At 53.8% G+C, this 56,137-nt stretch carries 58 protein-coding genes and 1 other RNA gene (2 of these 59 cut by a window edge); 31 read left to right on the top strand and 28 right to left on the bottom strand.

What is annotated here, in order from left to right; all coding sequences use genetic code 11:
- From M0220_RS06470 to M0220_RS06460, 3 genes are all read right to left on the bottom strand, one after another.
- Positions 1-17: the beginning of an entericidin A/B family lipoprotein gene (locus tag M0220_RS06470; protein WP_264018985.1), read on the bottom strand. 118 nt of this gene lie to the left of the window's left edge; 17 of the gene's 135 nt are visible here — the first part of the coding sequence; its start codon is at positions 15-17; the stop codon falls past the left edge of the window.
- A 913-nt stretch (positions 18-930) separates the two neighbouring features.
- A complete protein-coding gene (locus M0220_RS06465; RefSeq protein WP_030074168.1) occupies positions 931-1,470 on the bottom strand; it encodes a phosphatase PAP2 family protein in 540 nt (179 codons plus the stop codon).
- Complete coding sequence (locus M0220_RS06460) at positions 1,433-2,620, bottom strand: glycosyltransferase family 4 protein (protein ID WP_264018984.1); 1,188 nt, start codon at positions 2,618-2,620, stop codon at positions 1,433-1,435. The genes M0220_RS06465 and M0220_RS06460 overlap by 38 nt, the downstream gene beginning before the upstream one ends.
- A 435-nt stretch (positions 2,621-3,055) precedes the next feature.
- Between M0220_RS06460 and M0220_RS06455 the strand changes: the two genes are divergently transcribed.
- Both M0220_RS06455 and M0220_RS06450 read left to right on the top strand, forming a co-directional pair.
- Positions 3,056-4,057, top strand: coding sequence for a porin (locus M0220_RS06455; protein ID WP_264018983.1), 1,002 nt, complete (start codon positions 3,056-3,058; stop codon positions 4,055-4,057).
- 125 nt (positions 4,058-4,182) lie between these two features.
- Positions 4,183-4,848 carry an SDR family oxidoreductase gene (locus M0220_RS06450; protein ID WP_264018982.1) on the top strand — a complete coding sequence of 222 codons (666 nt, stop codon included), beginning with the start codon at positions 4,183-4,185 and terminating at the stop codon, positions 4,846-4,848.
- A gap of 8 nt (positions 4,849-4,856) precedes the next feature.
- On the opposite strand, the gene M0220_RS06445 is transcribed toward M0220_RS06450, so the two are convergent.
- From M0220_RS06445 to ugpB, 5 genes are all read right to left on the bottom strand, one after another.
- Positions 4,857-4,997, bottom strand: coding sequence for a hypothetical protein (locus M0220_RS06445; RefSeq protein ID WP_156963081.1), 141 nt, complete (start codon positions 4,995-4,997; stop codon positions 4,857-4,859).
- Between the two features lie 231 nt (positions 4,998-5,228).
- A complete protein-coding gene (locus M0220_RS06440; RefSeq protein WP_264018981.1) occupies positions 5,229-6,281 on the bottom strand; it encodes a sn-glycerol-3-phosphate import ATP-binding protein UgpC in 1,053 nt (350 codons plus the stop codon).
- Positions 6,282-6,283: 2 nt separating this feature from the next.
- Complete coding sequence (gene ugpE, locus M0220_RS06435) at positions 6,284-7,126, bottom strand: sn-glycerol-3-phosphate ABC transporter permease UgpE (protein WP_030074162.1); 843 nt, start codon at positions 7,124-7,126, stop codon at positions 6,284-6,286.
- Between the two features lie 31 nt (positions 7,127-7,157).
- A complete protein-coding gene (ugpA, locus tag M0220_RS06430) occupies positions 7,158-8,042 on the bottom strand; it encodes a sn-glycerol-3-phosphate ABC transporter permease UgpA (RefSeq protein ID WP_264018980.1) in 885 nt (294 codons plus the stop codon).
- A 98-nt stretch (positions 8,043-8,140) separates the two neighbouring features.
- Positions 8,141-9,466, bottom strand: coding sequence for a sn-glycerol-3-phosphate ABC transporter substrate-binding protein UgpB (gene ugpB, locus M0220_RS06425; RefSeq protein ID WP_030074160.1), 1,326 nt, complete (start codon positions 9,464-9,466; stop codon positions 8,141-8,143).
- 201 nt (positions 9,467-9,667) lie between these two features.
- Between ugpB and argE the strand changes: the two genes are divergently transcribed.
- On the top strand, positions 9,668-10,837 hold the full coding sequence (gene argE / locus M0220_RS06420; RefSeq protein WP_264018979.1) for an acetylornithine deacetylase: 1,170 nt from the start codon (positions 9,668-9,670) through the stop codon (positions 10,835-10,837).
- A gap of 106 nt (positions 10,838-10,943) precedes the next feature.
- Here argE and M0220_RS06415 read toward each other — a convergent pair whose 3' ends face one another.
- On the bottom strand, positions 10,944-11,255 hold the full coding sequence (locus tag M0220_RS06415) for a hypothetical protein (protein ID WP_030074158.1): 312 nt from the start codon (positions 11,253-11,255) through the stop codon (positions 10,944-10,946).
- A 154-nt stretch (positions 11,256-11,409) separates the two neighbouring features.
- On the opposite strand from M0220_RS06415, the gene M0220_RS06410 reads away from it, so the two are divergent.
- Positions 11,410-11,883, top strand: a complete 474-nt coding sequence (locus tag M0220_RS06410) for a YchJ family protein (RefSeq protein WP_264018978.1) — start codon at positions 11,410-11,412, stop codon at positions 11,881-11,883.
- Positions 11,876-12,184: a GIY-YIG nuclease family protein gene (locus tag M0220_RS06405; protein ID WP_264018977.1), complete on the top strand. Its 309-nt coding sequence runs from the start codon at positions 11,876-11,878 to the stop codon at positions 12,182-12,184. The genes M0220_RS06410 and M0220_RS06405 overlap by 8 nt, the downstream gene beginning before the upstream one ends.
- Before the next feature lie 37 nt (positions 12,185-12,221).
- Here M0220_RS06405 and M0220_RS06400 read toward each other — a convergent pair whose 3' ends face one another.
- The 11 genes from M0220_RS06400 to M0220_RS06350 all read right to left on the bottom strand — a co-directional run bounded on the left by M0220_RS06400 (position 12,222) and on the right by M0220_RS06350 (position 23,000).
- Positions 12,222-13,022: an amino acid ABC transporter ATP-binding protein gene (locus M0220_RS06400; RefSeq protein WP_449768896.1), complete on the bottom strand. Its 801-nt coding sequence runs from the start codon at positions 13,020-13,022 to the stop codon at positions 12,222-12,224.
- A 62-nt stretch (positions 13,023-13,084) separates the two neighbouring features.
- Positions 13,085-13,738, bottom strand: coding sequence for an amino acid ABC transporter permease (locus tag M0220_RS06395; RefSeq protein WP_264018976.1), 654 nt, complete (start codon positions 13,736-13,738; stop codon positions 13,085-13,087).
- 56 nt (positions 13,739-13,794) lie between these two features.
- Positions 13,795-14,451: an amino acid ABC transporter permease gene (locus M0220_RS06390; RefSeq protein WP_264018975.1), complete on the bottom strand. Its 657-nt coding sequence runs from the start codon at positions 14,449-14,451 to the stop codon at positions 13,795-13,797.
- Between the two features lie 138 nt (positions 14,452-14,589).
- A complete protein-coding gene (locus M0220_RS06385) occupies positions 14,590-15,393 on the bottom strand; it encodes a transporter substrate-binding domain-containing protein (RefSeq protein ID WP_264018974.1) in 804 nt (267 codons plus the stop codon).
- A gap of 409 nt (positions 15,394-15,802) precedes the next feature.
- Positions 15,803-16,207 (bottom strand): universal stress protein, encoded by a 405-nt coding sequence (locus M0220_RS06380; protein WP_030074149.1) that lies wholly within the window; start codon positions 16,205-16,207, stop codon positions 15,803-15,805.
- Positions 16,208-16,284: 77 nt separating this feature from the next.
- Positions 16,285-17,751: a Na+/H+ antiporter NhaC gene (gene nhaC / locus M0220_RS06375; RefSeq protein ID WP_264018973.1), complete on the bottom strand. Its 1,467-nt coding sequence runs from the start codon at positions 17,749-17,751 to the stop codon at positions 16,285-16,287.
- Positions 17,752-17,818: 67 nt separating this feature from the next.
- Positions 17,819-19,009: an acetyl-CoA C-acyltransferase gene (locus M0220_RS06370; RefSeq protein WP_264018972.1), complete on the bottom strand. Its 1,191-nt coding sequence runs from the start codon at positions 19,007-19,009 to the stop codon at positions 17,819-17,821.
- Positions 19,006-20,289, bottom strand: coding sequence for an ArgE/DapE family deacylase (locus M0220_RS06365; protein ID WP_264018971.1), 1,284 nt, complete (start codon positions 20,287-20,289; stop codon positions 19,006-19,008). The genes M0220_RS06370 and M0220_RS06365 overlap by 4 nt, the downstream gene beginning before the upstream one ends.
- Positions 20,289-20,942: a 3-oxoacid CoA-transferase subunit B gene (locus tag M0220_RS06360; protein WP_030074145.1), complete on the bottom strand. Its 654-nt coding sequence runs from the start codon at positions 20,940-20,942 to the stop codon at positions 20,289-20,291. The genes M0220_RS06365 and M0220_RS06360 overlap by 1 nt, the downstream gene beginning before the upstream one ends.
- Positions 20,932-21,633 carry a CoA transferase subunit A gene (locus M0220_RS06355; RefSeq protein WP_264018970.1) on the bottom strand — a complete coding sequence of 234 codons (702 nt, stop codon included), beginning with the start codon at positions 21,631-21,633 and terminating at the stop codon, positions 20,932-20,934. The genes M0220_RS06360 and M0220_RS06355 overlap by 11 nt, the downstream gene beginning before the upstream one ends.
- A gap of 5 nt (positions 21,634-21,638) precedes the next feature.
- Positions 21,639-23,000 (bottom strand): aminotransferase family protein, encoded by a 1,362-nt coding sequence (locus M0220_RS06350; RefSeq protein WP_264018969.1) that lies wholly within the window; start codon positions 22,998-23,000, stop codon positions 21,639-21,641.
- 109 nt (positions 23,001-23,109) lie between these two features.
- Between M0220_RS06350 and M0220_RS06345 the strand changes: the two genes are divergently transcribed.
- The 4 genes from M0220_RS06345 to M0220_RS06330 all read left to right on the top strand — a co-directional run bounded on the left by M0220_RS06345 (position 23,110) and on the right by M0220_RS06330 (position 28,724).
- Positions 23,110-24,015: a LysR family transcriptional regulator gene (locus M0220_RS06345; protein ID WP_264018968.1), complete on the top strand. Its 906-nt coding sequence runs from the start codon at positions 23,110-23,112 to the stop codon at positions 24,013-24,015.
- 184 nt (positions 24,016-24,199) lie between these two features.
- The gene (locus tag M0220_RS06340) at positions 24,200-24,580 is read left to right on the top strand and encodes a hypothetical protein (protein WP_030074141.1); all 381 of its coding nucleotides are present in this window, start codon (positions 24,200-24,202) and stop codon (positions 24,578-24,580) included.
- Positions 24,581-24,612: 32 nt separating this feature from the next.
- On the top strand, positions 24,613-26,373 hold the full coding sequence (locus M0220_RS06335; protein ID WP_264018967.1) for a VRR-NUC domain-containing protein: 1,761 nt from the start codon (positions 24,613-24,615) through the stop codon (positions 26,371-26,373).
- Positions 26,370-28,724, top strand: coding sequence for an ATP-dependent DNA helicase (locus tag M0220_RS06330; protein ID WP_264018966.1), 2,355 nt, complete (start codon positions 26,370-26,372; stop codon positions 28,722-28,724). Before M0220_RS06335 ends, M0220_RS06330 begins: the two co-directional genes overlap by 4 nt.
- 152 nt (positions 28,725-28,876) lie before the next feature.
- Here the strand turns inward: M0220_RS06330 and M0220_RS06325 are convergent, their stop codons facing one another.
- Entirely contained in the window at positions 28,877-29,146 is a 270-nt protein-coding gene (locus M0220_RS06325; protein ID WP_232222402.1) for a helix-turn-helix domain-containing transcriptional regulator, read from the bottom strand.
- A 46-nt stretch (positions 29,147-29,192) separates the two neighbouring features.
- On the bottom strand, positions 29,193-29,441 hold the full coding sequence (locus M0220_RS06320) for a type II toxin-antitoxin system RelE/ParE family toxin (RefSeq protein WP_084180504.1): 249 nt from the start codon (positions 29,439-29,441) through the stop codon (positions 29,193-29,195).
- A gap of 169 nt (positions 29,442-29,610) precedes the next feature.
- Between M0220_RS06320 and M0220_RS06315 the strand changes: the two genes are divergently transcribed.
- The 8 genes from M0220_RS06315 to M0220_RS06280 all read left to right on the top strand — a co-directional run bounded on the left by M0220_RS06315 (position 29,611) and on the right by M0220_RS06280 (position 35,707).
- On the top strand, positions 29,611-29,844 hold the full coding sequence (locus M0220_RS06315; RefSeq protein ID WP_156963080.1) for a hypothetical protein: 234 nt from the start codon (positions 29,611-29,613) through the stop codon (positions 29,842-29,844).
- Positions 29,845-30,113: 269 nt separating this feature from the next.
- Complete coding sequence (locus tag M0220_RS06310) at positions 30,114-31,403, top strand: tyrosine-type recombinase/integrase (RefSeq protein WP_264018965.1); 1,290 nt, start codon at positions 30,114-30,116, stop codon at positions 31,401-31,403.
- Between the two features lie 2 nt (positions 31,404-31,405).
- Complete coding sequence (locus M0220_RS06305) at positions 31,406-31,870, top strand: hypothetical protein (RefSeq protein WP_264018964.1); 465 nt, start codon at positions 31,406-31,408, stop codon at positions 31,868-31,870.
- Positions 31,871-31,959: 89 nt separating this feature from the next.
- Entirely contained in the window at positions 31,960-32,151 is a 192-nt protein-coding gene (locus M0220_RS06300; protein ID WP_264018963.1) for a helix-turn-helix transcriptional regulator, read from the top strand.
- Positions 32,148-32,417, top strand: coding sequence for a hypothetical protein (locus M0220_RS06295; protein WP_264018962.1), 270 nt, complete (start codon positions 32,148-32,150; stop codon positions 32,415-32,417). The genes M0220_RS06300 and M0220_RS06295 overlap by 4 nt, the downstream gene beginning before the upstream one ends.
- A complete protein-coding gene (locus M0220_RS06290) occupies positions 32,410-35,214 on the top strand; it encodes a hypothetical protein (protein WP_264018961.1) in 2,805 nt (934 codons plus the stop codon). Before M0220_RS06295 ends, M0220_RS06290 begins: the two co-directional genes overlap by 8 nt.
- 179 nt (positions 35,215-35,393) lie before the next feature.
- The gene (locus M0220_RS06285) at positions 35,394-35,522 is read left to right on the top strand and encodes a hypothetical protein (RefSeq protein ID WP_264018960.1); all 129 of its coding nucleotides are present in this window, start codon (positions 35,394-35,396) and stop codon (positions 35,520-35,522) included.
- The gene (locus tag M0220_RS06280) at positions 35,519-35,707 is read left to right on the top strand and encodes a hypothetical protein (protein WP_264018959.1); all 189 of its coding nucleotides are present in this window, start codon (positions 35,519-35,521) and stop codon (positions 35,705-35,707) included. The genes M0220_RS06285 and M0220_RS06280 overlap by 4 nt, the downstream gene beginning before the upstream one ends.
- Here the strand turns inward: M0220_RS06280 and M0220_RS06275 are convergent.
- The 3 genes from M0220_RS06275 to smpB all read right to left on the bottom strand — a co-directional run bounded on the left by M0220_RS06275 (position 35,704) and on the right by smpB (position 37,865).
- A complete protein-coding gene (locus M0220_RS06275; RefSeq protein WP_264018958.1) occupies positions 35,704-36,351 on the bottom strand; it encodes a hypothetical protein in 648 nt (215 codons plus the stop codon). The two genes, M0220_RS06280 and M0220_RS06275, sit on opposite strands and share 4 nt — an antisense overlap.
- A 597-nt stretch (positions 36,352-36,948) precedes the next feature.
- Positions 36,949-37,328, bottom strand: a transfer-messenger RNA (tmRNA) gene (gene ssrA, locus M0220_RS06270).
- Between the two features lie 45 nt (positions 37,329-37,373).
- Positions 37,374-37,865, bottom strand: coding sequence for an SsrA-binding protein SmpB (gene smpB / locus M0220_RS06265; protein WP_009723766.1), 492 nt, complete (start codon positions 37,863-37,865; stop codon positions 37,374-37,376).
- Between the two features lie 126 nt (positions 37,866-37,991).
- On the opposite strand from smpB, the gene M0220_RS06260 reads away from it, so the two are divergent.
- Positions 37,992-38,426, top strand: a complete 435-nt coding sequence (locus tag M0220_RS06260) for a type II toxin-antitoxin system RatA family toxin (protein WP_030074136.1) — start codon at positions 37,992-37,994, stop codon at positions 38,424-38,426.
- Positions 38,416-38,727, top strand: coding sequence for an RnfH family protein (locus tag M0220_RS06255; RefSeq protein ID WP_030074135.1), 312 nt, complete (start codon positions 38,416-38,418; stop codon positions 38,725-38,727). The genes M0220_RS06260 and M0220_RS06255 overlap by 11 nt, the downstream gene beginning before the upstream one ends.
- A 1-nt stretch (position 38,728) precedes the next feature.
- Here M0220_RS06255 and M0220_RS06250 read toward each other — a convergent pair whose 3' ends face one another.
- Complete coding sequence (locus tag M0220_RS06250) at positions 38,729-39,199, bottom strand: outer membrane protein assembly factor BamE (protein ID WP_035536878.1); 471 nt, start codon at positions 39,197-39,199, stop codon at positions 38,729-38,731.
- A 72-nt stretch (positions 39,200-39,271) separates the two neighbouring features.
- Here M0220_RS06250 and fur point away from each other — a divergent pair, with 72 nt between their 5' ends.
- Positions 39,272-39,724, top strand: a complete 453-nt coding sequence (gene fur / locus M0220_RS06245) for a ferric iron uptake transcriptional regulator (RefSeq protein WP_030074133.1) — start codon at positions 39,272-39,274, stop codon at positions 39,722-39,724.
- A 121-nt stretch (positions 39,725-39,845) separates the two neighbouring features.
- Here the strand turns inward: fur and recN are convergent, their stop codons facing one another.
- A complete protein-coding gene (gene recN, locus M0220_RS06240; protein WP_264018957.1) occupies positions 39,846-41,519 on the bottom strand; it encodes a DNA repair protein RecN in 1,674 nt (557 codons plus the stop codon).
- 200 nt (positions 41,520-41,719) lie between these two features.
- On the opposite strand from recN, the gene grpE reads away from it, so the two are divergent.
- From grpE to greA, 8 genes are all read left to right on the top strand, one after another.
- On the top strand, positions 41,720-42,349 hold the full coding sequence (gene grpE / locus M0220_RS06235) for a nucleotide exchange factor GrpE (RefSeq protein WP_264018956.1): 630 nt from the start codon (positions 41,720-41,722) through the stop codon (positions 42,347-42,349).
- A gap of 170 nt (positions 42,350-42,519) precedes the next feature.
- The gene (dnaK, locus tag M0220_RS06230) at positions 42,520-44,454 is read left to right on the top strand and encodes a molecular chaperone DnaK (RefSeq protein WP_030074130.1); all 1,935 of its coding nucleotides are present in this window, start codon (positions 42,520-42,522) and stop codon (positions 44,452-44,454) included.
- Between the two features lie 110 nt (positions 44,455-44,564).
- Entirely contained in the window at positions 44,565-45,719 is a 1,155-nt protein-coding gene (gene dnaJ / locus M0220_RS06225; protein ID WP_030074129.1) for a molecular chaperone DnaJ, read from the top strand.
- A 175-nt stretch (positions 45,720-45,894) separates the two neighbouring features.
- Positions 45,895-46,176 carry a DUF2218 domain-containing protein gene (locus M0220_RS06220; RefSeq protein ID WP_030074128.1) on the top strand — a complete coding sequence of 94 codons (282 nt, stop codon included), beginning with the start codon at positions 45,895-45,897 and terminating at the stop codon, positions 46,174-46,176.
- Positions 46,177-46,309: 133 nt separating this feature from the next.
- Positions 46,310-47,116, top strand: coding sequence for a 4-hydroxy-tetrahydrodipicolinate reductase (gene dapB, locus M0220_RS06215; protein ID WP_030074127.1), 807 nt, complete (start codon positions 46,310-46,312; stop codon positions 47,114-47,116).
- A 402-nt stretch (positions 47,117-47,518) separates the two neighbouring features.
- On the top strand, positions 47,519-48,664 hold the full coding sequence (carA, locus tag M0220_RS06210; protein WP_030074126.1) for a glutamine-hydrolyzing carbamoyl-phosphate synthase small subunit: 1,146 nt from the start codon (positions 47,519-47,521) through the stop codon (positions 48,662-48,664).
- 72 nt (positions 48,665-48,736) lie between these two features.
- Positions 48,737-51,967, top strand: coding sequence for a carbamoyl-phosphate synthase large subunit (carB, locus tag M0220_RS06205; protein WP_030074125.1), 3,231 nt, complete (start codon positions 48,737-48,739; stop codon positions 51,965-51,967).
- Positions 51,964-52,440: a transcription elongation factor GreA gene (gene greA / locus M0220_RS06200; RefSeq protein WP_030074124.1), complete on the top strand. Its 477-nt coding sequence runs from the start codon at positions 51,964-51,966 to the stop codon at positions 52,438-52,440. The genes carB and greA overlap by 4 nt, the downstream gene beginning before the upstream one ends.
- A 125-nt stretch (positions 52,441-52,565) precedes the next feature.
- Here the strand turns inward: greA and yhbY are convergent, their stop codons facing one another.
- Positions 52,566-52,892, bottom strand: a complete 327-nt coding sequence (yhbY, locus tag M0220_RS06195) for a ribosome assembly RNA-binding protein YhbY (protein ID WP_030074123.1) — start codon at positions 52,890-52,892, stop codon at positions 52,566-52,568.
- Positions 52,893-53,006: 114 nt separating this feature from the next.
- On the opposite strand from yhbY, the gene rlmE reads away from it, so the two are divergent.
- From rlmE to folP, 3 genes are all read left to right on the top strand, one after another.
- Positions 53,007-53,654 carry a 23S rRNA (uridine(2552)-2'-O)-methyltransferase RlmE gene (gene rlmE, locus M0220_RS06190; RefSeq protein WP_030074122.1) on the top strand — a complete coding sequence of 216 codons (648 nt, stop codon included), beginning with the start codon at positions 53,007-53,009 and terminating at the stop codon, positions 53,652-53,654.
- A 232-nt stretch (positions 53,655-53,886) separates the two neighbouring features.
- The gene (gene ftsH, locus M0220_RS06185; RefSeq protein ID WP_264018955.1) at positions 53,887-55,896 is read left to right on the top strand and encodes an ATP-dependent zinc metalloprotease FtsH; all 2,010 of its coding nucleotides are present in this window, start codon (positions 53,887-53,889) and stop codon (positions 55,894-55,896) included.
- A gap of 106 nt (positions 55,897-56,002) precedes the next feature.
- On the top strand, positions 56,003-56,137 hold the start of the coding sequence (folP, locus tag M0220_RS06180) for a dihydropteroate synthase (RefSeq protein ID WP_264018954.1). 783 nt of this gene lie beyond the right edge of the window; 135 of the gene's 918 nt are visible here — the first part of the coding sequence; its start codon is at positions 56,003-56,005; its stop codon lies beyond the right edge, outside the window.

Here is a 56,137-nt window from a genome sequence, read left to right as displayed (position 1 = left end):
GCCAGTGTACGTTTCATCAAATGATTCCTCAGCAGGTGGGGCGTGCAATAAGCAGTGCTGTACGCTGTTATTTAAAATAATCGCTGAGCGCTATTGGTGCCACAGGTTTCCCTATGGATTGTGTCAACTGACAATGCGATTTTGTCGCATGTGTCAGTTTTAGCCATAAAATTGCGACATATCGAACCGTGACTGGCATGGCTTGTTTCCCTATAAACAATTGTTAATAAAGTAACTTTTTCATATTTATGATTTTTGGCCTATTATCTGCAAAGTTATGAGTAGACAACTTATAAGTAACCTTAAATTTAAAAACTAAGCTATCGTTATTGCTATTTGTTATTACTACTTAAGCTCAAGTCTAGTCGCAATCAGTAAACAGCGTGAGCAGGCTGATAGGTAACTAAGGAAGGCATGGAGCCATATCAGTGAAAGGACATGAAAGGACAGTCAGCCTGCTCACCCTTATCAGTGTAAGGAAACGCTGATCATCACCGCCAGGGAGTGGTAATGATGCAAAACGACCATCTCGTGAAAGCGAGGTGGTTTTTTTGCGTTAATTAAAGGTTGTTAACATTTTGATTTTATTGAATATTAGGTGTTGTCTATTTTTTTGAGTAGCTTTTGTACCCAATAGGCAGGACATTTTGGTCTATCCTCATGTTTAAACCAAAATTCAGCGGTTAGAAAACGTCAACGCAGCAGCCGCAAACTTCCAGGGACAAGCGCTATGGCGATGGTATTGATGTTATGCATGTTTGTGCTGTTTCTAGGGTTTTCGGGGGTCGGCCTTTATATGATGTTTAAAACATCCTTTATGACCACATTAGAGGATCGTGACGATTTGCCTCCCGATATGTAAGTGAAGAAGAAACAACGATAATTAGACAATAATGTCAAAAACCACCTTCGCTCGCGTTGGTGGTTTTTTTATCCCATCCAATAAAGGCTGAGCAGCGCGAAGCCGTAGCCCATGGCAGCGCCAGCAATGACATCGCTGACATAGTGCAACCCAAGCCCTACCCGTGAAACAGCGATCAGTAAACTAAGCGGAATCACAATGGGAAGCAGCCAGGGGGTATGGGCGGCCACTAGCACGCTAAACATTACCGCATGCATAGTATGACCGCTGGGGAAACTGTATTTATCCCGAGCAGGCTCGCCACAGTGGACGCCGCCTAAGTAGGTGATGAACGGACGTTCACGACACATCCGCGTTTTTACCAATTTATAAATAGCGACTGCGAATAGTGCGATGGCGCTGTACTGCATGATGCGCCAAGCGCCGTTAGGTTGTAACCAGGGCTGTGCGGCGATTAATAGCACCCAGACAGGCCAGTCTCCTAGTTTACTGGCCGTTTGCAGCGTTAGCCGCCAGGGGCGATAAAGCGTTAAGTGTGTTACTCGCTGGCAAAGCTGCCATTCCAGTACATCAAGACGATCGAATACGACAAGCGGACGCGGACGCATGGTGGGTCTCCTGGGCGTTTTGTAAGTAGCGTAAAAACTGCTCTGCGATTCCCGACCAGCTTTGCTCTAACGCGCGTAGGCGGGCGATTCTTCCAAGGCGAGCGTAGTCTGCAGGGTGCTGGCATAACGCGACGGCAGCCTGCTGAAAGGCAAGCGGCTCGTCAGTTGGAACGGTGATGCCGTTATGCCCACTTTGAATTAGCTCAGCGCTGGCAGCATGGTGATAAGCCACGACTGCCAATCCGCTGGCCATGGCTTCGGTTACCACATTCCCCCAGGTTTCCGATTGAGAAGGGAAAATAAACATATCGGCACTGGCATAGTGACGTGCTAGTGCTTGTTTATTGATAAAGCCGGTGAAGTGGGCATCTGGCAACGCGTTTTGTAACTGAGCGCGGCCGGGGCCATCACCAACAATTACCTGAGCCATATCGGGGCGCACGTCGCTCATGGCCTGCAGCGTTTCTTGTAGCAATGCCAGGTTCTTTTCTGGTGCTAAGCGACCCACGTATAGGGCAACCGGTTGATGTTCGCTAACACCCCACTGCTTGCGTAGAGCATCGTCACGGTGGACGGGTGAAAATTTATCGCCATCGATACCTCGTGAGAGCACCTGTACATCGTGAATACCCTGACCGCGCAGTGCTTCGACCTGCTGTTGAGTAGGCACTAGGGTAAGGTCGCAACCGTTATGAAAGTAGCGTAAATAGCGCCGTGTGGCGGCAGCTAGCCAGGGGACTCCATAATCATGGCAGTAGTGGTCAAAGTTAGTATGCCAACCAGCCACCAGTGGAATATTTAATTGGTGTGCCGCCTGGCGAGCGACCCAGCCTAACGGGCCTTGGGTCGCCAAGTAAATTGAATCAGGCCGTTGCTGCTGCCAAAAGCGGCGTAATTTGGCGGGACTGGCAAGCCCAATCTGCACGTCGTTATAACCGGGTAACGCGAAGCGCCGTACCTGAAGTTCTTGAGACGGCTCTTGAGCTAACCCTTGAGTAACCTTGCTGGCGATACCAGGCACCTTAGGGATGGGACGAATAACATCCACGGTTACCCCCAACCGGGTGAGCTCACGACATAGCCTATTCAGGGTATGCGCGACACCGTTGATTTCTGGTGACCAGGTTTCGCTAACGATACAGAGCCGCATGAGCGATTCATCCCTTTATCTATCACGTTGTAGCCACTATGCGCAGCGACAGTGACACTGCCAAGACAGCCTAGTGAACAAGGGATGACAAGGGGGGATGACAAGGGGGATGCCAAGTGTTTTAGCAGGTCAGTATGTTGGTCTGGCTACTTATTCTTAGCTTTCAGAAAAATAACTAAAAAATAAAACTTTAAGAAGAATGACACATAGAGCCTTTAAAGTGATCGATGACAAGGTAAGCATATCCTAAACAGTGCCTTCGCAATGCGCAGTTAAAGGTTAAATAAAAATACATTGGTAATAAGATTCTTGTTTTTCTGAAGGGGTTATGATCAGAAAAAACGAATACATCTTGTCATTTAAAATCTACTGAAACTAGATCTACTGAAAATATAAGTGCTTATAAAAAGCGCTAACGACTTTATGGGATCAATCATGTTTAAAAAAACGGCACTTGCTCTGGCGGTCAGTGGTTTATTAGGTGCTTCTGCAGCCCAAGCGGCAGTAGTGTATGACCAAGATGGTACAAAGCTAGACATCTATGGCCGCATCGCCATGGGGTTTGAAGGCGGCGGTGAAAAAGATGGCGTTGATAACGGTGAAGAGTTCCGTAATTTCGGTTCTCGTTTGCGCTTTACGGCAGGCCATCAAATCAACGCGGATCTGCGTGCGTTTGCTCGAGTAGAATGGCGCTTTACCGGGGATGAGCGCAGTCGTCCAGGCTTTGATGAAGTACGTAATAGCTACCTTGGCCTCGAAAGTAAGCAGTACGGTACGTTTATGGCCGGTAACTATAATAGTTACTACGATAACTACGTCATGACACCGTTCGATGTTTACATCGAGCGCGGTTATGAATTCGCCGGTGGTGGCCTACAGGCACGTGGTGACTCGATTGGCTATAAAACACCTGAAATCAATGGTTTTCAGGCGGTTTTCTCAGCGAAACACTTTTCTGAGCGTGGGCTTACTGAAGCACAGCAGTCTAGCGAAGGCAGTGTGATCGCTACACAGGGTGGCATCGTTTACGCGACTGGCCCTGTTCGCTTAGCGCTTGGTTACGTAGAAGACACCGTTCGTGGCGGTGGCAACGGTGAAACGCGTTTTGGTACTACAGCCACGTACGATATAAATGACGCTTTTTCTGCGCGCTTAGGGTATGAAACCCGTGGTGATAGCGATACGCGAGGAGGTGGTTTTGACACCGTAGGTCTGGGCGGTACTTTTGCCACTGGCGCTTGGACCTTCTATCTCGATTATTACAATATTGACCCAGATAATACTGATGATGATCGTGACGCTTGGGCCGCTGCGGCGCATTATGATATTTCTAACAATCTTGATGTGTTTGTCGAATTGAATGACGCGAATAAAGATGCTGTTAATGACTTCGAAGACGACCTGTATTACGCAATCGGTGCACGTTATCATTTTTAAATGATTCGATAGATTCCTTAGCATGTAATTAATTTATAAAGATCGTTTTGCCGATGCACTAAAAGTGCATCGGCTTTTTGCGTTACAATATTTATTATATTTGAAAATAACCTTAGGATACTCCCATGACATCGACTGTAGTAATCACTGGCGCTAACCGAGGCGTAGGGCTTGCACTAGCCGAGCAGTATCATCAGGCTGGCTGGCGGGTAATCGGTGTTTGCCGTGAATCGTCAGATGCACTGCAGGCGGCGGCAGAGCGTGTTATTGAAGGCATTGATGTCACGCAGCCAGAAAGCGTCGCTGCGTTGGCCAACGCCTTGCAGGATGAAACGCTGGATGTGCTGATCAATAATGCGGGGCTTTTGCAGGATGAGGCCTTGGGAAGTCTTGATTTTGACAGCATTCGAACGCAGATGGAAATCAACGCCTATGCACCGCTAAGGGTCTGTGAAGCGCTGTTGCCGCGGCTGAAAAAGGGCAGCAAAATTGCCAATATCACCAGCCGCATGGGGTCCATTGCCGATAACGATTCTGGCGGGCGTTACGGCTACCGTGCGTCTAAAGCGGCGCTAAATGCGTTTGGAAAATCGTTGGCAATGGATCTTAAGCCGCAAGGTATTGCCGTGGCGCAGCTGCATCCAGGCTATGTCCAAACCCGTATGGTTAATTTTGGCGGCCATATTTCACCCCAAGAAGCCGCCGCTGGCATCATTGCACGCATCGAGGCGTTAACCCTCGAAAATAGCGGCAGCTTCTGGCACTCCAACGGTGAATTATTGCCCTGGTAACGCCGTGGTTACTCTACGGGTTTTTTCGCCGCTGTCGCTTGGCGTTTTTTCTCACGGCGACGCTGCTTGGCTAATGCGTTGCCATTCGCCAGCTCGACTAGGTAGGTGATTTCTTCATCGCTCAGCGGCTTGCGCGTTTGATTCGCCATTATGGTCACCGTTTTGTTGGGCCTTTATGGCACGCTAACGATGAACCATGACACCTGTATGAACGTTGTCATGCATAGCAGAAGGGTAGCGTTAAGGCACGCCTACGGCCAGGTGGGCGGCAAGCGCTACCCACTTGGCCGCCCGCTATTTTTTGCCAGGGCTTATGTTTTCCAGGGCTGATGTTTTCAGGACTGATGTTTTTCAGGACTGATGTTTCAGCGCAATGTCTGTCAGACACCGGTGCGCTTTCGAGTGGTGCTATTAAAAGGATGAAGCGCATCGCGGGTTACATAGAAGCGCAATATTTCCCCTTCACGAACGGCTGGCTGGCCCGTGGTGCGAATCACCGTGGGTTGTTCGCTGTCGGCGAGATTAACGTATAGATGGCTTTCCGCGCCTGCCGCTTCAAAGAGCATGAGTGTCGCGTCGATAGCTAGATGGGGAGCCTCGGGCGGGGTGAGGTGCATGTCGTCAGGGCGTATGCCAAGGGTGTCGGTGCCTTCAGGAAGGTGTTCCAGCACGCTGCTGCGTTGAGTACGCAGATAATCCAGCGGCAACATGTTCATGGCCGGGGAGCCAATAAATTCCGCAACGAACATCGTGGCCGGACGGGCGTAGATCTCCATCGGTGTGCCTACCTGCTCAATTTGCCCGGCATTTAGTACGACCAAGCGGTCGCCCAGGGTCATTGCTTCCAGTTGATCGTGGGTGACGTACAGGCTGGTGGTTTTTAGGCGACGTTGTAGCTGTTTAATTTCTACCCGCATTTGTACGCGTAGCTTGGCGTCTAGGTTGGAAAGCGGTTCATCGAACAAGAAGGCTGAAGGCTCGCGCACCAGTGCTCGGCCCATCGCTACCCGTTGGCGCTGGCCGCCGGAAAGCTTGCGGGGTTTGCGCTCCAGGAAGTCTTCAATTTCCAGCATCTTGGCCGCTAAACGCACGCGTTTATCAATGTCATCTTTTTTGAAACCTCGGTTCTTTAAGCCATAAGCGAGGTTGTTGTAGACGGTCATGTGTGGATAAAGCGCGTAGTTTTGGAACACCATGGCGATATCGCGCTCAGCGGGCTCTAGCTTATTCACTACCCGATCGCCAATTTTGAGCGTGCCTTCGGTAATGGTTTCAAGCCCAGCGACCATCCGTAGCAGAGTCGATTTTCCACAACCGGATGGCCCGACGAGTACCACAAATTCACCGTCTTCAATCTGTAAGTCGATCCCTTTGACCGCAGCCACGTTGCCCGCATAGGTTTTTTTTAGCCCTTCCAGGGTAATGCTGGCCATCGTTATTTCTCCGTCTCGGTCAGGCCTTTTACAAACAGGCGTTGCATAAACAGAATCACCAGTACGGGCGGCAGGGCGGCCATTACCACGGCAGCCATAATCAAGTGCCACTGGGGATTCTCTTCTGAGGTCATGCGCTGAATGCCCATCACAATGGTGTAGTAGTCAGGGTCGGTGGTAATCAGCAGTGGCCATAGGTATTGGTTCCAGCCATAAATGAACATGATCACAAACAGCGCCGCGATATTGGTAACTGATAGCGGCATAAGGATGTCTTTAAAGAACTTGAGTGGTCCTGCACCATCGACTCGGGCCGCTTCCAGCATCTCTTCCGGAATCGTCATAAAGAACTGGCGAAACAGAAACGTCGCGGTGGCCGATGCAATCAGTGGAATTGAAAGCCCCGCGAAGCTGTTCAGCATATTGAGATCTGCGACGACCTGAAACGTCGGAATAATGCGTACTTCGACGGGCAGCATCAGCGTGATGAAAATTAGCCAGAAGAAGAACATCCGAAAACGAAAGCGAAAGTAAACAATCGCAAACGCCGACAGTAACGAGATCGACAGTTTTCCTATGGTAATCGCCATGGCCATAACAAAGCTGTTCCATAGCATCATTCCTGCTGGTGGGGCACCTGCGTTGGAAACGCCGGACTGCCACATGCGGGTAAAATTCTCGATACCATGAGCGCCGGGCAGCATCGGCAGCGTGCCGCGTAGCAAGTCGCCCGGTGCCTGGGTAGACGCCACGAGTGCAACGTAAACAGGGAACACCACCACCGCGACGCCAATCATCAACGTCAGATGAGCAAAAAAATTCGCCCAGGGTCGGTTTTCAACCATTGAAAGTCTCCCAAACAATTAACCAGCGGTGTTAGTAGTTCACGCGGCGCTCAATAAAGCGGAACTGCACCACCGTAAGTGCGACCACAATGGCCATCAAAATCACCGACTGAGCGGCCGAAGAGCCTAAGTTCAAGCCTACGAAGCCATCGGCGTAGACCTTATAGACCAGCGTGTTGGTCGCTTGGGCAGGGCCGCCTTGGGTAGTCGCGTGAATAATGCCGAAGGTATCGAACATGGCGTACACCACGTTAACCACCATCAAGAAGAAGGTCGTTGGCGTCAGCAGTGGGAAAATAATGGTCCAGAAGCGCTTCATGGGGCTTGCGCCGTCAATGGCCGCTGCTTCAATCAGTGATTGAGGAATCGACTGTAAGCCAGCGAGAAAAAACAGGAAGTTATAAGAAATCTGCTTCCAGGCGGCGGCAAAAATCACCAGCATCATGGCGTCTGCGCCTGAGGTACGGTGGTTCCACTGGTAGCCAACCATGTCCAGTATGTAAGGCACAATGCCAATCGAAGGGTTGAAGATAAACCACCACAGCACACCGGCAATCGCCGGGGCAATCGCGTAGGGCCATACCAGCAGCGTGGTATAGGTACTGCGTGAGCGGATCATGCGGTTAACCGTGCTCGCTAACAGCAGCGCAACGGACATGGAAAGTAGTGTGGTACCTACCGCAAACACCACTGTCACTGAGAGCGAATTAAGATAGGCACCATCGCGAAAGAGTCGCGCAAAGTTTTCCAAGCCCACAAAGGTGGTGCGTAGACCAAAGGCGTCTTCCCGCAGCAGTGATTGGTAAAGCGCTTGACCGGCAGGCCAAATAAAGAAAATCAGCGTGACAATGACCTGAGGAGCCAGCAGGGCGTAGGGCAAAAAACGCCCTGGAAAAGTCATGCGTTTGGTTTGCATAGGCGACGTATCCTGCGTCTATAAACGGCACCAATAAGCGGGGCACTTAAAAATAGGCTCGCCGCCTGCCAAAGGCAGGCGGCGGAGCGGGTGCTTACTTACTGGTTGGCTGATTGGAAGTCGCGCAGCAATCGATTACCACGTTCAACCGCTGAATCGGCAGCTTCTTGGCCCGTTTTAGCGCCGGTCATCACGGCCTCCATCTCTTCGGAGATGATGTCGCGGATCTGTACAAAGTTACCAAACCGCAGGCCTTTCGAGTTTTCAGTTGGTTCGTTTAGCGTCATCTGCTTCAGCGAAATATCAGCGCCTGGATTCTCATCGTAGTAGCCCTGCTCTTTGCTTAAGTCCCATGCCGCTTGAGTGATTGGCAGGTAGCCGGTCTGCTGGTGCCACTCAGCTTGCACTTCAGGCTGTGAGAGGTACTCAAAGAAGGCAGCAACGGCTTCATACTCGTCATCGGTGTGGCCTTGAAGTGCCCACAGGGTGGCACCGCCAATGATGGAGTTCTGTGGCGCGCCATCTACGTCGTCATAGTAGGGCTGCATACCGAAACCAACTTCAAAGTCGGAATTAGCAGCGACATCCGCACGAGAGGCAGAAGAGCCAAAGAAAATCGCACACTCTTGTGAGTAAAACAGCGGTTCAGAGTCTGGGCCGGAACCAGGGCCGCCCCACTTAAAGGCATCCGCATCCTGCCACGTCTTCAAATTATCCCAGTGGCGGGCCACTAGTTCATTGTTGAAGTTGAACTCTGTTTCTATTCCGCCAAAGCCGTTTTCTAACGTGCCTAGCGGAGAGTTGTGCATGGCAGAGAAGTTTTCCAGCATCACCCAGCTTGGCCATGAGGTGGTGAAACCACAGTTTGCAGCACCTGACTCGGTAATTTGAGTTGCATACTCCGCGACTTCATCCCAAGTTTGTGGTGGCTGCTCAGGGTCTAAACCTGCTTCCTCAAACACGTCACGGTTGTAATACATAATCGGCGTTGAGGAGTTGAACGGGAACGACAGCATGTTGCCGTTCGTGTCGGTGTAGTAACCGACTACCGCAGGTAGGAAAGCGTCACGATCAAATGCGCGGCCATGATCCTCCATGAGCTGATACACCGGATAAATGGCGCCATCAGCATTCATCATGGTACCTGTGCCGACTTCGAAGACCTGCAAAATATGGGGCTGCTCGCCTGCACGGAACGCCGCAATGGCACCGGTCATCGTTTCGGTATAATTGCCACGATAGCTGGGGGTTACTCGGTAATCATCCTGGGAGGCGTTAAACTCCTCCGTCATTTCTTCAAGGATTTCACCAAGCTGGCCTCCCATGGCGTGCCACCAAGTCACTTCAGTCGCTGAATGGGCAGAAAGGCTAAACGTGGCGGTCGCCACCCCTAGGGTAAGCGCGTGCAATGTGAAACGAGACATAACGGCTCCTTGTGGGTCGTTCGCAGTACATTTATTAAGTTTTTGGGTGCACTGAACAGTAGAAAGTGTAGATGACGTTTTCATGAATGCACGATGAACTCGACGTGACAGTCAACGTTTAGTTGGCAGCAAGCCTGCTGAGTAGGAAAAGGCGAATGGCGGTGATAGGGTAATATCAAGAGATTAACTAGCGAGAGCAGAATGATTGACGTGACTACCTTACTGGCGAAGCTAGTATCATTCGATACCACCTCAAGTGGATCAAATTTAGCCTTAATTGAATTTGTTGAGCACTATCTAGCTGATTATGGTGTTGCTTCAGAGCGAGTGATGAGTCCGTGTGGAACCAAAGCCAATCTGATTGCCCGAGTAGGCCCTGATGCCCCTGGCGGCGTGGTGCTTTCTGGCCATACCGACGTAGTGCCTGTGGCCGGTCAGCCATGGTCGAGTGACCCGTTTACCCTGCGTGATGGCGGCGATGGCCGTCTTTACGGGCGTGGCACCTGTGACATGAAAGGCTTTATTGCCTGTGCGTTAGCCATGGTGCCTGTCTGGGTCAATGCGTCGCTGAAGCAGCCTATCTATTTCGGGTTTTCTTACGACGAAGAAATTGGCTGTGTGGGCGCACCTAGCCTTATTAAACGCTTTTACGAGCATTACTCCACCACCGCCCACGTCATTGTTGGTGAACCTACTAGCATGCAGCCTGTGGTCGCTCAAAAAGGCGCAACTAATCTGCGCACCACCGTGATTGGTCGGGAGGCCCACAGTAGCCAAGTGAATCAAGGCACGTCAGCTATTCATGTGGCGGCAAGGCTGGTCACGTTTATTGAAGACACGATGGCGGCATTGGTAGAAGAGGGGCGCGTCGACGAGGCCTTTAACGTGCCCCACACCAGCCTGCATGTAGGCAAAATAAAGGGTGGCACGGCAATCAATATTATGGCGCGGGAGTGCCAGTTCGAGTGGGAAATTCGTCACCTGCCAACGGACACCTTCGACGAAATATACGCGCGCTTTAAGGCCTATTGCGACCAGCAAAGCGCTGAGTTGCAGGCCAAAGGCAAGCACGTTGAAATTACCACCGAGCCGCTAAACGTGACCGTACCGGGCTTGGCCGACCGCGAAAACGATCGGGTGCTTCGCTTAGCCAAAGACCATTTGCCAGCAGGGTGCTGCGACCATGCGGTGGCTTACGCCACGGAAGCGGGACAGTTCCAAGGCCAGGGTTTACAGACAATCATTCTTGGCCCTGGCAGCATCGCTCAAGCGCATCAGCCCGATGAGTATATTGAGACGGCCCAGCTGCATGAATGCACGGCGTTTATGCAGCGATTAGGTCAGGCGTTAGAAACACCCTATTCGGGATGATGGCTGCTAATGAGCCTTGAATATAAATAGCACACAATAAAAAACACCCGCCAATGTTTAAACAGGCGGGTGTTTTTCTAAAACGTTGCTGCGTTGCTTATTACGACTAATGCTGATGTTGCTCTTCGTAAAGCTCTGCTTTCGCATGGCGCATCACATCTTCGCAGGCCTGTTGGCGGGCAAGTTGGGTCAGCAGCCGCTGAGTCACCTCAAACCCTTTCCCCAAACAGGTATCAACTTCGTCTCGGCTAACGTGCGGAGAGACGTTGTAGTCGATTTTTACCGTACGGCCACCGCCTTCTAGTCGATCGGCGATTTGTCTAAGCCGCCACGCGATTCGCTCTTTCCAGGTTGCTGATTCTACCGCGCCTTCGTTTACGCTAAACGTGCACTGCCATTCGGGTTTGTAAACCTTCATAGGAGAACCTCCACTGCGTTTGGAAAGAATGATCGATCGTGTGTCGTACTCCGTCTGTCTGATGATGTAGCTCTGGTACTATACCTAACTATTTGCCAATACCGAAACAAAACGTATACCAAGTCTATAAACCAAAGAATACAGAGTCTTCAATATGACGCTTTCAACGCCAGTCTCAACGTCAGCCAACTGCCCGTGCGGCAGTGGTGCTGCACTCTCGGCGTGTTGCCAACCTTATCATCAAGGTGTAACGGCACCGACGCCTGAAGCGCTAATGCGTTCACGTTACACGGCATTTGCGTTGAATAGCCACGATTACTTACTCGCCACTTGGCACCCATCAACGCGGCCAGCGCAGCTGCAGCTCGACCCAGATACCCAGTGGAAAGCGCTTACGATTGTGGCGGCACCGCCAGTAAAAGAGGAACAGGGCACGGTACATTTTTTAGCCTATTTTCGTGAACAAAACCGCTGGCAGGTGCTGGAAGAAAACTCCCGGTTTGTGTTTGAAGACGGGCGCTGGTGGTATGTTGATGGCGTGCCGACCATTAAGCGCCTTAAACCCCGGCGAAACGAGCGCTGCTTATGTGGTAGCGGCCGAAAAATAAAGAGTTGTTGCGGTGAGTAGTCAAATTACTAATTCCGCAACGACTGACTCTATAACCACTAATTCCCAATGGTACCTCTACTTACTTGAGTGCAAGCGTGGCACTTATGTGGGGATTACCAACAACCTAGCGAAACGTTACCAAGCGCACTGCGACGGTAAAGGCGCGCGCTATACCCGTGCTAACCCACCGATAGCAATGCTCGGCGCGCAGCCTTTCGCAGATCGCGCAGCGGCCAGCCGCGCTGAGTATGCGCTGAAACAGAAGACGCCAGCGCAAAAGCGCCAATGGGCAGTGGAGTGGCCAGCGACCGTGGGGTAACGGCCGTGGCGTTAGCGCTGGGGATTAAGGCTGGGGATTAGCGCTGGGTGTCCAGGTGCTTACTCAGGAAGTGTTGGGTGCGTTCCTGCTGTGGGGTGCTGAACAGCATGCTGGGAGGGCCTTCCTCGACCACCACGCCGCCATCCATAAACATCGCCCAGTCGGAAACATCGCGGGCAAAGGCCATTTCGTGGGTCACGATCAGCATGGTCATATGCTCTTCGGCCAGGCCGCGCATTACGCGGTTGACCTCTTCCACCAGCTCCGGGTCGAGCGCCGAGGTGGCCTCGTCGAACAGCATGACCTTAGGCTGCATGGCCAATGCGCGGGCAATCGCCACCCGCTGCTTCTGACCGCCAGAAAGCCGCGAAGGAAATACATCCGCTTTGTCTGCCAGGCCCACTCGGTCAAGCAGCTCCATACCCAGTTGGTTGGCCTGCTTGGATGCCATGCCCTTGAGCTTGCGCGGGGCCAGGGTGACATTGTCGAGGGTCGACAGATGAGGGAAAAGGTTAAAGTGCTGAAACACCATGCCCATATTCTGGCGAATATGATTGATATGGCGTTCAAAGGCCAGACCCTGGAGGTCGGGGCGATTGACCTGAGCGCCATCCAACAGAATGTCACCGTCATCAATCACTTCTAGGTGATTGACCGAGCGTAGCAAGGTGCTTTTCCCCGAACCGGATGGCCCTATGATCGAAATGATCTTGCCGCGTTCGACGGTCAGGTTGATGCCCTTGAGGACTTCAAGGTCGCCAAAGCGCTTGTGCACATTGCGCATTTCGACCATGGGGGTATCGGCAACAGGAGTATCAGTGGAAGGTAAGGTGCTCATAAAGTGTCCAGTCGGTAGTTAGTCCATTTGTTTTTTTTCAGGCCGCCATTTGAATCACGGTTTTAGCGACGGTAAGCGGTACGCCGCTCGAACCATGCCTGGCCCAGCTCCATGGCAATGTTGAGCAGGTAATAAATCACGGCAATGGCAATAAAGAACTCGAACGGTCGGAAGGTGACGCTGATCGCATACTGGGAGGCATACACCAGTTCGGCCACGCCGATGGCGGATAACACTGAGGTATCTTTAACCATCAGTATCATATTGTTGCCCAGTTGCGGCACCGAGCGGATAAACGCTTGAGGAACAATGATGTAGAAGATGGTTCGCCAATGGCCAAAGCCCAGCGAGCGAGATGCTTCATACTGGCCGTCGGATACCGATGAAATAGTGGCCGTGAAAATATCGGCGTTATAGGCCATATAGTGAAAGCCAAGGCCCAAGATGCCGACCACAATCGCCGGAATCAGGATCAAATCACCCAGGCCGAAATAGAGAAAATACAGCTGCAGTAGAAGCGGCGTGGTCATGAACAGCCAGATAAAGAAGCGCAGCGGCCAGCTGACGACCTTATTGGTATACAGGGTGATGACCGCGATCACCAAGCCACCCACAATGGAAAAAAACGCAACGGTCACGGCGATCATCAGCATGACGCCAATGCCGCTGAGCAAGGTCGGGAAATAGGTAATAACAGGCGTAAAATCAAACTGCATCGGGGCGCTCTCCTAACGGGTATGGTGTCGACCGGCCAGCGTTGAATCGGGGCGGGTTAGCGACTCTGGTAGCGCGTAGCGCGCCGATAGGCCAACTCCATCATGCCCATCACGGCGTAGACGATGACGATGTACATCAAGGCGCTGAGCGTGAAAATTTCCAGCGGCTTGTAGGTAGAACCGATCAAGCGCTGGGCCTGATAGGTGAGCTCAACCACAGAGATAATTGATACCAGCGATGAATTCTTGACCAGCACAATAGCGAGAACGCCCACCGAACGAATCATCAGCCCGGCTGCCTGGGGCAGTACAACAAACAGCAGGGTGCGTGCCTTGCCAAAACCGAGGGAACGCGCTGCTTCATTCTGACCGCTGTCGACGGACTCGATAGCTCCGCGAATCGCCTCGCTCATGTAGGCACCGATGTTGAAGGCCCCGACAACAACCCCGCAGGTAAAAGGGTCAAGCCGTAACCCAATGCTGGGGCCACCGTAAAACACCAGCAGGAGTTGAACGAAATAGGGCGTGCCGCGAACCACACTAATATAGCTGCGCGCCAGCCAGCGCAGCGGCCGTATACGAGCAGAGCGCAGAAACACCAGCCCGCAGGCGATGAAGAACCCGAAGAAGATGGCACGGGCCGAGATGTCGATTGTGACCCCGGCTGCTTTTATCAGCAGCGGCGTGATCTCGACCATCAGGTTGAAGTCCATGAAGTTACCTTGTTGTCGTTTTGTGTTGAGGTAATCAGGTAATGATGATGGGTACTCAGGTATCAACGCAGTAGAAACCACTGATCTGTCGATCAGACAGCCGGGCAACTCAGAACTGTAAACTGCCCGGCCACAGGGTTACTCGATGCTGGCGCCTTCGCCGATCCACTTATCAACAATCGCCTGATAAGTGCCGTCTTCCTTGATATCGGCCAGTGCCACGTTAAGTGCTTCAAGCAGTTCGGGGTTGTCCTGCTGAATAGCAATGGCGGCAGGCCAGCGCGGCAGCTCGCCTACATCTACCATTTTGATGTCCCGCTCATTTTCCTGCATGGCGACGAGGACCGGTACATCGTCTGCAATCATCACGTCAATGCGGCCTGAGTTAAGCGCACTCATGATGTCAGGCAGGCCCTGGAACGTCTGGTTACGCCATTTGCCGTCACCATTCTCCACTGCCCACTGGTTACCGGTTTCACCCAGCGTTGAACCAACTTGTTTACCCGCAAAGTCGTCAATGCTGTTGATGTCGTTGGTCTCTTCCTGCACCCAGATGGAAAGGCCTGAGCTGTAGTAGGGGTCGCTAAAGTCGAGCACTTCCTGGCGCTCTTCGGTGATACTCATGCTGCAGATACAGGCATCAAATCGCCCACCCACCATGGCAGCAATAATGCCATTCCAGGGAGACGACTGGACGTTGACTTCGACGCCCATTTTGTCGGCCAGTGCTTGTGCAATATCAACATCAAAACCCACCAGATTGCCTTGGGTATCGACAAAGCTGAAAGGCGGGTAGGCGCCTGAGTTAACTACTTGGAGAACATCGCCCCGAATCTCTTCTAGGTCTCGGGCGTGGCTGGGCATGGCCAGCACGGCAGTTGCTCCCATAACGGCGACAGCAGTGGTGAACGTCTTGGAAAAACGTTGAGTGAAGGTTGTCATTATCCGTTTCCTTTTTAGTATTGTTTTGCCTGTCAGCCTGCGATTGTGCTGTTACATCGCTCGGTTGGCTCAGCAGTAGTTGTGCGGATCATTTAGGCTACATGGGTGCCTATGCTTCATTGTTAATACTGTGGTTTCTCGCAATGCTGTGTTGCATGTTCTATTGCATCTTATAGGTGCATGTCTCCTTGGTAGAGTGGGTTAAAGGCATTGGTTGCATTGGATAAATCGCTCGGTATCTCAATTTATCCCGTATGGATCCCCAAAGCGCGTAGTTCACTATCAAACAAATTGTCTTAGTCAAACCAGCATAGACCAACGTAAAGCAATATATATGCCAAAGCCCTAATGCATGCTTTTTTAACGCCCTGGAGACAGCTGGCTTAAGCTATTGGATTTATAACCTGGGCTAGCGAACCACCGTGACAGTACACGTTGCCTGGCGCACAACATTTAAGGCGGTGGAACCCATAAAGTGGTCAGGAAAGCCGGGACGGTTCGATGAAATAATGATGCAGTCGACGCCATTGCGCTTGGCAAACTTGACCACTTGATGGGCGGCATTGCCTTCCACCACATGAATCTCGTAGTGCTCGTCGCCAATTTTCTTTTGAATACCGTCTTTAATGCGTTGCGCGGTGGTTTCGCGGTAATCACTGGGCAGTGATGGTGCAATATAAGGCGGAATACGCTCCATGACAGAAATGATCTGTATGGTGCTATCTTCGTCGGCCAACTTACGTGCTACGTCGATTTTCTGCACAACATTCGAGTTATTGTCTGCCGCCGTGGTAATCAGAATATTTTTATACATGACATGTATCCTCAGGCTGATAGGCGGTGGCATGAGGCGATAGCTTGGTCGCCTCTTGCCACGTGCCTGTTCTCGATCTACTTCGCTAGATCGGCTGACGGTTGGTGTTCAACGTTTGACTGGCTATAGGTGTTAACGTCGTTACGCTCGCCTTCCCGCCAGATGAAGATGTTGAACAGGCCATAGAGAATAGCGATGATCGGCGTGATGATGGCTAAAAACGTCCAGCCCATATAATCCCACGCGGAAACATCCAGCACCCCCATGTAGTAAGCGCCACCCAGCCCCCAGGGCACCAGAGGTGACGTGACGGTTGCCGAGTCTTCACAGGTGCGAGAGCATACCGAGGGCAGAATTTTCAGCTTACGGTAGGCGGGTACAAACATGCGCCCCGGAATGATGATGGCAATATACTGGCTGGCCGAGAACAGGTTAGTGGCCAGCGACGAGAAAACGTGTGTGACGATCAACCCGCGTGAATTGCTGACCAGTTTGCCCAACTTTTCCAGGATAACTTCCAGCATACGGGTTTTTTCCAGCAAACCGCCCAGGCTCAGGCCGATAAAGCCCAGTGAGATGGTCCACATCATGCTTTGCAGACCCCCGCGGCTGAGCAGGTCATCAACCGCTTCCACGCCCGTTTCCGAGACATAGCCGTAGTTCATGTAGTTCATCATGTTGCCTAGCGCAACGCCCTGAGTAGCCACGGCAAGGCCCGCACCCAGCAGGCTGCCAATCACCATCACCGCCAGCGCATTAACACGCCGGTAGGCAAGTACCACAACTACCAGTGGAGGGATAAAGGGCAGCAGACCGACCGAAAAGTTCTCGCGAATGCCGGCCAAAAGCTCAGCAGTGCGAGAGATATCCGCGCCTTCACCGTCAAACTGCATGCCGATGAAAAAGAACAGAATAATGGTAATTATCAAGGCAGGCCCGGTGGTGTAAAACATCGAGCGGATGTGATCAAACAGATTGGCCTCGGCCACCCCGGCGGCCAAATTGGTGGAGTCTGATACCGGTGAAATCTTGTCACCAAAGATTGCTCCGGAAATCACTGCCCCGGCAGTCATCGCCGGAGAAATACCCAGCCCACTGCCAATGCCGATAAAAGCCACGCCAAAGGTGGCGGCGGTTGTCCATGAACTGCCGGTGACCAGTGAGGCAACAGCGCAGACAATCACCGCGGTGAACAGGAAATACGAAGGGTTGATCAGCTGCAAGCCGTAATAGACCAGCGATGGAATCGTCCCTGAGGCGATCCAACTGGCCACCAGTATCCCGACCATCATCAAGATCAGCATCGGCAGCATGGCGATTTCACAGCCATACAAGATGCCTTTCTGGATATCCTGCCAGCTGAAGCCGGAATACAGTGCCACCAGGGCGCAGACCACGATGGCGAAAATCAGTGAAATATGCGTCACCCAGTCTTCACCGAGGATAAAAATCTGTGCAAACATCATGAAGCACAGAAATCCGATCACGGTGATAGCGCCCAGAAATGAAGGGCGCTTATGGGTGTCTTGCGTGGTTGTTGACATTGTTATTCTCCCTGCTTAGGGGTCAAGCGTTGTTATCGTAACGTTGTTCTCGTAAATCCAGTGGCAGTCAGCAGCGTTCCAGAATGATGGCGATGCCCTGACCGCCACCGATGCAGGCCGCCGCACAGCCGTAACGCTGTTGGCGATGCTGCAGCAGGCGGCCAAGGGTGCCTGCCAGGCGAATGCCGGTTGCGCCTAACGGGTGCCCGAGCGCCATAGCGCCGCCCCAGATATTGACGTTTTCAGGGTCAAGGGAAAGCTTGCCCATGGCATCCAGCGGCACAGCCGCAAAGGCCTCGTTGATTTCCCATACGCTGATATCGTTAGGCGTTAGCTGCGCCTGCTTCAGGGCGCGTTGGATAGCGGCGGCGGCTCCGGCCCCCATTTCTTCCGGCTTGACGCCGCAGTCGGCAATTGCCACAACCCGCGCCAAGGGGCTAATGCCGTGCTGGTGCAGGGCAGGTTCTGACATCAAAAGCGTGGCGGCGGCGCCAGAGGTCAGCGGTGAGCTGTTGCCTGCGGTGACCATGCCGCCTTGCATGAAGACCGGGTCCAGCCCCGCTAAACGCTCGGCGCTGGTATCGGCGCGAATGTTACTATCCACACTGATTGGCTCACCGGCTGCGTTGTTCAGGGTCAAACGTTCGCCAGCGAAGTGGCCGGCTGCATCGGCGCTCGCCGCCCGCTGGTGGGAACTGAGGGCAAGGGCGTCCATGGCAGCACGGGAAATACCCGCTGACGTGGCGAGTCGCTCAGCGGTCAGGCCCATATTGAGCACCACGTCCAGCGCGAGCCAGTCAGCCTGTTGCAGCGCGTCAGGGCTGGTCAACACACCTTCCTTGAACAAGGCTGGGCCCATGGGCACACGGGTCATGTTTTCCACGCCACCGGCCATACCCACTTCAACGGCACCGGCCTGAATCTCCCGCGCGGTGTTGCGCAGGGCAGCAAGGCCGGAGCCACACTGCTGATCAATCTGCCGGGTGGCGCACGCCTGGCCTTTGGGGCCCAGGCGTTCGGCCAGCCACAGCGGGTAGCGGCCACCAAAGCTCCATTGTTCTTTTACTGGTAGGGCGCAGCCAATACTCAGGTCTTCCACCGCTGCGCCATCAACATCGCTGCGCGCCAGTAAGCCATCCAGAACGCTGGCCAGCAGGGCATCGCTGCGGGTGTCGGCCCAGGCATCCACCTCGGGCTTGCGGGGGTGAGCGCGGCTGAAGGCACTGCGTGCATAGTCAGCCAGGTAGACGTTTCTCATTGGTTGCTCTCCTGCTGTTCAGCCATCTTTGCCCAGCGATGGATAAACAAGGCATAGGTGGTCAGTACATGGCGGATTGAGTCGATCTCCACACACTCATCCACACCGTGAATGCGCTGGGCAACTGGGCCGTAGCAGGTGCCGTTGATATTGCCGGATACGTGAAAGGCGCGCAGGTCGGTGGTGCAGGTGGATATATAATGGCCGGGAGGCGCGCCAATCAGCGCTTCGTGACATTCCGAGAGTAGCCGAATGCCCGGGGTGTCGAGATCAACCACATGCCCTTCAGAGCGAAAACCGTGAAAGCTCACCTGGGGCGCCGGGGTGGCGTCATCAAGCTCGGCGTGGCAGGCCTGCAGGGTATCGCGAACCCGCTGCATAGCCTCTTCCGGCGACATGCCGGGCGGGAAGCCAACGCGGCCTTCCAGAATGGCGTGGGCCGGTACGCTGGAGGCCCAGTTGCCCGCATCCACCCGGCCAATGCTCAGATTGAAGGGGTGAGGGTGGTCGGCATAAAGTTCAGGCCGCGCCAGGCTGTTCATTTCCGCTTCCAGAATCTTCAGCGCGGGCAGATAGTCTTGCAGGGCTTCAATGGCATTGCGCCCGGCGGAAGGGTCAAGCACGTGGGCGGGTACGCCATCCAGGCGCATCCGGAACCACAGCACACCTACCTGGCCTGCATAGATCTGAGCGCCGAACGGCTCTGGTATCAGTACGAAATCACCGCTAAAACCTTGATGCAGGCAGGCCAGTGCGCCGTTGCCGGTACACTCTTCCTCAATCACGGTTTGCAGGGTGAGCGGGAAGTTGATCTCGACGCCTGCCTGGCGCACCGCTTCAACCGCCATCACCATGGCGGCAATACCGGCTTTCATGTCGCCCGCGCCACGGCCATATAGCCAGCCGTCCTTTTGCCATGGCTCCCAGGGCGGGCGGGTCCACATATCGGTAGGTTCGGCGGGCACTACATCGAGATGGCCGTTGAACACCAGGTGCGGCCCTGGCGCACCGGGGTTGAGGTCTGAAATCACATTGTAACGCCCAGTGCTGGGCCACTCGGCGGGCGCCCGATGGGGGTGCTCCTCAAAACCTGGGGCATCCAGCGGCACACGGGTGACCGGCAGGCCCAGGCGCTCAAGGTGGCGTTCCATGGTATCCAGCGCGCCTTTTTCCTGGCCGATCACACTGTAGCCGCGCACCAGATCACTGGTCAGCGCTACAGTGTCGTCCATCAGCGCGTTGCAGCAGGCGATAATGCGCTGTTCGGTAGCATCAAGCATCAGAACCTCCCCAGGCGTGATTCATCAATCAGCAGAGTAGCGTCGGTGGCTTCGCGCAGCGCCGCAACGCTCAGCCCTTCAGCGATTTCCACTACTTCAAGCCCTTTTGGGGTCACGTCCATCACGGCTTTTTCGGTGATAATGCGCGACACACAGCGGCTGGCCGTCAGGGGTAGTTGGCAGCGGGTCAGAATCTTGGGGTTGCCATGCTTATCATTATGCGAACACAGCACCACCAGCCGGGCGACTTTCTGGGCCAGCTCCATGGCGCCGCCAATCCCTGGTGAGAACTTGCCGGGAATTTTCCAGTTGGCCAGGTTGCCTTCCTGATCAACCTCGAAGGCGCCCATAAAGGTAACGTCCACGCGGCTGCGGCGGATCATCGCAAAGGAGGTGGCGCTATCGAACACGCTGGCCCCCGGGCGAGTGGTGATATACGCGCCGCCGGAGTCAATCATGTCGATATCCGGGGTTTCGCCCTCGTGGCGCGGGCGGCAGCCGAGTACGCCATTTTCAGAGTGCACCAGGACATTCATGCCATCGGGTAGATAGTGGAACAGGCGAGTTGGCAGCCCAATGCCCAGGTTGACGATCTGGCCATCGATGACTTCACGGGCAGCACGGGTCAACATGCGTTGCTGGTCAGAGGGCATGGGGGCGAACTCCTTGCTGGCTGGACGCGCGGTCGACCTGCACGACTTGGCTAATAAAGGCACAGGGCGTATGAATGGTGTCGATAGGCAGGTCGCCGGGTTCGTCGATGCGGTAGGTTTGGGCAATTACCCGATCAGCCGCCATGGCCATCAGGGGGTTGAAGTTGCTGGCGGTGGCGCGATAGATGAGGTTACCGTAGCGGTCGGCCCGCTCGGCATGTACCAGGGCGAAATCTGCCTGAAGCGCCGGTTCGATGGCCCAGGTTGCGCCTTCGATAGTGATCTCATGGCGCCCTTCGGCAACTTCCGTTCCCATCCCGATATCGGTGAGAAAGCCGCCGTGGCCAACGCCTGCACAGCGGATTTTTTCCGCCAATAGCCCCTGGGGGTGAAAGGTGACTTCCATCTGGCCACTATTCATCGCTTCGATGGCCGTCCGGTTCAAGCCGAGATGCGAGGTGATCAGGCGCTTGACCCGGCCCGCTTCAATAAGCTTGCCAATCCCGATGCCGGGCTCGTTAGCATCATTTTTGATCAGCGTCAGGTTGCCTTGGCCGGATGCCAGCAGGGCATCAAGCAGCGCAAAGGGCGTGCCCGGCGAGCCAAAGCCACCGACCATGATGGTGGCGCCATCAGGAATCTGGGCAATGGCCGCGTCAATTTCACAGACCTTGTGGTTAAGCAGCGTCATGGTGTTCAGCTCTCCCTGGTGGGTTGTGCGTTCAGGTCAGGCGACGGCGTAAGCGCTTGGTCAAAACGCGCCATGGCACGTGCCAGACGTTCCAGCAGGGTGTCCACTTCCTCGGCTTGAATGGTCAGCGGCGGGCAGACCAGGAAATGGTCACCGGCCAGGCCATCCAGGCTGCGGCGCGGGTAGATCAGCAGGCCTTCCTGCTTGGCCAAGGCGGTGATCTGGGCGAAGCGGTTCTGCTCAGCGGGGAAGGGCTTGCGTGATGCGCCATCGGCGACCAGTTCGACGCCCCATAACAGGCCAGCGCCGCGTACATGGCCGACCCAGTCGTAACGCTCTGCGAGCTGGCGCAGCCCGGCTTCCAACTGCGTGCCGCGCGCCTGGGTGTTTTCCAGTAAATTTTCGCGCTTGATGGCATCGATGACGGCCAGGCCAGTGGCACAAGACAGCGGGTTGCCCGCATAGGTATGGCCATGTTGGAAGCCACCGCTGGCCATCACCGTTTCGACGATGTCAGTGCGGGCCAGCATGGCACCAATTGGGTAGTAGCCCGCGCCCAGGCCTTTGGCGGTGACCAGAATATCCGGCACCACATCGTAATGTTGGCAGGCAAACCAGGCGCCGGTACGGCCCACCCCGGTGAGCACTTCATCGGCAATCAGCAGGCAACCAAACTCATCGCACAGGGCGCGAATGCCTTGCAGGTAGCGCTTGCCCAACAGCCGCGCGCCGGTGCTGGCACCGCCAATCGGTTCGAGGATAAAGCCAATCAGTGACTCCGGCCCGGCGGCTTGCATGGCGGCGCGTGCTTCTGCCAGCAGGCGATCCACGTGGGTGTCGTCATCGCTATCCTGATGGCGGAAGAAATCCGGCCCTGGCACCTTGATGGAGGCATGGGTCATGCTGGTAAAAGGGGCTTCCAGCGGTTGATAGCCGGTCATGCCCAGCGCCCCCATGGTGCTGCCATGATAGGAGGGGCGCAGCGAGACAAAGCGCTGACGCTGGGGCTGGCCGAGTGCGAAGAAGTATTGGCGCGCTAGCTTGAGGGCAGACTCCACCGCCTCGGAGCCACTGGAAACAAAGAACACCTTGCCCAGCTCGCCATGAAACAGCTCAACCAGCTGTTGGCCTAGGGCTTCGGCGGGCGCGCTTTCAAACTGGGTGCGGTAAGTGAAGGCGACCTTGTCCATTTGTGCGAGCATAGCGTCACGAATATCCTGACGGCCATGACCAAGGTTGCAGGAAATGGCCCCGGAACAGCCATCTAGATAATCCTTGCCCTGGGTGTCCCAGAGCATGACGCCATCAGCGTGGCTGACTTCCGGCAGGGCAGGGCCTGCCTGGTAGAACAGCGGAGAGTCGGTCATCACGTTTTCCGTTTTTATAGTCGGTTGAAAAATCTCCCTTGCAGTCTAGGTAGGCTTGTTACTATATTTCAATATATGATCGTTTTTCGAATATCAATGAGTAAAAGTCATGCCTGAAGTTACCATTAACTCGTTGAAAGCATTAGCAACGTTCAAAACACTATTTGAGGTGGGCAGCGCTTCAGGAACGGCACGCCTTCTTGGCATGACGCAGTCTGGCGTCAGTCGCTCGCTAGCACAGCTGGAAGAGAACCTGGGAATACAGCTTTTTTTACGTGAAAAAAACCGCTTATTAGCAACGCCTGAAGCACGAGAGCTGTACGATGAAATTCTCAGGCTGATGGGCAATATTGAAGAGCTTCGTCATAGCGTGCTGGCGCTAAAGGAGTTTGGTACATCACGCTTGAGAATCGCCGCGATTCCTGGGCTATGTTTTGGGTTTGTACCTCAGGTAGTGGCAGCGTTGCTGGCTGAAAACAGCCGGATAAGTATTAGTCTGGATATGATGTCGAGCCATGATGTACAAACGGCGGTGGAATCAAGCCATGCAGATATTGGCTTTATCACGCTACCGGCGACTTCCCCCCAGCTCTTGACCGAAACGCTGCTGACCACAGAAGCTGTGGCACTGGTGCCTGAAAAGCTTGCGCTAGCTAAGCAGAACGTTGTTGAAGTCAGCGACTTGCGTGGTCAACATTTAGTAATCAGCAATCAGCCAAGTGTGAGCACAAACCCGCTGTTGGAACTGGTAGCTGAACACGGCGTTAAGATTGCCGGTAAAACGGAAGCTAACATCGGTACGATTAGCGCGTTGGTAGCCAACGAGGTCGGGGTCACGGTGATTAACCCAATTACCGCAAAAGATCAGCTGTCTTATTATGATCGCGTCAAAGTGCTGCCTTTTATACCTGCGTTGACGTTTGGTTTTGGAATTGTTTATCGCCCTGAGTGGCATGCGTCCAAAGTGCTTGCGTCGCTTAAGCGAAAATCGAAAGAGACGCTAATGAACTACTAACGTTTAAAAATCATTTTAATCGTTTAACAGGTATAATGTTTGACTGAGAGTTCAATGCGTTGAGTCTGCCAGCAAGAAGATGACAGTGACTTCAAAATCGGGCAATCTAACGCTTTTGCTTTTTAGTAAATGCTAATGGGCATAGCTCATTAAACTTTAATCACCGTTCAGCATGGAGTGCAGAGTGGCAGTTTATGGCGGTATTCAGGCGCACGAATTGGAGCGTTGGTTGAATGCACTAACCAATGCGGCCTACGATCGACGCTGTCCACTTTCCAAAGTGCACGGCGGTAATGCTCGTGCCCGCACTGCCCGCCAAGATTTACTGCATCTCGCCCATGGTTTTCGTAGCGGTGAACGCATTCGTGACGACGTGGCCGATGGCCTAAGCCGCTGGTGTCAGCACTATCTGACAGAAGCGGAATGGTATGTATTGGTAGGCGGTCGCCAGCCTGCCGAAGTCCACGCAGGCGCGTCAACCCCTACCGTCGAGGCACCAGCCATTGACGAGCCGGTAGACAATGACGATGTATTACACGTGCTCTATCAGCATCGGGTGGGTTAACCTGCTCTAGCAAGCACTGTTATAATGGATAGATGAACAGTGCCCCTGTCGCACCAGCGACCGCCTCCCTAGATGACCCTTTCTATTACCTGACGAATTTCCGTTATGTAGTGTCATGGGTAAACGCCCGCCACCATGATCTGTTAAGTGCCACCGAGCGCGATGCTATCGGTCATTTTGAGACGCTACCTCAAGCCTCTCAGGCGCTATTGGTGCGCATGGTGATGCGCAAAGGTGAGCTGTTTCGGCTGGATAAGCTCTCTTATGCGGAAATCGGTGACACCGAGCAGGCGCTAGTACCGCTGGTTGCGCTGGGCTGGGTAGACCGCGCACCGCAGTTAACCAGCCGTGAGCTATTTCGCCTGCTGCGGCTGAGCGAATTGCGCCAAGCATTGGCAGATGAAATTGCTAACGCAGGTCTAGCGCGCAACAGCACGAAAGCTGCGCTTCAAGCAGCAGTTGAAGAAAAACCACTGCAAGCGCCAGCGCCTCTTCAACAGTGGTGGCCAGCAGCCACAACGCAGGTTGTGCGGCTAACGGTGATGGCGTTTTGCGACCGCTTACGGCTGATGTTTTTTGGCAACTTGCGCCAGGACTGGGCAGAGTTCGTGTTAACGGAGCTGGGCCTGCAGCGCTTTGAGCAGGTACCGCTTACTGCGGAATCCCGCGCGTTTCAAAGCCGTGAAGAAGTCACTACTTATTTAACGCTTCACCGCCTGCGCGAACGCTTGGATGACGGCGAGTTGCCCCAGACGCTTTCCACGCAGGTGCTACCAGCCTCCAGCAACCGCTGGCTAGCCTCGCGACGGGCACGGCTGCTGCTGACTATGGGTCGCGAAGCCGAACGCGGCGGCGACAGCGAACTCGCCTTAACGCTTTATGCCGATGCCAATAACAGCGATGCGCGTATTCGCAGGCTGCGCGTGTTAGAGCGGTTAGGCCGTTATTCAGACGCTTATAAGCTTACAATTAGCGCGCTTGACGCACAGCCACATGAAGGCGAGATCCAAGCCCTTATGCGCTTGTTACCGCGCTTGGCTCGCAAGTTAGGCCAAAAAGTTGAGCGTTCTGATAGGGCTGAGCAACAGGCTGCCCAGGCGCTTACCTATGTGCTTCATCTGCCCGGCCCTCAGCCAGTAGAGCGCGCTGTTGCTGAAGCGTTAGCAACGCCTACTGCACCGGTATATTACGTTGAAAATAGTTTGTTAACGGGTCTATTTGGCTTGCTGTTTTGGCCGGTTATTTTTAAACCGCTCCCTGGGGCGTTTTTTCACCCGTTTCACAGTGGGCCAGCGGATTTATATCGCGAGGATTTTGTCCCTCAGCGTCAAGCTGATATTAACGCCTGCCTGGCCCAGTTGGATGACGGTCGGTATAAGGAGACGATCCTTCGCACGTGGCACGCTAAACAAGGCATCGCATCGCCATTCGTTCACTGGGGAATCGTTAGTGAAGAACTTTTAGCGCTCGCGCTTAAATGTTTGCCGCCTGCCCACTTGCGTGCCTGTTTTATGCGGCTATTAGATGACCTTAAGCATAACCGTGCGGGACTGCCTGACCTGATTCAGTTGATGCCGGATGCGCCGCCCAGAGAGCCGCGCTACAAAATGATAGAAGTGAAAGGGCCGGGAGACCGCCTGCAAGATAACCAACGCCGTTGGATTGATTTCTTTTGCCGCCACAGCATGCCCGTTGAGGTATGCCATGTGCGTTGGCAGCCAGCACCCGAGCCAGAAGAAATTAAAAAAGAAGAATCTAAACAAAAAAAATCTAAACAAGAAGACGCCGAATGAGCCGTTATCGGATAGCGGTGCGTACGCTGTGCGATTTCACCGCGCGGGAGGGCGACCTTGATCATCGATTCACGCCAGCACCCAGCGCCCAAGAAGGCATCGAAGGGCATAGGCTAGTGGCTAGCCGCCGGGGCGAAGATTACCTGGCTGAACTGCCGCTTTCTGGTGAGTATCAGGGGCTTCGCGTGGCGGGCCGCGCTGACGGCTTTGATCCCAACGCGAACCGTTTGGAAGAGGTCAAAACCTATCGTGGCAATTTAGACCGTATGGCCGCCAACCAGCGCGCGTTGCACTGGGCACAGGTGAAGGTATACGGCGCGCTGCTGTGCGCTGAGCAACGCCTTGAACGGGTCACGCTGGCGTTAGTTTATCTGGAGATTACCAGCGGTCAGGAAACGCTGCTTACCCAAGAGGCTAGCTCAACTGAGTTGCAGGCGTTTTTTACCGATCAATGCCAGCGCTTTTTGGTTTGGGCGGAGCAGGAGTATACCCATCGCCTGCGCCGCGATGAGTGGCTGGCGACGCTGACGTTTCCCTATCCTGATTTTCGCCCTGGGCAGCGTCCGCTAGCGGAAGATGTCTATAAAGCAGCCAGTACTGGTCGGTGCCTATTGGCTCAAGCGCCAACCGGTATTGGCAAAACTCTTGGCACGCTATTTCCGATGCTCTCAGCAATGCCTCGTCAGCAGTTGGATAAGGTGGCCTTTCTAACCATGAAAACCCCAGGCCGCCGCTTAGCGCTGGATGCGCTGGCGCGTCTCTCTGCCCCCAGTTCATCACCGCCTACTTCATTACCCTCTACTTCAACACCCCCTATTTCATCTTCCCTCTCACCGTCTGCACTCGCATCGCCGCTACGTGTGTTGGAGCTGGTAGCGAGACAAAAAGCCTGCGAATACCTTGGCGCCGCTTGCCAAGGCGATGCTTGTCCGTTAGCGGCGGGTTTTTATGACCGCTTGCCTGCCGCTCGCCAAGCCGCGGTGGCACGTTGCTGGCTAGATCGTGACGGACTGCGTGAGGTGGCGCTTGCCCACAGTGTGTGCCCATATTATCTAGGCCAAGAGCTAGCTCGTTGGGCCGACGTAGTAGTTGGCGATGTGAATCACTGGTTTGATAGCCATGCGCTGCTGCATGGCTTGGCCCAAGCTAACGACTGGCGAGTTGGTTTGTTAGTAGATGAAGCACACAACATGGTTGAAAGAGCACGGGGGATGTACAGTGCCGAGCTTTCCCAGCAACGCTTGAGCCGCTTGCGTCGACGTTCACCTCCTGCACTGGCTAAACCGTTAGCAAGGGTCGGCAGGCAGTGGCAGGCGCTCACGAAGGAAGTGACCAGCTATGCAGCCGCGTCACAGCGCTACCATCTCCTTGATACGTTGCCCAGCAAGCTGGTGGGCTCGCTTCAAACATTGGCTGGCGCGATCACTGATTATTTGGTTGAGCACCCTGACGCCGCAAGTGTTGAGCTTCAAGAGCTACTGTTTGAAGCGTTAGGCTTCTGCCGGTTGGCGGAGCGGTTCGATGATCACTCACTGTGCGACCTTGCTATTTATGGCCGTGGCGATGCGGTGCTTGGGCTGCGCAATGTTATTCCGGCGGATTTTCTCGCGGCGCGCTTTAAGGCTGCCCACAGCGCTGTGCTGTTTTCAGCCACGCTTAGCCCGTTTCATTACTACCGCGATTTACTAGGGTTGCCACAAAGCAGCGTGTGGCGTGAAGTAGCCTCACCTTTTTCCGCCTGCCAGTTGGAAGTGCGTATTCGAGCCGATATTTCCACTCGCTATCATCACCGAGAGGTCTCTGTAACGCCTATTGTCGAAGCTTTGTCCGATCAATACCAGCGTCAACCCGGCCACTACCTGGCGTTTTTTAGTAGCTTTGCTTACCTAGAAAAGGTGATGGCGCAGTTTCAGCTCGCGCATCCCACCGTGTCGGTATTCGCTCAAACCCGTGGAATGCAGGAAGCCGAGCGTGATGCCTTTCTGGCGCGTTTTACTCCTGAAGGTAAGGGAATCGGCTTTGCTGTGCTAGGTGGGGCTTTTGCTGAAGGCATTGATCTTCCAGGCGAGCGCTTGATTGGGGCGTTTATTGCCACCTTAGGCCTACCGCCGTTTAACGACTTCAACGAAGCGCTGAAAGCGCGTCTGAATGCCCGCTTTGGCCAGGGTGATGATTACACCTACCGCATACCCGGTATGATCAAAGTGGTGCAAGCCGCCGGAAGGGTGATTCGCGGCCCTGAGGATGAAGGGACTGTGATATTAATGGACGACCGCTTCGCCCAGGCCAGGGTGCGCGCATTGCTGCCGCGCTGGTGGGGGCGTGTCAAGGTATTGGGTGAAAACTCCTGACAACAAAAAAGCGCCCGGAAGCGCTTTTTTGCTGGGTTGTTTTGAAAGATGCCCCCAATTATGCCCCCTTTTCTAGGGTGCTAGCTTACTAGCCCATGCTTTGAACCCAGGCACAGCACTGAGGAAAACGTTTCTCTATGCTTGGATGCTCTTTATCCCGCTATTGGCTCATGGCTATGGTGCGTCAGGTCGTGAAAGTGAATACCTGTCGCTTTAATAACGGCGGTCATCGTTCGTAACGTTGGGTTGCCTTTTGGGGATAGTGCCCGGTACAAGCTTTCGCGTGACACCTTGGCACGTTCTGCAATAGCAGCCACACCACCTTGTGCTTCAACTACATGGCGTAGCGCCATGAGAAAGGCAGACTCGCCGCCTTCTTCGTCCAGTTCATCGAAGGCGTTGCGCAAATAGTCCAGCGCCATATGGGGGCATCGCGCAGCATCTCGACAACAGCAGCATCGTGGCTTTTCATGTCTGTGCTCTCCTTCGGTGGTCATTTAAAAACGCTTTGGCTTGATCTATATCGGCTTGCTGGCGTTTCTTGGTACCACCGACTAATAACATCACCATACGGCGGCCTACCTTAGCGTAATAGACGCGGTAGCCCGGCCCGTAATCAATTCGCAGCTCCATTACGCCGTCACCCACTGTCTTGGCGTCGCCTGCATTACCTGTGGCTAGCCTGTTAAGACGTGTCAGCACCCGCATGGCAGCCATTCGGTCTTTAGCCTTCACGCCGTTCAACCAAGCCTGGAATCCTATTTATGCAGACCCGATGGAAGCGGTAGACGCTGCCCAAGCGGCTGACCCTTAACAGGAACAGTTAGACGCGCTGCTGTGCTCGCTGGCTGATGTGTTTGGTAGCGACTCGTTCAAAGCTAAGGAGGTGAAGAAGATCCACGACAACTACCACGACCCCCAGCTAAAAGACTTCGCCTTGCCGGTTGCTGAGCAAGCATTGGCGGAAACTATAAGCGAGTTCAAGACAGTAAGTCAGCTAACTCCCCGTGCCGTGGGTAACGTGCTCAAGTTCCGGGCTGACCGCGTGGCCAACGGTAAGCGCTTGCGCCGCCGTAATGGTCGGGGAGGCATTGCCGCGTGGGTAATTGAAAACGTCTAACATCTACTGCCTAAAATGGTTGCTTTGGTTGGTATTTTGGAGGGGGAAACAAAAAAAGCACCCGTAGGTGCTTGATTTGTAGGGGTGTCTGGTGGAGGCGGCGTCCCCCTGTGGGCGGTATCACGCCATGCTATGATGAAGCCATAACCCACTGAAAGCCTTGTGTTTACTAGCTTTGCTTATCTTATCCTGTATCGTCTAATATCACCCTATGCTATTCTTTATGGCTAATAGGTTGGCTAATGGGATGGCGCATAGGAGCAGAGGCGATGCCAAAGGTAGCGAAAGAGTTAAGCGCGGCCGAAGTGAGGCGGATAGACCGCCCCGGTTTCCACCCCGTTGGCGGTGTCCCCGGCCTGCTGTTACAAGTTAGCCCCGGTGGTGGGCGTTCGTGGGTATTGCGCGTGATGGTAGGCCAGCGCCGCCGTGGCTTTGGTCTGGGGAGCTTCCCCGCCGTTCCCCTTGGTGACGCCCGCAACAAGGCCCGAGAGTTACGCGACAAGCTGGCGCAAGGTATCGACCCGGTAGCAGAGCGCCAAGCCGCCCGCGCCGCCCACATTGCCGCCCAAGCCAAACGGTTGACCTTTCGTGAAGCGGCTGAGCAGTATCACGCCACCAAAGAAAAAGAGTTCCGAAACGCTAAGCACCGGAAAGACTGGATTGGCTCGCTAAAGCGTTACGCCTTTATCCATATTGGGGAAGTGCCGGTGGGTGATGTGGAGCTGCCCCACGTCCTGAAAGCGCTAGAACCGATATGGGAAACCAAAACGGAAACAGCGACCCGCGTTCGCCAGCGTATTGAGGGCGTATTGGCATGGGCTGCTGTGCGTGGCTACCGTAGCGGCGATAACCCCGCTCGCTGGCAAGGCAACCTTGATGCAGTGCTAGCTAAACCCGCCAAAGTAGGCAAGGGCAAGCGACACTTTCCAGCCTTGCCCTGGCAGCGCGTCCCCGAGTTTCTGCAAGACTTGCGCACCCGTGAAGGCATGGGTGCACGTGCGCTAGAGTTCGCCATTTTAACCGCCGCCCGGTCTGGTGAGATACGCGGCGCTACCTGGGGTGAAATCGACCTAAGCGCTAAAGTGTGGACTATACCGGCTGAGCGTATGAAAGCAGGTAAGCCCCACCGGATACCGCTATCACCCGCCGCCGTTACCCTGCTGGAAGCGCTGCCCCGTATGCAAGGCCAGCCGTTGGTATTCCCGGCGGTGCGTGGTGGCAAAATTAGCGATGTGACCATATTGGCCACCGTGAAGCGGATGAACGCCACCAAAGAGAAGGAAGGCGGCGAACAATACACGGATCCCATCGATGGCCGACCGGTGGTGCCCCATGGTTTCCGCAGTGCGTTCAAGGATTGGGCGCGCAACCGTTCAAGCTATCCCGATGAAGTCAGTGAATTGGCGCTTGCCCACGTCAACAGCGACGCCACCCGCGCCGCCTATGCCCGTGATGAATTGCTGCCCCAGCGTACCAAACTGATGACTGCATGGGCTGACTACTGTGCAGAACCGGCCAAGGCTGGCGCTAGCGTAACCGCTATTCGTAGGGAGGCGTAAAGATGGATGTAGGAAACCCTTGGTATGAATTTGCGCACCGTGTAAGGCGTGGCGAGTCGAGCAAAGATGAGCTAATAGACCTACTACGAAGCGGCTGGCCTATGCCGCATGAGGCGCAACCCTTTGTAGCGGATCTGTTGGAAGGAAAGCGAAAATTTGCTAGGTCTGGCCCTAGTCCGGAGATTAAAAGGCGCGACATATGTAAGATAATCAGAGCGCTTGATGCCGTCGAAGAGTATTTGTTAACGGGAAGTAGCGATGAGCTAATGACCAGTACATGCCTATTGCCACTTCCACCAAGTCATGAGGACTTCCAGTGGCTGATGGATGAGGCAAAAGTCATTAAAACAAAAAATAGTAGTCCTCGTGAGGTGGCAATAGAGTTTGTTGCAGAACGTTTCAACGTAACTAGCCGCACTTTACGAAAGGCCCTGAGCCCAGATAGAGAAAAAGAGTACTGGCGCTAGATGAAGGGTTATAGCGCTTAACCCTTCAGTGATGCTCCAGCTATTAACCGCAACAATTCACCTCGTACCCACACGATATGAGGTGAAGCATGACCCCCTACACTTACCTGACCGTTCGCCAAGCCGCTACCCGCCTAGCGGTATCAGTGCCCACCGTATGGCGTTGGGCGCGTGAACGCCCTGACTTCCCGAAACCCCATCGCCTTGGCCCTAACTGTACCCGCTGGCGCTTATCTGACCTTGAAGCATGGGAAGCCAAGCGCGGGGAGGTGGCATTATGAGCCGCCGCTTAATTCGACTAGCCGCCGCCTTGGCTAAAGGCCCCGTAACCCGTAAACAGGCTGACCGCATAGCGCCAGCCAGTAATGGCCCCCACTTTATTGGAGTGTTGCGCCGCAAGCTGGAAATTGACCTTGATTGTGACCGCGTACCGTTCACGACAAAAGACGGGGAACCGTCATGGTATGGCCGCTATATGCCCACCCGAGAGGAACGCGCCAAGTTGATGGCGTTTGTGATTGAACAGGGAGGCAGCCTTGATGACTAACACAGAAAATAGCCCCGCTGTGGCTGCAACCACTGGCGAGGCTCAAGGTAATACTTCACAAGAAAAGAATAGCACCGTTACCGCCGCCCTGACCATTATCACGTCAACGAAACCAGAGCGCTTAACCAAGCGTTACCGGCTGGCTGATGACGGTGAATTGCTGAAGGATTCCGGCGGAGATATGTCGCAAGGCAGCGCCGCCGTTGAAAGCGTGGATAGTCTGGCGACCTTTGCCCGTTTGCTGCAATCGCTCAAGACTAATCAAGCACTGGCCTATGGCCGCCCTGAGCGCATGAATACCGGGCTGGTATCTAAGCGCCGCTGGCTGGAAGCGGGCCGTCCTGATGACCCGATTCCCCGTAGTAAGGAGCACTTTTCATGGCCTGCTGGCGCTGGTGTCATGATGGCCGATTATGACCCCGGCGCTGGTGCGAACACGCTTTCCCGTGATGACCTGCTGGCTTGCCTTCATGAAGCCGTGCCCGCATTGGCTGACGTTGCCGCGCTGTGGTGGCCTTCATCGTCTAGCCATATTGTGAACACGGAAACCGGCGATGATTTAACCGGGCTGCGTGGTCAACGGCTGTACTGGGTGGCGCTGGATGCCCGTGATATTGAGCGGGCCGGTAAGGCGCTGCAAACCTACCTTTGGGCCGCTGGCCATGGCTGGGTAGAAGTTGGCGCTGCTGGCCAACGGTTGAAGCGTACCCTGCTGGATGCCAGCGTTTACCAAGCCAATCGGCTGGACTTTGCCGCCGGTGCTGAATGTGTCCCGCCGCTAGCACAACAGCGAGGCGAGCCGGTGCCCGTTGGTGGTGGTGTGTCTGTGCTGGATACCCAAGCGGTAATCCCCGACCCGGATCCCACTACCTTGGCCGCTGCCGAAAAGAACCGTGTGGCAGCCATGCTTGCCGCCAAGTCTGAAGCCGATATTGTACAAGCGGACTATATCGAAACCCGCGCCAGCGAAATGGCAGGCAGTGACGCCAGTGACGAAAGCCTAGAGCAGAGCCGGGAAACCGTGAAACGTGCCCTGAGCCATGGAGTATTGGCCGGGGACTTTCCCATCATGCTGGTGGCTGATAACGGCAGCCAGCAAGCGCTAACCGTTGGGGATGTGCTGGATAATCCCGACCGTTACCACAACTGCCTGACACTTGACCCCATCGAACCGGAATACCAAGGCGGTAAGACGGTGGGCAAGCTGTACCTGATGGGTACCCGCCCGCGTCTGTATTCGTTCGCTCATGGTGGCAAAACGTACAAGCTGAGCAGGCCGCCCGCGCGCGTGGAGTTGGTCAAAGGGCGTACTGTGGAAGCGGTGGAGCAGGTGCTTGGCATTATGCGCCGTGCCCCTGATGTGTTTGATTTTGGCGGGCCGCTGGTGACTGCAACGGATGGCCGCGTTTACCCGCTGGATGAACACGCCCTGAAGCATTGGCTTGGTGGTGCTACGCAATTCTGGCGCTGGCATAAGTTGAATAACGGTAATCATGTAGAGGTGCTAGAGGATCCCCCGGTAAGCGTAGCCAAGGCCCTGCTATCCCTGGGGGAACGCCGCGCATTGAAGTCGCTTAACGCCATTATCACCGCGCCTACTTTGCGCCTTGATGGCTCGCTGCTGAACCGTCCCGGCTATGATGAAGCTACCGGCTTGCTACTGGAAGCGGAAGGCGACGACATCCACCCGGTGCCCATGCACCCGACCAGGGAGCAGGTCGAAACAGCGCTAGAACGCCTGATGCTGCCGTTTGCCGACTTCCCGCTAGTAGGCCCCGTGGATAAGGGCGTTTTGCTTGCTGCGTTGCTGACAGCCGCTATACGCCCTGTTCTGCCCACCGCGCCCGCCGTTGGCTTTGATGCGCCCACCCAAGGCAGCGGTAAAACCCTGCTGGCCAAGTGCGTGGCTGTGCTGGCGCTGGGAGAGGTGCCTACGATATGGCCGCATACCCATGCCCGCGATGATGAAGAAATCCGCAAGCGTATTATGACCATACTGATGACCGGCACCCGTGCGGTGATATGGGATAACGTCATTGGTGTATTCGATAGCGCCGCGCTGGCTGGCGCTTTGACTTCCCAGCATTACAGCGACCGCATACTAGGCAGAACCGGCCATGCCAACGTGCCTAATAAGGCGCTGTGGCTGCTGACGGGTAACAACCTGACGTTGGCCGGGGATTTACCGCGCCGCGTTCTCAAGTGCCGGATAGACCCCGAAACGGATAGGCCCTTTGCCCGTCAATTTGAAATGGATCCTGAGGCTTATTGCCAACAACACCGCCAGCGCATGGTAGCCGATGCCCTAACCATGATTCGTGGCTGGCTGGCGTCTGGTGATGCGCCAGCACCGGGAAACATGGCGAGCTTTGAAGCATGGGACTTGATGGTAAGGCAGCCGGTGGCATGGGTAGCCCGTCATTTTGACCTGCTGGGAGAGTATGCCGACCCGATGGAAGCGGTAGACGCTGCCCAAGCGGCTGACCCTGAGCAGGAACAGTTAGACGCGCTGCTGTGCTCGCTGTCTGATGTGTTTGGCAGCGACCCCTTTACCGCCAAGGAGGTGAAGAAGATCCACGACAACTACCACGACCCCCAGCTAAAAGACTTCGCCTTGCCTGATGCTGAGCAGGCGCTAGCGGAAACCGTAACGGAGTTCAAAACCGCAAGGCATCTAACGACCCGCGCCGTGGGGAACGTGCTCAAGTTCCGGGCTGACCGTGTGGTAAACGGTAGGCGCTTGCGGCGTCGCAATGGCCGGGGAGGCATTGCCGCGTGGGTAATTGAGAGCGTCTAACATCCACTGACTAAAATGGTTGCTTTGGTTGGTCTGGTGAGTCTGTTTTCTACCGTCATGAAATAGGCATACCAGAATCTTTATAGATACCCATAGCGAAACAGGGGAAATCTAACCAACCAGAGCAACCAAACCCACCATAAGGCGGAATTTCCCGACTATAAAAAGGAGCCAACGTCATGAACTTCACACCCGAGCCGCTAGACCTAACCTTGCCGCCGTTGGACTTCACACCACCAACCATAGACCTAGACGACCCACCACCGTTTGACGTGGATCCACTGCCAGCAAAGGAGGCCGAAACATGAGCCATAACCCGCGCCGCTTCAACCGTCCCGTTCGCCTTATCGTTTCCGTGGAAGCTGAAACCGTGGCCAGTATCGACAGCCTGATGAAGCAGGGCCGCCAGCACACCCACCGCAACCGTGCCGAGTTCATGAGACGCGCGATTGAACGCGAGATAACCCGCTGTCTAAAACAGCCAGAGCACTAGATATGTATGCCGCATTGCCTTAGAGATTCTGTAAACGATTCATCTAAGAGGTATTCGCCCACGTTGGAGCCTTGTTGGTTAAAACCAACAGAACGATAGATTAACTTTTGGCCTGTAAGCATTTGGTTGAGAATTTCGTCAGCCTTTTGCCCTGTGGTGGCAGTATAGGGCGATAGCGATTTAGACGTATACGCCATTGTGGCGCTGTAAGTTTGCTCCAAAGCTTGCTGCTGTTCTGAGGTAAGGTGCTGAGACATGCTAGCAAGAGATCCCTGGGCAGAAGCATTTGGTACAAGATCCGCTGGTGTTTCATCTACTGAAATCGTCCAGGCCGGGTTTTGGTCAATACGTAGCTGAACTTCACCGACAGGTATTTTTAAACCGCCGCCACTCATAACGCCTACTCTTATTTCCCCTTCCTTTTTCTCGACAAACGGATATAAGGAGCCAGTATAGGTGTACACGCTTGAAGATGTATATTTTGATCCTACCGTCACGCGACACGTTGATTCGTCAGTAAATTCATCGGTTTGGAAATCCGCTACCCATCTGACGCTGGGTGCAGTGAGAGAAGAGGAAGAACACCCGTATAAAAAGAGGAAGGATAAAGCTGCTACTGATTTTGCTAATGTGCTTTTTTGCATATGCCACCCCACTCAAAGAAAAATGAGAGTAACAACTTAGCACTACGTGACTTGCTCAGCCATTCTGATGTTTTTCACACCCCATAAAAAGGGAGTGATGTTTTCCTGACGCATAACGCGCGCGATACCTGATAACCACGATAACAACAGGCGCTATGATGGTTTTCAGAGCAGTACGCGCGCAAGCCCGCCCATCTACAATAGAGCGAAATAGACTTCATACGATAACGCCCTGAGCGCGCCCAAGCCTTGCCCCTACCCTAAGGTTTTACTAAGGATTTACAGCGCCCATGATGGCGCTGCTTTCGTTTGTCTGGCTGGCGCTAGTAGGCGGCTGATGTGCGGAGGATAGGCTGCTGATGTGTTGCCTTTAGTTTCCCTGTTCAATTCCCAAGCCTGGATTTGAACCGGCGTCCCATACACCGAATTGAAAAGCGCCAGCATGGTGGGTAAATCGGTTTTGGTTTTGGATAGGCAAGCGCCAGCCGCCTTACCAGCGAAGGTAAAACATGGCTTTGGTATGGCTTTGGGGGATGGCTAATAGGATGGCTAATAAACAAAAAAAGCACCCGTAGGTGCTTGATTTGCTTGATAAGGTGGTGGAGGCGGCGGGAATTGAACCCGCGTCCGCCAGCACTCGCCTATTGGCTCTACATGCTTAGATTTCGTCATTTGCTTTAACGCGACTGACTCCGACGATCAGGATTCAGCCACGCGAGCCTTCTAAAGTTTAACGATTGATGAGAAGACACCATCAACCGCGGTCCTATCAGCTTTAGCTCATATCCCATCGGTGATGAATAGGCACATCACCTTTGGGCCAGACAAGAAGCTAACAGTGTTTAAGCTGCTAGCGCGCCTTGAGCGTAGTTTTCGTCATTTGCGACTATTTTTCGTGATGTGGGATTTACGAGATACATCACGCTCTCGGCATGCACCGCAAGGGTTGTCACCGGCGTCGAAACCATGTCGCCCCCTAATTACAGGTGAGCATTCTAACGTGCTCACAGCTAATTGACCAGTTATGCCTTGTTATGTTCCCGCATTATTCGACCTTTTTGACGGCTCCAGTCGCGATCTTTTTCGGTGGCGCGCTTGTCATGCAGCTGTTTGCCGGTCACCAACGCCAGCTCACATTTCACTTTATTGCGTTTCCAATAGAGCTTGAGCGGCACGCAGGTGTGTCCTTTGTCTTGAGTCACCGAGAAAATTTTGGCGATTTCCTTGCGGTGCAAAAGCAACTTACGTGTGCGTGTCGGGTCAGCAATCTCATGGGTGCTTGCTGTGTTTAGCGGCATGATATGGCTGCCTAGTAAAAAAGCCTCGCCGTTGCGTACCAAAATATAAGTGTCGGTAAGCTGTGCTTTACCAGCACGAAGGCTTTTAACTTCCCAGCCTGCGAGTACCAAACCTGCTTCTAAGGTTTCGTTGATATGGTACTCAAACCGAGCCTTCTTGTTTTGGGCAATAACGCTGCTGCTAGGGCCCTTACTGTTACCTTTCTTAGTGGCCATGGAACCTCATCGTTGATCTGTCAGTAGCACCCCCTTCGTTATGCGGGGAGGCGTGATACCATTTAAGGTCTACAAAAATGTTTCCCATGATACGCTTTGGGCACTGTGAAGTCAGCGGAGAGGTCAATGCCAACCGTTAATCGTACCGCCTTGGTGCGGCACACCCCCCAACAAATGTTCGATCTGGTTAATGACTTCGAACGCTATCCCGAGTTCCTGCCGGGGTGCCGCCGTGCGCGCCTGCTAGAGCATGACGAGACGCACCTAATCGGTGAAATGACCCTTGGTCGTGCGGGTGTGGAACAAACTATCACGACTCGAAATGATTTATATGCCCCTGAACGGATTGAGCTGTCATTAGTAAAAGGGCCGTTCAAGCAGCTTAAAGGGCGTTGGCTGTTTATCCCGATGGGAGAGGATGCCTGTAAAGTCAGCTTGGAAATGGAATTTGTGTTTGCCAACCGTTTGCTTAGCATGGCGTTTGGCAAGTTATTCCAACAAATAGCGGGGCAGCTTGTAGATGCCTTCACTAAGCGGGCTGACGAGCGCTATGGCCGTTGATACGTTCGCGGTAGAGGTAGCCTTTGCCTTGCCGCACAAACAGCGCCTGGTGGCCTTACAGGTGCGTCGAGGAACGACTGCGCGCCAAGCGGTAGTAATGGCAGACCTACCAAGCTTGTTCCCCGATATTCCCAGCGACACCTTTGAACAAGCACCGCTAGGAATTTTTGGCAAGGCGCTGCGTCAGCCTGAAAAACAGACGCTGCGTCCAGGCGACCGGGTTGAAGTATATCGCTCGTTAGAAATAGACCCCAAAGCTGCCCGCCTGGAGCGGGCAAAGCGTCAAGCCGGAGGCAAGTGATTTAGTCTGAAGACATCACCGGCTGAGGCTCTGGGGCACTTTCTGGCGTCGGTGCTCGCTGGCTAGGCGTGTTGATGCCTGAGATTGGGTCAGCTGTTTCTGTTGCGGGGCCTACACTGGTATCCGTGCTGATCGGTAGATCACCCGAGAAATCACCCTGTTGTTCAACGTTTACTAAACGCCCCATATCATCGAACGTGAGAGTCACACGTCTCTGCTCGACGCCTGCGTACGCTTTATCAAGGCGGTAAACGTAATCCCATTCGCGGGTATCAAACGGCGCTTCCAGCAGCGGACGCCCCATCACATAAGTGACTTGTTCTTGCGTCATCCCTGGTTGTAACTGGCCGACCATCTCTTGGGTCACCAAGTTGCCTTGGGGGATGTCACGCTTGTATACGCCAACGTAACTGCAGCCACTAACAACGGTTAGGGCAACGGAAAGAGTAATGATACGAGTCAATTTTTGCATTTGAGCCTGTTCTTCACTATCGTGGTTTCGGTCGATCATACCCGACCTAACCTGTTACTGCGAAGAGCAACCATGGCCGATCAGAACCATGAACTGCGCAAAGCCGGGCTGAAAGTGACCCTGCCGCGCGTCAAGATCCTGCAGATTCTCGAAAATGCTTCGGGTCAACACCACCTTAGCGCAGAAGAAGTGTATAAAACACTGATTGATGCGGGCGAGGATGTTGGCTTGGCTACCGTGTACCGCGTGCTGACTCAGTTTGAATCAGCGGGCTTGGTGATCCGTCATAATTTTGATGGTGGCCATGCGGTGTTCGAGATGACTCAAGAAGACCACCACGACCATATGGTGTGTTTAGAGAGCGGTGAAATCATTGAGTTTGTCGATGAAATCATCGAGCGTCGTCAGCAAGAGATTGCTGAAGAGCACGGCTACGAACTTGTGGACCATGCACTGGTGCTTTATGTACGCCCCCGTGGGTCGGACGTAACGCGACAGGACAGTGGCCCTACAAATAGGAAATAGTCGTGTTAAATAAAGCGCCCTCAGGGTGCGAGTGATATTTCATTCGCGCCCTGGGGGCGTTTTTATGCTTGGTCGCTTTATTTTTACGCCTAGCGTTTAAAACCTAGCGTTTAAAAAAAGCTTAATGCGGTGGTCGCTGGCTAGCGTGTAGCATTTCTCTAGCGTGAGCGAGTGTTTGGTCCGAGAGAGTTACGCCACCCAACATGCGGGCGAGTTCACTAACCCGTCCACGCTCGTCCAGTAGGGCCATCTGGGTCAGCGTACTATCCCGATTGGCGCGTTTTTCGATATGTAGGTGTTGATGCGCCTGTGCGGCTACCTGAGGCAGGTGTGTGACTGTCATTACTTGACCGTTTTCGCCGAGCTTGCGTAGCAGTTGCCCCACAATTTCGGCCGTTGCTCCTGAGATACCCACGTCTACTTCATCGAATACTAGACTGGGAATGGTGGAGTGCGAGGCGGCAACAACTTGTATGGCAAGGCTGATACGCGATAGCTCACCGCCCGAAGCAACTTTAGTGAGCGGTCTAGCAGGCTGGCCGGGGTTAGCGCTGATCAGGAACTGAACGTGATCGAGGCCTTCTGGCGTTGGTGTTTCACGCGGAGTGACTGCTACCTCAAAACGTGCTTTACCCATGGCCAGGAAAGCCAGCTGCTGCTGCACTTCTTTGCTTAAGCACGCAGCGGCTTTTTGACGCACTTCGCTCATCTGCTTAGCATCTTTACGGTAGCGCTCGCGGCACTCGGCGACGTGGTTACTTAGTGATTCTAAGTCGTCGTCACTGGCTTCCAACTGAGCAACTTCTTGGCTGAGCCTGGTGTGCAGTGCGCAAATCTCTTCTGGGGCCACGTGGTGCTTGCGCGCAATGCGATGAACGTCGCCCAGACGCTCTTCTACCCAAGCTAAGCGCTCTGGGTCTAGCTCGGTAGTGCTGGCAAGACGATTAAGTTCGCTGGAAGCTTCTTCTACTTGAATGCGCGCATCGCTAAGCATCGCCAAGGTGTTGGCCAGCGTGCCTTTATCACTGCCGGGTAGCGCGCTTAAATGGGCATAAGCTTGGTTTAACAGCGACAGAGCACCGCCTTCGTCGCTCGCGCAGCAGTCGGCGGCAAACTGGGTTTCACGTAGTGTCTCTTCCGCATGGGCAAGGGTATGCTGTTCTTCTTCGAGTGTTTGTAGCTCACCTTCTGCCAATCCAAGTTGATCGAGCTCTTCTACTTGGTAGCGTAACAACTGGCGTTTTGCTTCAACTTCGCTGCCTTCTTCGCTGAGTTTTTTTAATCGACGACGGGCGCTGCGCCATTCGCGGAACGTTTCAGCCAGCAGCTGGCTTTGCTCACGCAGCCCTGCATAATCATCTAGCAGAGCAAGGTGGGTTTCTTCACGCATAAGTGCCTGATGGGCATGCTGCCCGTGGATTTGGATCAGCTGCTCGCCCAGCGATTTTAGATCAGCGATGGTGGCGGGGTGGCCATTGATCCACGCTTTGGAGCGACCACTGGCCGTCACTACGCGGCGCAATAAGCACTCGTCAGCAGGCAGCTCACGAGCAGTCAACCACTCGGTGGCAGCGGGCAGGTGCTGAATATCAAAACGAGCGGAAAGGTCGGTGCGTTCACGTCCGTGGCGCACGCTGCCGGCGTCGGCACGCTCACCTAAACATAGGCCAAGGGCGCCGAGTAAAATTGATTTGCCTGCCCCGGTTTCCCCGGTGATCGCCGTCATGCCGCGGGTTAGGTCGAGTTCAAGGCGGTCGACAATAGCGTAATCTTGGATTGCTAGCTGCGTAAGCATAAGGCCTCCTGAGGCGTGCGGCACAGAAGCTGGATACTTATCCAATAATTGTTGTTTTATACAGTAGTCTATAACTCACTTCAATGCCCCTCTTGAGATGGCTTTTATGGCCCCCATATAGCGTTCATACGTGGTTAATACTCGTTACTTAACCGAGGTGGCCGTTAATGCCACCGCTGCATATTTTTCAGGAGCTAGGCATGGCAAAAGAACCGCAAACCCCATTAGAAGATGAGCTGGCCCGCCAAGAGCAAGAGGCAGAAGTCACCGAGCAAGCGGCTGAAGAGCGCCTGATTGAAGGTGAGCTGGAAGGGTTAATCGAGGAAGACGCGGCGCTAGAGGGCGACGTAGGAAACCCAGAAGCCGATATGCTAGCCGCTCAGGTGGAAGAGCTTGAGCAGAGCTTGGCGGAAGCTAAAGACCAAGCGCTACGTGCCGCTGCTGAAGCTCAAAACGTGCGTCGCCGGGCTGAGCAAGAAGCTGAAAAAGCGCGCAAATTTGCTTTAGAGAAATTTGTTAAAGAGCTATTGCCCGTTGTTGATAGTCTGGAAAAAGCCCTAGAGAGCATGGAAGACGGAGCCTCTGACGTTCATCGTGAGGGCGTTTCCATGACCCTTAAAATGCAGTTAGGCGTATTGAATAAATTTGGCGTGGAAAGCGTTGAGCCTCAGGGTGAGCCCTTTGACCCGCAGGTTCACGAAGCGATGGCGATGGTGCCGAATCCCGAGCTTGAACCCAATACCGTCATGGAAGTGATGCAGAAGGGTTATTTGCTTAACGGTCGCCTAGTTCGCCCAGCGATGGTGGTAGTCAGCCAAAAAGCCAATTAATCATTGGTTGACACAAAGCAAAAAAAAGCCCCTTGAAATGCTGCAAGCGGCCCCCAAATAAAGGGCAACCCGCGGGAAAACCCGCAGACGCTTTAAGTTTCAAAAAGCAGATTTTTTGACATCAGCTTTCAAACATCAGTTTTGTAACAACCGAATTCGAGGTTTTTGCTATGGGACGCATTATTGGTATCGATCTGGGCACCACCAACTCTTGTGTGGCAGTGCTCGATGGTGACAGCGCTAAAGTAATTGAAAATGCCGAAGGTGGCCGCACTACGCCTTCCATTATTGCCTACACCGACGATGGTGAGACGCTGGTAGGCCAGGCAGCAAAACGTCAGGCCGTCACCAATCCTGAAAACACTCTTTACGCGATTAAGCGCCTGATTGGCCGTCGCTTTAAAGATGATGTCGTACAAAAAGACATCAAAATGGTGCCTTACAAAATCACCGAAGCTGATAACGGTGATGCTTGGGTTGAAGTAAAAGGTAAAAAAATGGCACCGCCGCAGGTAAGCGCGGAAGTGCTGAAGAAAATGAAGAAAACCGCCGAAGACTATCTCGGTGAAGCAGTAACTGAAGCGGTTATTACCGTACCTGCGTACTTTAACGACAGCCAGCGTCAGGCAACTAAAGATGCGGGCCGTATTGCCGGTCTTGATGTTAAGCGCATCATTAACGAGCCGACTGCTGCCGCATTAGCCTACGGTATGGACAAATCCCGTGGTGATAAAACCATCGCGGTATACGACCTGGGTGGCGGTACTTTCGATATTTCTATTATCGAAGTGGCAGACGTTGACGGCGAAACCCAGTTTGAAGTGTTGGCCACCAACGGCGACACCTTCCTGGGCGGTGAAGATTTCGACTTGGCGCTGATCAACTATTTAGTTGACCAGTTCAAAGCGGATAGCGGTATGGACCTGTCTGGCGACAACTTGGCTATGCAGCGTCTGAAAGAAGCGGCCGAGAAAGCCAAAATTGAGCTTTCTAGTGCACAGCAGACAGATGTTAATCTGCCGTATATCACCGCTGACAATACTGGTCCGAAACACCTTAACGTGAAGGTGACACGTGCCAAGTTGGAGTCATTGGTTGAAGATCTGGTACAGCGCTCGCTCGACCCGTGCAAAATGGCGCTGAAAGATGCTGGTTTGTCTGCATCTGAAATCGACGAAGTGATTCTGGTCGGTGGCCAGACGCGCATGCCGATGGTGCAGAAGAAAGCCGCTGATTTCTTCGGCAAAGAAGCGCGTAAAGACGTTAACCCTGATGAAGCGGTTGCTGTTGGTGCGGCGATTCAGGGCGGTGTACTTGGCGGCGACGTAAAAGACGTACTGCTGCTAGATGTGACGCCGCTAACCCTAGGTATTGAAACCCTAGGCGGCGTAATGACACCGTTGATCGACAAAAACACCACCATCCCCACGAAGAAGACACAAACCTTCTCTACGGCGGATGATAACCAAACGGCAGTAACGATTCACGTCGTGCAGGGTGAGCGTAAGCAAGTTGCGCAGAATAAGTCGCTGGGTCGTTTTGACCTTGCAGACATTCCGCCAGCACCGCGTGGTGTGCCGCAGATTGAAGTGGCTTTTGATCTGGATGCCAACGGCATTCTGAACGTATCAGCCAAAGACAAGGCGACTAATAAAGAGCAGTCGATTGTCATTAAAGCGTCCAGCGGTCTCACGGATGAAGAGATCGAGCAAATGGTACGCGATGCGGAAGCACACGCGGACGAAGATAAGAAGTTCGAAGCGCTAGTGCAGCTGCGTAACCAAGCAGATGGCATGATTCACGCCACTCGCAAAACCGTGCAAGAAGCGGGCGATAAAGCGACTGATGACGAGAAACAAGCCATCGAGAGCGCAATTAGCGAGCTGGAAGAAGCAGTGAAGACTGACGATCAGGACAACATCCAGCAGAAACTGGATGCACTGACCGAAGTGTCTGGTAAGTTAGCGCAGAAAATGTACGCCGAGCAGGCTGAAGCTGCTCAACAGGCGGACGGCGAAAGTGCTGAAAATACTAGCACTAAGCCAGAGGATGACGTGGTTGACGCTGAGTATGAAGAAGTCAACGACGACAAGAAGAAGCAGTAAATCACCTCTATCTGCTAAGGAATGCGGTGACGCGGGAGACAACTCCCGCGTTGCTGTTTCCGCAGCAGACGCCTAATTAAGTGCGTAGCTAACCAGGAGGCGTAGGACCCATGTCCAAACGCGATTATTACGAAGTCCTGGGTGTCGAAAAAGGGGCCGATCAGAAAGAGATCAAAAAGGCCTACCGCCGCTTGGCGCAAAAATTCCACCCTGATCGAAACCCGGACGATAACACGTCAGCGGAAAAATTCCGCGAAGTGTCAGAAGCATACGAAGTCTTAAGCGATGGCGAAAAGCGCGCGGCATATGACCAGTTTGGTCACGCCGGTGTAGACGGCCAAGGCGGTGGCTTTGGCGGTGGCGGGTTCGGTGGTGGTGGCGCTGGCGATTTCAGCGACATCTTTGGCGATGTGTTTGGCGATATCTTTGGTGGCGGTGGTGGCCGTCGTCGTGGCCCTAACGCCCCCGCTCGTGGTAGCGACCTTCGCTACAACCTAGAGCTTGATCTGGAAAACGCAGTTTCTGGCACAACTGTTGATATCCGTGTGCCACGTCATATTGAGTGTGATCGCTGCGATGGTGAAGGTGCCGAGCCAGGTTCTAGCAAAGAAACTTGCCCCACGTGCCATGGCCATGGCCAAGTGCGTATGCAGCAAGGCTTTTTTGCGGTTCAGCAAACCTGCCCGACCTGTCACGGTAGTGGCCAGCACATTAAAGTGCCATGCCACAAATGTAACGGCGAAGGCCGTGTACGGGAAACGCGCACGCTATCGGTGAAGATTCCGCCGGGTGTCGATACCGGTGATCGCATTCGCCTGAACGGCGAAGGTGAGAGTGGCATTAACGGTGGCCCGCCTGGTGATCTGTACGTTCAGGTCGCTATTAAGCCGCACCACATCTTCCAGCGCGATGGCAAACACTTACAGTGTGACGTGCCGATCAACTTTGTTGATGCTGCATTAGGTGGTGAGCTTGAAGTACCTACGCTAGATGGCCGTGTGAAGCTGAAGATTCCGCCGGAAACCCAAACCGGTAAACTCTTCAGGTTACGTGGTAAAGGCGTGAAGCCGGTACGCGGCGGCGCAGCGGGTGACTTGCTGTGCAAGGTGGTATTGGAAACGCCGGTTAATCTCAACGACGAGCAGAAAGATTTGCTTCGTCAGCTGCAAGAGAGCTTTGATGGTAGCAATAGTCACAGCCATTCGCCGAAGAAGACCGGCTTCTTCGACAGCGTGAAGAAGTTTTTTGAAGATATGAAGCCGTAACGGCAATTCACTTCACGGCAGCTCAACGCCCCATCACCTTCGTGTGCTGGGGCGTTTTTATTGCCGGTTGGTTGGGGAAGGGTAGCGCAAATAATTCTTTTTCTGTGCTTTGCGGTTTCTATTGAGAGGATTACGCTAGTGAGAACTTATTCGTAAACTTTATGGAGAGCATACGATGCCGTTATCCCGTGCCGAAATCATCACCTCTTCTGGCGAGCGCTTGATTAACCGTTTGTGCAAACATTGGGCGCATAAGCTTGAGGTTGAGCATGGAGAACAGGAAGCCAAAATCACCTTTGCCAATGGTACTTGCTTAATGCATGCCGAGCCGGATCGCCTGATTGTTTCTCTTGAGACGCTGGAAGAGAACCACTTAGACCAGTTAGAGGGCGTGGTGGAGAGTCATCTTGTTCGTATGGCCAATGATGAACCGCTGGAAATCGTTTGGGAGAACTAATTCGTTCAAAGTAGCGGTGCGTTCCCTTAAGCGCCGCATCATTAAGAGGGGTCTGTTATAATCTTGACCCCTTTTAACCCGTGGCTTTCTTATATCAAGCTGGGTGCTGAACGACGCACGCGCAGGAGTTTCCATGACCCGAATTGCCATTGTAGGCGTAGCAGGCCGTATGGGCCGTACCTTAGTAAATGCGGTAGAACAGCAGGCGGATACCTCGCTAGCAGGTGGCATCGTTGAGCCAGGTAGTTCCTTGGCAGGTGCGGACATCGGTGAGCTGGCGGGCGTTGGCAAACGCGGCGTAGTGGCGGTAGATTCTCTCGCCGCAATCGTAGATGACTTCGACGTGCTGATCGATTTCACTGCGCCGCAGGTCACCTTGGCAAATTTGGCGTTCTGCGCTGAACACGGCAAGCGCATTGTGATTGGCACTACCGGGATGAGCGATGACGAGCTAGCCGAGCTGGATAGCTACCGTGATAAAGTTGCCATGGTATTTGCACCCAACATGAGCGTAGGCGTTAATCTAACCCTTAAGCTGCTCGAAACAGCGGCTAAAGCTCTTGGTGATGAAGGCTACGATATTGAAGTGATCGAAGCTCACCACCGTCATAAAGTGGATGCGCCTTCCGGCACCGCGATTAAGATGGGTGAAGTGGTCGCAGAGAGCATTGGCCGCACGCTAAAAGAGCATGGTGTTTTTGAACGGGTAGGGCAGTGTGGCCCGCGCACCGACAAAGAGATTGGCTTTGCCACTGTACGTGCTGGCGACATCGTTGGTGAGCATACGGTGATGTTTGCGACAGAAGGTGAGCGTATCGAGATTACCCATAAAGCCTCTAGTCGTATGACCTTTGCCAAAGGCGCGGTACGTGCCGCCCGTTGGGTCGCCGACAAAGCGCATGGCCGTTACGATATGCAGGATGTATTGGAGCTAAGCTAAGGTATTGTCAGAGCGACCCCAGGTGCTAGCGTGACAATAAAGGGCTAGCCTAAAGTCGGTAAATCCTGTAACATTCCAAAAATTTTGGCCCAGTGGCTGCAAAAAGCAGCAACAAATCTGCATTGAACACACGCCAATAGGCGTTGAAGATGTACATGTAGAGAAAGCACCGCGCTTGTTGCACTGGCCTTCGGTTAGAAAAAATAGTCAGCTAAATGCTGCGCCATGGCTAAACGCCACGGAAGAGAACAACAAGCGGGATGAAACCGATTTTTTACTATCGGCTTCGTCCCGCTTTTTTACGACCCGACGTTTGCACGCAAACGCCGACAAACCGGATCGCCGAGCCTGCGCCCACAGGCTCCCACCAGCATGGGAGAACTTGTCTTGAATAACCCCGCATTGAGCAAACCCGCGATATTGGCCCTGGAAGATGGCAGTGTGTTTCATGGCATAGCCATTGGCGCGGAGGGCGTCACAAGCGGTGAGGTGGTGTTCAATACAGCCATGACCGGCTACCAGGAAATCCTCACTGACCCCTCTTATACCCGCCAAATCGTCACGTTGACCTATCCCCATATCGGCAATACCGGCATTAATTCTGAAGATGTGGAATCGGCATCGATTGCCGCAGCGGGCCTGGTGATTCGTGATTTACCTCTGCTAGCCAGCAGCTTCCGTTCAGAGCAAAGCCTTTCCGATTATCTGAAAAGCCAAAATGTGCTGGGCATTGCGGATATCGATACCCGCCGCTTAACGCGTATTCTGCGCGATAAAGGCGCGCAAAACGGCGCGATTCTGGCGGGTGCAGAAGCAGAGGGCGATGATGCGGTAGAGCGGGCGCTAGCGGCAGCGAAGGCATTTCCTGGGTTGAAGGGCATGGATCTGGCCAAAGAAGTCTCGTGCAAAGAGGCTTACGAATGGACACAAGGCGAGTGGACCCTGGGCGAGGGTTACGCAGATACGACGCAAGGCGAGCGCCCTTATCACGTGGTGGCGTTTGATTACGGCGTGAAATTTAACATTCTACGCATGCTGGCCGCGCGTGGCTGCCGGTTGACGGTTGTGCCAGCACAAACGCCTGCTGCTGACGTACTGGCAATGAATCCGGATGGTGTCTTTCTGGCTAACGGCCCGGGTGACCCCGAGCCTTGTGACTACGCTATCAAAGCGATTCAGGAAGTATTGGAAACCAACACGCCGGTATTTGGTATCTGCCTTGGTCACCAGTTGCTGGCGCTGGCCTCGGGTGCCAAAACCGTGAAGATGGGCCACGGCCACCACGGCGCCAACCATCCGGTGCAAGACCTAGACACCGGCACGGTTATGATTACCAGCCAAAACCACGGCTTTGCCGCCGATGAAGCGACTCTGCCAGCCAACGTGCGCGCTACGCACCGTTCGCTGTTTGATGGCACGCTGCAAGGGATTGAGCGCACTGACCGCCCGGCGTTTAGCTTCCAGGGTCACCCGGAAGCCAGCCCCGGCCCGCGCGATGTGGCGCCGCTATTTGATCGCTTTATTGCCATGATGCAGGCGCGCCGCTAACGCTGCCTTTGATAGCAGCCATGTAACGCCGTTTTTTTGTCGCTCATCGTCACCTATTTTGCGGGAACCGTTATGCCTAAGCGTACCGATATCAACAGCATTCTTATCATTGGCGCTGGCCCGATTGTCATCGGCCAGGCCTGCGAGTTTGACTACTCCGGCGCCCAAGCGTGTAAAGCGCTGCGTGAAGAGGGGTTCCGAGTTATTTTGGTTAACTCCAACCCAGCCACCATCATGACCGACCCGGCTATGGCCGATGCAACCTACATCGAGCCAATTACCTGGCAAGCGGTGGAAAAGATCATTGAGGTCGAGCGCCCTGATGCGATTTTACCCACCATGGGTGGCCAAACAGCGCTCAACTGTGCGCTTGACCTGGAAAAGCATGGCGTACTGGAAAAGTACAGCGTCGAGATGATCGGTGCCAACGCCGATGCGATTAACATGGCTGAAGACCGCGATCTGTTCGATCAAGCCATGAAGCGTATTGGTTTGGAGTGTCCGAAAGCGAAAGTGGCGCACACCATGGACGAGGCCTGGGAAATTCAGGCGGAGCTCGGCTTCCCGACCATTATTCGTCCTTCTTACACCATGGGCGGCTCCGGCGGCGGTGTGGCGTATAACAAAGAAGAGTTCGAAGAGATCTGTACTCGCGGTTTCGAGCTTTCCAACAACCACGAGCTATTGATTGATGAGTCGCTGCTGGGTTGGAAAGAGTACGAGATGGAAGTGGTGCGGGATAAGAATGACAACTGCATCATTGTCTGTGCGATTGAAAACTTCGACCCGATGGGCGTTCACACCGGTGACTCGATTACCGTCGCGCCAGCGCAAACGCTGACTGACAAAGAGTACCAAATCATGCGTGACGCCAGCCTTGCGGTACTGCGCGAGATTGGTGTGGAAACCGGTGGCTCCAACGTACAGTTTGGTATGGATCCGAAAACCGGCCGTCTGGTGGTTATCGAGATGAACCCGCGGGTATCGCGCTCGTCGGCGCTGGCCTCTAAGGCCACGGGTTTCCCGATTGCCAAAATTGCCGCGAAACTGGCGGTGGGTTACACCTTGGACGAGCTGCAAAACGATATTACCGGTGGTCGCACGCCTGCATCGTTTGAACCATCAATCGATTATGTCGTCACTAAGATTCCGCGCTTTACTTTCGAGAAATTCCCCCAGGCAAACGACCGTCTGACCACCCAGATGAAGTCAGTGGGTGAAGTGATGGCAATTGGTCGTACCTTCCAAGAGTCGCTGCAGAAAGCGCTGCGCGGGCTTGAGACCGGTAACGATGGCCTTGATCCGATCATCACAGATTTCACGCCAGACAACATGGCGATCATTCAGGGCGAGCTGCAGGCCGCCGGTGCTGAGCGTATTTTCTACATCGCTGACGCTATGCGCTCGGGAATGAGTGTCGATGAGGTATTTGCGCTAACCAATATCGACCCTTGGTTCCTGGTGCAGTTGGAAGACCTGGTGTTGACTGAAAATGCCGTCGCCAAGCGCGCCCTGGCCGATTTCTCTACCCGCGAGCTGTACCAACTAAAGCGTAAAGGCTTTGGTGATGCGCGTTTGGCCAAGCTGCTTGGTGTAGCTGAAAAGGAGTTCCGCAAAACGCGTCAGGCAGCGGGCATTCGTCCAGTTTATAAACGTGTCGACACTTGTGCGGCGGAATTTGCCTCCGACACTGCTTACATGTACTCCACCTATGAAGAGGAGTGCGAAGCGGATGTGTCGGATCGCCAGAAAATTATGGTCCTGGGTGGTGGTCCGAACCGTATCGGTCAAGGCATCGAGTTTGATTACTGCTGTGTGCATGCCGCTTTCGCCATGCGCGATGATGGCTATGAAACCATCATGGTCAATTGCAACCCGGAAACCGTTTCTACCGACTACGACACCTCTGATCGTCTCTACTTTGAGCCGGTGACGCTGGAAGATGTGTTGGAAATTGCCGACAAGGAGAAGCCGGTAGGTGTGATTGTGCAGTTCGGCGGTCAAACCCCGCTGAAGCTGGCCCGCGAGCTTGAGGCGGCGGGCGTGCCGATTATCGGTACCACACCGGATGCCATCGACCGCGCAGAAGATCGCGAGCGCTTCCAGGTGATGATCGACAAGCTAGGTTTGAAACAGCCGCCCAATGCGACCGCCCGTAGCTTTGAAGAGGCGTTTTCCAAGGCAGAGGCGATTGGCTATCCGTTGGTGGTTCGTCCTAGCTACGTGCTGGGTGGACGGGCGATGGAGATCGTTTATGATGCCTCTGAACTTGAAAACTACATGACCAATGCGGTGAAGGTGTCTAACGACTCCCCCGTCCTGCTTGATCACTTCTTGAGTGCAGCGATTGAGATTGATATCGACGCTGTATCTGACGGTCAGCAGGTGGTGATTGGCGGCATTATGCAACACGTTGAGCAAGCGGGTGTTCACTCTGGTGACTCCGCCTGTGCGCTGCCGCCTTACTCGCTGCCTGCCGAAGTGCAGGATGAAATGCGCGAGCAGGTCAAGAAAATGGCCGTTGAGCTGGGCGTGAAAGGCCTGATGAACGTCCAGCTGGCGTGGCAGGATGGCGAGATTTATGTCATTGAGGTCAACCCCCGAGCTTCGCGTACCGTGCCGTTTGTGTCTAAGTGCATTGGCACGTCGCTTGCGCAAATTGCGGCGCGCTGCATGGCGGGTAAAACACTTGCCGAGCAGGGCTTTGAGCGCGAAATCATCCCACATTTCTACAGCGTGAAAGAGGCAGTCTTCCCGTTTAATAAGTTCCAAGGTGTTGATCCGATTCTGTCGCCCGAGATGAAGTCGACGGGTGAAGTAATGGGCTCTGGCGATACCTTTGCAGAAGCCTTCTTCAAGGCGCAATTGGGTGCTGGCGAAGCTATTCCGGCTTTGGATGGTGACCGCAAAGCGTTCCTTTCGGTACGCGAGCCCGACAAGCAAGGGATTATCGAAGTGGCGCGTTCTCTGCTAACATTGGGCTTCACACTATGTGCAACGCGCGGTACAGCGGCAGCACTTGAAGCTGCTGGACTGGAAGTTGAGCACGTCAATAAAGTCTACGAAGGCCGTCCCCATATCGTCGATCTGCTGAAGAACGACGAAATCGCCTACATCGTGAACACGACTGAAGGTCGTCAGGCTATTAACGACTCTTCAATTATTCGCCGTACTGCTCTCGCGCGCAAGGTGCCCTATGCGACCACCTTGGCGGGCGCTAATGCTGTTTGCATGGCGCTTGAGTACGGTAGGGAGATTACGGTGCGGCGCCTTCAGGATCTGCATGCAGGAGCAAGTCAATGAACAAGGTCCCGATGACGGTAGCGGGAGAAAAAAGTCTTCGCGAAGAGCTTAATCACTTGAAGAGCGAAGCACGCCCCCAAGTGATAGCTGCTATTGCTGAAGCGCGTGAACACGGTGATCTCAAAGAGAATGCCGAATACCACGCCGCTCGTGAGCAGCAAGGGTTTATTGAAGGCCGTATTCAGGAAATTGAGAGCAAGCTTTCAGGTGCTCAGGTAATTGACGTTACCAAGCTGCCGAAAACCGGCAAGGTGATCTTTGGCGTTACCGTCTCTTTGCTGAACCTGGATAGCGACGCTAGTGTTACCTACCGCATTGTTGGTGAAGATGAGGCCAATATAAAAGAGGGGCGCATTTCTGTGACCTCGCCTATCGCCCGAGCGATGATTGGCAAAGAAGAAGGCGATGTGGTGGTGGTGAAAACCCCAGGTGGCGATGTTGAGTACGAAATTGAGAGTGTTGAACACCTCTGATTTACCGCTGTGACGCAGGGGCAGGCGTCTTTATGGCGCCTGCGATCCAGACACACTAAAAGGCCCGTGACGATGATGTCACGGGCCTTTTAGTGTCATGCATTCTTTAACGAGTCACGTGCAGGTTAATGCCGTCCGTGGTGGTTTTCAAAACGCGTGATGTTGGAAAGCTTGGGGTTTACCTTTGGGTTACGGCGATAAAGCAGCGCCATTTTGCCAATGGTTTGTACTAGCTCAGCGTGACTGTCGGCGACGAGCTCGTTGAGCATTGCGACGCGGTCATCCCGCTCTGCAATAGCGAGCTTCACTTTAATGAGCTCGTGATCATTGAGTGCGCGGCTGAGTTCTGCGAGCAGATTTTCGGAGACGCCGTTTTCAGAAACGGTGACCACCGGATTAAGGTGGTGGCCAATGCTACGAAATGCTTTCTTTTGTGCCTGTGACAAGCTCATGGTATCTTGCGGTATCCCGGTTAGCGCTTAACGCTCCATCTTACGGTGAAAAGCCGTTAAGTGAAAGCAATCGCTTTAATGTGCCCATCTCTTATTCCAGTGTTAGATTCCCACATGCAGCAAAAGCCCCCAAGCCGTAAACATTCAGTGAGCAAAACCAGCAATAACTGGAAGAAAGAACACTTTGACGACCAGTACGTTAAGCAACGCTGGCAAGATGGCTATCGCTCTCGGGCAAGCTATAAGCTGCTTGAACTTGATGAAAAAGATAAGTTGTTTCGCCCAGGTATGACCGTCATTGACCTAGGCGCTGCCCCTGGTGGGTGGAGTCAAATTGCCGCAGAAAAGGTGGGGCCTGATGGTATCGTGATAGCGTCAGATATCCTGGAGATGGATGCGCTGGCCGGTGTTGACTTTGTTCAGGGTGATTTTACTGAGGAAAGCGTGCTTAATGCGATTCTAGAGCGTTTAGGAAATCGCCAAGTAGACCTTGTGATGTCTGACATGGCCCCCAATATGAGTGGTATGGCAGCAATTGATCAGCCTCAGGCGATGTATCTTGTTGAACTGGCTTTAGAGCTTGCGCGAGAAACGTTGCCAACGGGTGGGCGCTTCTTGGCAAAAGTTTTTCAAGGTGAAGGGTTTGATACCTATTTGAAAGAGCTTCGAAATAGCTTTGATCGAGTGGTTACTCGCAAGCCGGATGCCTCAAGGGCGCGTTCGCGGGAGGTTTATTTCTTAGCGGAAGGATTTCGCGGTTAACGTAACGTAAATATGCGCTGGCGGTCAGGCAAGCTGGCGAGTAATAGCAAAGATTTATCAGAGCGATTGCCAGACAGGCAGACGCAAATTGTGTCACATTATGCAGGTTGGACGTGCGTGACACAGATGGCCCAAAGCAAAATGTGCTTTGGCAATGGTTGAACGTTAAGCTCTAGTGTAAGGTCTGAGTATTGACGGTTAACTGACGGATTCTTGTAATGAGGGTAGCCCCTTGAACGATATGGCGAAGAACCTGATTCTGTGGTTGGTCATTGCGGCCGTTCTACTGACAGTGTTCAACAATTTCAGTACAGAAAGTGCACCGCAAACCACTAACTATTCTCAGTTTGTGCAGCAGGTGCAAAATCAGCAGGTGCGTAGTGTCACGATTGATGGCTATACCATCATTGGTGAGCGAACGGACGGCTCCCAGTTCCAGACCATTCGTCCAGCGGCGGAAGACCCCAAGCTGATGGATGATTTGTTAAGTAATAACGTGACAGTGGTTGGTAAAGAGCCTGAGCAGCAAAGCATCTGGACACGTTTGCTGATTGCTAGCTTCCCGATCCTGCTCATCTTGGCCATCTTTATGTTCTTTATGCGCCAAATGCAGGGTGGTGCTGGTGGCGGTAAAGGCGGCCCGATGAGCTTCGGCAAATCTAAAGCTAAACTGCTGTCGCAGGATCAGATTAAAACGACGTTTGCTGATGTTGCAGGTTGTGACGAAGCAAAAGAAGAAGTTGAAGAGCTGGTAGATTTCTTGCGCGATCCTACCAAGTTTCAGCGCCTGGGTGGAACAATCCCTCGTGGTGTATTGATGGTAGGTCCCCCAGGAACGGGTAAAACGCTGCTGGCCAAGTCGATTGCCGGTGAAGCCAAAGTGCCGTTTTTCTCGATCTCCGGTTCAGATTTTGTTGAGATGTTTGTGGGCGTCGGTGCTTCACGCGTTCGTGATATGTTCGAGCAGGCCAAGAAACAAGCACCTTGTATTATCTTTATTGACGAAATTGATGCGGTTGGTCGTTCGCGCGGTGCAGGGATGGGCGGCGGTAATGATGAGCGTGAGCAAACGCTTAACCAGCTGCTAGTTGAGATGGACGGTTTTGAGGCTAACGAAGGCGTTATCGTGATTGCCGCAACTAACCGCCCTGATGTACTTGATCCTGCACTGTTGCGCCCAGGTCGTTTTGACCGTCAGGTGACCGTTGGTTTGCCGGATATTCGTGGTCGTGAGCACATTTTGGGTGTTCATCTACGCAAAGTGCCGCTGGCTGATGATGTTAAGCCGCAGCTGATTGCACGCGGTACTCCGGGCTTCTCTGGCGCGGACCTTGCAAACTTGGTGAATGAGGCAGCACTGTTTGCGGCCCGTCGTAATAAGCGCTTGGTTGCCATGGAAGAGCTGGAGCTTGCTAAAGATAAGATCATGATGGGCGCTGAGCGCAAATCGATGGTCATGACCGATAAAGAGAAGCTCAACACCGCGTATCACGAATCAGGTCATGCCATTATTGGCTTGGTTGCCCCTGAGCATGATCCTGTTTACAAAGTGACGATCATCCCACGTGGCCGGGCGTTGGGTGTCACGATGTTCTTGCCGGAAGAGGATCGCTATAGTCTGTCGCGTCAGCAAATTCTTAGCCAAATTTGCTCGCTGTTCGGTGGTCGTATTGCTGAAGAGATGACGTTGGGCGCTAACGGTGTGACTACCGGTGCCTCTAATGACATCAAGCGCGCTACAGAGCTTGCTCATAACATGGTTGCTAAGTGGGGCCTGTCGAGTGAAATGGGTCCGATCATGTACGACGAAGATGAATCTCATCAATTCCTTGGTGGCCCTGGTCAAGGTGGCGGTAAGCTGAAGTCTGGCGAAACGACTTCTCGTCTCGATAAAGAAGTGCGCAAAATTATCGACGAGTGTTACGAGCAGGCACGTCAGATTTTGGAAGATAATCGCGACAAGCTGGACGCGATGGCCGAAGCGTTAATGAAATACGAGACTATCGACGCCGATCAGCTGAAAGATATTATGGAAGGCCGTGATCCGCGTTCGCCTGAAGGTTGGAACGACGGTGATTCATCTGGCGGTGGCACACGTGTTAGCGATGATAAGCCAGAAGTGAAGGCTGGAGAGTCGGTCGATGACACCCCGCCAGGCGCTTCTGGTGAGGATGGCGAAGAAGATGATGACGAGCCTCGTCGTCGGCCCTCGGATCCGTTAGGTGGCTCTGCTGGATCGTAATTAACGAGGGCTGTAGTAATGTTAGACAAGGCGTCCCATAGCGGGGCGCCTTTTTGTTATGCTGTGAAATAGTTACCGTAACGTTTTTCTCTTATCAGGCCGCAGCATGAAACCGATAGTTGACTCTTCATCGCCTTTACAGGCAGCGGATAGCGCATATCATTTGCGTTGTGGACGCCACTTGTTAGATCTCTCATTTCCAAGAGTAATGGGTATTTTAAATGTTACCCCCGACTCTTTC

It is taken from the genome of Halomonas qinghailakensis (assembly GCF_025820815.1).
GTDB classification, from domain to species: domain Bacteria; phylum Pseudomonadota; class Gammaproteobacteria; order Pseudomonadales; family Halomonadaceae; genus Vreelandella; species Vreelandella qaidamensis.
This window is presented reverse-complemented; position numbering and strand designations above follow the sequence as displayed.

Coding starts and splice junctions, on each gene's coding strand:
- M0220_RS06390 (WP_264018975.1), bottom strand. CDS start 14,451: ATGGACTTCAACCTGATGGTCGAGATCACGCCGCTGCTGATAAAAGCA.
- yhbY (WP_030074123.1), bottom strand. CDS start 52,892: ATGAGCTTGTCACAGGCACAAAAGAAAGCATTTCGTAGCATTGGCCAC.
- smpB (WP_009723766.1), bottom strand. CDS start 37,865: ATGGCCACTAAGAAAGGTAACAGTAAGGGCCCTAGCAGCAGCGTTATT.
- ugpE (WP_030074162.1), bottom strand. CDS start 7,126: ATGGTTGAAAACCGACCCTGGGCGAATTTTTTTGCTCATCTGACGTTG.
- M0220_RS06465 (WP_030074168.1), bottom strand. CDS start 1,470: ATGCGTCCGCGTCCGCTTGTCGTATTCGATCGTCTTGATGTACTGGAA.
- argE (WP_264018979.1), top strand. CDS start 9,668: ATGATTGACGTGACTACCTTACTGGCGAAGCTAGTATCATTCGATACC.
- nhaC (WP_264018973.1), bottom strand. CDS start 17,751: ATGTCAACAACCACGCAAGACACCCATAAGCGCCCTTCATTTCTGGGC.
- ugpB (WP_030074160.1), bottom strand. CDS start 9,466: ATGTCTCGTTTCACATTGCACGCGCTTACCCTAGGGGTGGCGACCGCC.
- M0220_RS06330 (WP_264018966.1), top strand. CDS start 26,370: ATGAGCCGTTATCGGATAGCGGTGCGTACGCTGTGCGATTTCACCGCG.
- M0220_RS06415 (WP_030074158.1), bottom strand. CDS start 11,255: ATGAAGGTTTACAAACCCGAATGGCAGTGCACGTTTAGCGTAAACGAA.
- M0220_RS06250 (WP_035536878.1), bottom strand. CDS start 39,199: ATGCAAAAATTGACTCGTATCATTACTCTTTCCGTTGCCCTAACCGTT.
- greA (WP_030074124.1), top strand. CDS start 51,964: ATGAACAAGGTCCCGATGACGGTAGCGGGAGAAAAAAGTCTTCGCGAA.
- M0220_RS06275 (WP_264018958.1), bottom strand. CDS start 36,351: ATGCAAAAAAGCACATTAGCAAAATCAGTAGCAGCTTTATCCTTCCTC.
- M0220_RS06370 (WP_264018972.1), bottom strand. CDS start 19,009: ATGAGAAACGTCTACCTGGCTGACTATGCACGCAGTGCCTTCAGCCGC.
- M0220_RS06365 (WP_264018971.1), bottom strand. CDS start 20,289: ATGCTTGATGCTACCGAACAGCGCATTATCGCCTGCTGCAACGCGCTG.
- M0220_RS06280 (WP_264018959.1), top strand. CDS start 35,519: ATGAGCCATAACCCGCGCCGCTTCAACCGTCCCGTTCGCCTTATCGTT.
- M0220_RS06360 (WP_030074145.1), bottom strand. CDS start 20,942: ATGCCCTCTGACCAGCAACGCATGTTGACCCGTGCTGCCCGTGAAGTC.
- M0220_RS06310 (WP_264018965.1), top strand. CDS start 30,114: ATGCCAAAGGTAGCGAAAGAGTTAAGCGCGGCCGAAGTGAGGCGGATA.
- M0220_RS06450 (WP_264018982.1), top strand. CDS start 4,183: ATGACATCGACTGTAGTAATCACTGGCGCTAACCGAGGCGTAGGGCTT.
- fur (WP_030074133.1), top strand. CDS start 39,272: ATGGCCGATCAGAACCATGAACTGCGCAAAGCCGGGCTGAAAGTGACC.
- M0220_RS06355 (WP_264018970.1), bottom strand. CDS start 21,633: ATGACGCTGCTTAACCACAAGGTCTGTGAAATTGACGCGGCCATTGCC.
- M0220_RS06345 (WP_264018968.1), top strand. CDS start 23,110: ATGCCTGAAGTTACCATTAACTCGTTGAAAGCATTAGCAACGTTCAAA.
- M0220_RS06335 (WP_264018967.1), top strand. CDS start 24,613: ATGAACAGTGCCCCTGTCGCACCAGCGACCGCCTCCCTAGATGACCCT.
- M0220_RS06260 (WP_030074136.1), top strand. CDS start 37,992: ATGCCAACCGTTAATCGTACCGCCTTGGTGCGGCACACCCCCCAACAA.
- M0220_RS06350 (WP_264018969.1), bottom strand. CDS start 23,000: ATGACCGACTCTCCGCTGTTCTACCAGGCAGGCCCTGCCCTGCCGGAA.
- M0220_RS06300 (WP_264018963.1), top strand. CDS start 31,960: ATGACCCCCTACACTTACCTGACCGTTCGCCAAGCCGCTACCCGCCTA.
- M0220_RS06400 (WP_449768896.1), bottom strand. CDS start 13,022: ATGAGCACCTTACCTTCCACTGATACTCCTGTTGCCGATACCCCCATG.
- M0220_RS06455 (WP_264018983.1), top strand. CDS start 3,056: ATGTTTAAAAAAACGGCACTTGCTCTGGCGGTCAGTGGTTTATTAGGT.
- M0220_RS06290 (WP_264018961.1), top strand. CDS start 32,410: ATGACTAACACAGAAAATAGCCCCGCTGTGGCTGCAACCACTGGCGAG.
- M0220_RS06255 (WP_030074135.1), top strand. CDS start 38,416: ATGGCCGTTGATACGTTCGCGGTAGAGGTAGCCTTTGCCTTGCCGCAC.
- M0220_RS06285 (WP_264018960.1), top strand. CDS start 35,394: ATGAACTTCACACCCGAGCCGCTAGACCTAACCTTGCCGCCGTTGGAC.
- rlmE (WP_030074122.1), top strand. CDS start 53,007: ATGCAGCAAAAGCCCCCAAGCCGTAAACATTCAGTGAGCAAAACCAGC.
- M0220_RS06440 (WP_264018981.1), bottom strand. CDS start 6,281: ATGGCCAGCATTACCCTGGAAGGGCTAAAAAAAACCTATGCGGGCAAC.
- M0220_RS06320 (WP_084180504.1), bottom strand. CDS start 29,441: ATGGCTGCCATGCGGGTGCTGACACGTCTTAACAGGCTAGCCACAGGT.
- M0220_RS06295 (WP_264018962.1), top strand. CDS start 32,148: ATGAGCCGCCGCTTAATTCGACTAGCCGCCGCCTTGGCTAAAGGCCCC.
- M0220_RS06325 (WP_232222402.1), bottom strand. CDS start 29,146: ATGGCGCTGGACTATTTGCGCAACGCCTTCGATGAACTGGACGAAGAA.
- carB (WP_030074125.1), top strand. CDS start 48,737: ATGCCTAAGCGTACCGATATCAACAGCATTCTTATCATTGGCGCTGGC.
- dapB (WP_030074127.1), top strand. CDS start 46,310: ATGACCCGAATTGCCATTGTAGGCGTAGCAGGCCGTATGGGCCGTACC.
- M0220_RS06385 (WP_264018974.1), bottom strand. CDS start 15,393: ATGACAACCTTCACTCAACGTTTTTCCAAGACGTTCACCACTGCTGTC.
- M0220_RS06220 (WP_030074128.1), top strand. CDS start 45,895: ATGCCGTTATCCCGTGCCGAAATCATCACCTCTTCTGGCGAGCGCTTG.
- ugpA (WP_264018980.1), bottom strand. CDS start 8,042: ATGCAAACCAAACGCATGACTTTTCCAGGGCGTTTTTTGCCCTACGCC.
- dnaK (WP_030074130.1), top strand. CDS start 42,520: ATGGGACGCATTATTGGTATCGATCTGGGCACCACCAACTCTTGTGTG.
- M0220_RS06380 (WP_030074149.1), bottom strand. CDS start 16,207: ATGTATAAAAATATTCTGATTACCACGGCGGCAGACAATAACTCGAAT.
- dnaJ (WP_030074129.1), top strand. CDS start 44,565: ATGTCCAAACGCGATTATTACGAAGTCCTGGGTGTCGAAAAAGGGGCC.
- M0220_RS06395 (WP_264018976.1), bottom strand. CDS start 13,738: ATGCAGTTTGATTTTACGCCTGTTATTACCTATTTCCCGACCTTGCTC.
- M0220_RS06410 (WP_264018978.1), top strand. CDS start 11,410: ATGACGCTTTCAACGCCAGTCTCAACGTCAGCCAACTGCCCGTGCGGC.
- grpE (WP_264018956.1), top strand. CDS start 41,720: ATGGCAAAAGAACCGCAAACCCCATTAGAAGATGAGCTGGCCCGCCAA.
- M0220_RS06445 (WP_156963081.1), bottom strand. CDS start 4,997: ATGGCGAATCAAACGCGCAAGCCGCTGAGCGATGAAGAAATCACCTAC.
- recN (WP_264018957.1), bottom strand. CDS start 41,519: ATGCTTACGCAGCTAGCAATCCAAGATTACGCTATTGTCGACCGCCTT.
- M0220_RS06460 (WP_264018984.1), bottom strand. CDS start 2,620: ATGCGGCTCTGTATCGTTAGCGAAACCTGGTCACCAGAAATCAACGGT.
- M0220_RS06305 (WP_264018964.1), top strand. CDS start 31,406: ATGGATGTAGGAAACCCTTGGTATGAATTTGCGCACCGTGTAAGGCGT.